The sequence below is a fragment of the Streptomyces sp. NPDC050287 genome (assembly GCF_044459385.1).
In the GTDB taxonomy this organism is placed as follows: domain Bacteria; phylum Actinomycetota; class Actinomycetes; order Streptomycetales; family Streptomycetaceae; genus Streptomyces.
This window is the reverse complement of record NZ_JBITIY010000005.1, coordinates 566,654-623,001: the sequence shown is the minus strand read 5'-3', so window position 1 is coordinate 623,001 and position 56,348 is coordinate 566,654. Positions and strand designations below refer to the sequence as shown.

Below are 56,348 nucleotides of genomic sequence, written 5' to 3'. Positions count from 1 at the left end.
CCCGCTTCCAGCGCAGTCTGCGTCAGCAACTGCGCAACAGGACGACCTGGACGACCACGGCGGACGTCTGCTTCGAGCGCGTGGTCCGCCAGTGCCGGGCGGGCCGCGCCGAGCACTGGCTGACCGACGATCTGCTGCGGGGCCTGTGCGTGCTGCATGAACTCGGTCACGCGCACAGTGTGGAGGTCTGGGACGGCGACGAACTGATCGGCGGCACCTTCGGCGTCCGCGTCGGAGCCGTGTTCAGCGCCGATTCCCAGTTCACGCTGCGCAGCGGGGCGGGCAAGGCGGCGGTCGTCGACCTGACCCGGCGCTTCGCCGAGGCCGGCGGGCTGGCCGTCGACGTACAGCGCGACGGCGACCACGTCCGGCTCCTGGGGGCGACCCCGATTCCCCGGCCGGAGTACCTCACGCTGCTGGCCACCACCCGGCACGCGAGTCGGCCGTTGGCGACGGAGCGACTGCCCGCGCGACGGCTCGCCGGGTGAGGACCGCTCTCGCGCTTCCCCCTTCTCCGCCGACGGGCTCGCACCGGCACTCAGGGCCATGCCTTCGCCCGCGTCCCTCGCGCTCACCGACAGGAGACATACATGTCCGCGTCCCCCAGCACCAGCACCAGCACCGGTCTGCGCGTGATCAGCCTCGCCGAGAGACCGGATCTGGAAGACGCGTTGATCAGGATGGAGTCGTCGTGGCCCGCCTACATACGGCCCGATCCGCTCCTCGTGGACTGGGCCCTCGCGCGGCACGCCGAGCACCAGCTCGTCGTGCTGGACGAGGAGGAGCGTGTCGTAGCCCGAGCCGCCAGCGTGCCCTTCGCCTGGGACGGTGACCCCGGCAGCCTGCCCGACACCGGCTGGGACGAGACACTCCGCCAGTGCCTGACCGACACCAGCGCCGGCCGGGAACTGACCGCTCTGTGCGCGCTGGAGATCGCGATCGTCCCGGGCCGTCTTGCGCAGAACCTGTCCGTGTACACCCTGCGTGCCCTGATCGGCCACGCACGCGAGAAGGGGTTCCGCGACCTCGTGGGCCCGGTCCGTCCCAGCCGGAAGGACCAGCACCCGCACCAGCCGCTGGCCGAGTACCTGGCCTTGCGGCGGCCCGACGGGCTGCCCGAGGATCCCTGGCTGCGCGTGCACGTGCGGGTCGGCGGTGAGGTCCTGAAGGTGTGCCCGGCGTCCATGACCATCTCGGGCAGCCTTGCCCAGTGGCGCGAGTGGACCGGGCTCCCCCTGGACACCGACGGCGCGGTCGAGCTGCCCGGCGCCCTGACCCCGCTCACGGTGAACACCGCGCACGACTACGCCGTCTACGTCGAACCGAACGTCTGGGTCAGGCACCGCCTCACCGACCACCGCCCCTGACGACCGTGACCGCGCTTCTCACCCTCCCCGAGCGAAACCGACGAAAGGAATACGACTCATGAGCACCACGACTCCTCAGGACGTCCTCGCCACCGGGAAACTGGACCTCCGTGCGGCCCTGATCGAGCGGATCGGCGGCTACATGACCGCCCACGCGGTCGGCGTCGCCGCCGAGTTGGGTCTTGCGGACCTCATCGGCACCGGGTCCCGCACCAGCCAGGAGCTGGCCGCCGAGACCCAGGCACACGAACCGTCGCTCCGGCGGCTGCTGCGCATGCTGGTCTCCGTCGGCGTCACCGAGGAGCCCGAGCCGGGCCGCTTCGCGCTGACCGACATCGGCTCCCAGCTGCGCTCGGACTCCCCGGACTCCCTCCGCAAGTTCGCCCGGATGTTCTGCCACCCCATCTTCTTCACGTCCTGGCAGAGCCTGCACCACACCGTCATGACCGGCGAGCGCGCCTTCGACCATGTCTACGAGACGGGTGTCTACGACTGGCTGGCACAGCACGGCGAGACCAGCACCCTGTTCAACGAGGCGATGAGCGAGGAGTCCAGGATCTCCGCCGGGCAGCTCGCCGCGGGGTACGACTTCCCGGCGACCGGGACGGTGGTGGACATCGGCGGTGGCGACGGCACCCTGCTCACCGCGATCCTGCTGCCCCGGCCCGAGCTGCGGGGCATCGTCTTCGACAGCCCGAGCGGCGTGGCCGAGGCTCCCGCGACCCTGAGCAAGGCCGGACTCACGGACCGGTGTGAGGTACAGGCCGGAGACTTCTTCCAGTCGGTACCGGGCGGCGGGGACCTCTACATCATCAAGAGCGTCTTCCAGGACTGGGGCGACGACGAGGCCCGGGCGATCCTGCGCACCGTCCGCGCCCACATGCCCGAGTCGGCCACGCTGCTGATCGTCGGCACGGTGCTGCCCGAGACCGCCGACACCTCCGCACCCGTCGCCTATTTCACCGACCTCAACATGATGGTCACGACCGGCGGACAGGAGCGCACCGAAGGCGAGTTCCGGTCGCTGCTGACGGAGAGCGGCTTCACCGTGCGGTCGGTCGGTCTGGGACAGGCCGGACCGCTGTCGGTCATCGAGGCCGTCCCCACCCCCGCGGCATGACGGCGGGACAGACGCAGGAGCCCGAGGCCGGCCGGGAGACGGCATCCGGCTCCCGGCGGCCGGGGTTCGCCGCCGAACTGTTCCTCGGCCGGATGCGGACGGATCTCCTCACCCTGCCCGAGGGCGATCCACGGCGTCTGGGGCCGGCGGAGGAGGCCTTCCTGGCGCGCCTGCGCGACTTCTGTGAGAAGGACGTCGACAGCGCGGCGATCGAGCGTGAGGACCGCGTCCCCGATGCGGTGATCGAAGGGCTCAAGGACATCGGTGCGCTGAGCATCAGGCTTCCGAGCCGGTACGGAGGGCTGGGTCTCTCCTCCCTCTGTTACCTCCGCGCCCTGATGATCACCAGTACCACCCATCCGGCGCTGAGCGAGTTGCTCGCCGCCCACCAGGCCATCGGGCTCGCCCAGCCGCTCCTCCTGTTCGGGACCGAGGAACAGAAGCAGGAGTTCCTGCCCAGGTGTGTCAGGGAGATCTCGGCCTTCGCGCTCACCGAGGCCGACATCGGCAACGACCCGTACCGCATGCGCACGACGGCCGTCTACGACCCGGCCTCGGACAGTTATGTCCTCGACGGGGTGAAGACCTGGACCACCAACGGTGTCGTCGCCGATCTCCTGGTGGTGATGGCGGTCGTACCCGCCGCGGACGGCGGCGAGGGACGCATGACCGCGTTCGTCGTGGAGGCCGGCTCACCCGGGGTGACGGTGGAGCACCGCAACACCTTTCTCGGGCTGCGTGGTCTGGAGAACGGCTGCATTCGCCTGCACCAGGTGGCCGTCCCGGCACGCAATCGGATCGGCGCGGAGGGCGAGGGCCTCGACATCGCCCTCGCCGCCCAGGACACCGGCCGGCTGTCGCTGCCGGCCGCGTGCTCCGCGGCGGCGAAGTGGAGCCTGAAGATCGCCCGGCAGTGGAGTGTGGCCCGGGTCCAGTTCGGACGGCCCATCGGCCGGCACGACGCGGTCGCCGGGAAGGTGTCCTTCATCGCCGCCACCGCGTTCGCCCTGGAGGCGATGGTCGAGGTCATCGCTCGCCGGGCGGAGACAGGTGACACCGACACCAGGCTGGACGCGGAGCTGGCCAAGTTGTTCGCGTCGGAGCAGGCGTGTGTCATTGCCGACGAACTGGTGCAGATCCGGGGTGGTCGGGGCTACGAGACGGCGGACTCCGCGGTCCGGCGGGGCGAGCGCGGGATCCCGGTCGAGCAACTCCTGCGTGACGTTCGGGTCGGTCGCATCTTCGACGGCTCCAGCGAGGCGCTGCGGACCTTCCTCGCTCACGACCTGCTGGAATCGCACCGCCCCGCGCCGAAGGAACAGGAGCGGGAGGCTCCCCGGACCGGTGGCCCGTCGTACGGTCACGGCGGTGCTCTGGACGCCCACCTCGGCTTCGTGGAGCGGATCTGCCGCCGGCTCGCCGGCGAACTCGGCCGGGTCGCCGCCGGTCCGGCCGCCAGGCTGGACGAGCGCCAGCGGTTCCTCGGCCGAATCGTGGACATCGGCGCCGAGCTGTACGCCATGACCGTCAGCTGCGTCTACGCCCGTGCGCTCGACGGCGTCGACGGCCCCCCGGGAGAACTCGCCGACGCCTTCTGCCGGCATGCCCGGCTCCGGGTGGGCGAGTTGCTGGACCGGCTCGACAACAACACCGACGAGGCGGACCGCGAGGTGACCGGGAGAGTCCTGGACGGCCGTTATGCCTGGCTGGAGGACGGCGTGGTGGACCCCTCCGTCGACGGCGCCTGGATCGCCGAACCGGATCCGGGACCGTCCACAGCGGCGAACCTGAGGCGAATCGTCCGGCCGACAGGAACGGACACCTCTCAAGCCCCCGACCCAGCGATGAGGAGGAGCGGGTGAACAGCGTGACGGACGTCCTCGACGCGGCCCAGGGGCACATCGCCAAGGACGCCGAGCCCAACCGGTTCCTGGATGTGCTCGAACAGGGCCGCATGCCCAGGGAACGGCTCAGGTGGCTCGCCGGGGAGCTCCATCACCTCGTGGGCAGCGATCGCCGTAGCTTCGCACTGCTCGCGTCACGCTTCCCGGACCCGCCGGCGGGCAGTCTGTACCTGGCCATGGCCGAGGGAGAGGGCGAAGCACTCGGGCTGCTCGGCGACTTCGCCGCGGCGCTCGGCATGGCCGAGCCGGACCTCCGGGCCTACGAACCGCGGCCTCTGGCGCAGGCGTATCCGGCCTACCTGGTGCGCTCGGCGTTGTACGGCTCCGTCAGTGACGTCGCTCTGGCGCTGCTGGCGAACGTGCAGGAGTCCGGCGATACCTATGCCCGGGTGGCTGACGCCCTGGTGGCGCACTACGGGTTCGAGGAACGGGCTGTCGGGCACTTCCGCTACTTCGCCGATACGCCACAGCCCTTGCTGGATCAGGCGACGGCCGCGCTGGCGGACGGGCTGAGCCGCGGGGACGATCCGGGCGCGGCCGTGCGCTGCGCGCGGACCGTACACGGGCTGGAGAACGCGTTCTGGAACTGTCTGGCCCGCGGTCTTGACCCGGACTGACACCGGCCGACGCCCGGCTCCCCGGCTGGCTTGACACCCATACCCCCCACCCGTATTTTCAACATCAATACCCGGTGGGGGTATGCCTGTGCGTCAGTGGCCGCCGGTGCGCGGTGGTGTCGCAGGCTCGACGAGGAGAGGAGTGCCGATGTCTTCGGCAGGAAGTACGCAGTTACGAGCAGGACGTAAGGAGTGGGCCGCGCTGGGCCTGCTGGTTCTTCCCGCGCTCCTGCTGTTCATGATGCTGACCATCCTGTTCCTGGCCATCCCCTATCTCGCGGCCGACCTGCGGCCCAGCAGCACACAGACGCTGTGGATCCTGGACATCTACGGCTTCCTGATGGCCAGCCTGCTGGTGCTGATGGGCACCGTGGCGGACCGCTTCGGTCACCGGAACGTGCTGGTGACCGGGGCCGTGCTTTTCGGTGTGGTCTCGGCGGTGGCCGCCTACACCGACTCGCCCGCGATGATGATCGTCTGGCGTGCGTTGCTCGGCGTCGCCGCGGCCATGCAGATGCCGACCACGCTCGGCCTGATCTTCACGACGTTCCAGGACCCGAAGCAGCGAGGCGTCGCCATCGGCACCTGGGCGGCGGCCATCTCGGCGGGTGTCGCGCTGGGACCGCTGCTGAGCGGCCTGCTGCTGGAGGCGTTCTCCTGGCGGGCCACGTTCTTCGTCGCCGTACCGGTCATGGCGGTCGTGGTGATCGGCGCCCCGCTGCTGCTTCCGGGCCGCCAGGGACCCAGCGCGGGCAAGCTCGACCTGTTCAGCGCGCTGCTCATGGTGCTGACGCTGCTGCCGCTGATCTACGGTGTGAAGTCGTTCGCCACGACCGACTCGCCGATGCTCTCGGCGCTGGCCGTCGTGGTCGGCGTGCTGTTCGGCGTCTGGTTCGTCATCCGACAGCTGCGCTCCTCGGAACCGCTGCTGGACGTCCGCCTGTTCAAGAACCGGACGGTCAGCGGAGCTCTGGGGGTGTTCATCCTCTCGGCCATGGGGCTGGGCGGCGTGTATCTGATGTTCACCCAGTACCTTCAGCTGGTGAAGGGGCTCGCGCCGCTCAAGACCGGGTTCGCGATTCTCCCCGCGGCCCTGGTCCTGATCGTGGTGGCGATGAGGTCTCCCGTCATCGCCCGGCGCGTCCGGCCTGGGTATGTCATCGCCACGGGTCTGGCCGTGCAGGTGGTCGGCTACATCCTGTTCACCCAGATCGACAGCACGACCGGACTGCCCTGGGTCATCGCCGGCTTCATCGTCCTGTACCCGGCGGTCTCCCCGTCCATGGCACTGACCACGGACCTCGTGGTCGGCTCGGTGCCGCCGGAGAAGGCGGGCGCGGCCGGCGGCCTGGCCTCGACCGTCAACGATCTCGGAATCTCCCTCGGTGTCGCGATCATCGGCAGCATCGGTACCGCGGTCTACCGCAACGGGGTCGATGACAAGCTGCCCGAGGGACTGCCGGACGCGGCGGCGGACGCCGCCCGGGAGAACCTCGACGGCGCTGTCGCCGCCGCGCGGGGGATCCCCGGCAGTGTCGGCGACCAGCTGCTGCGCGTGGCCCGGGACGCGTTCACGACCGGCCTCAACACCGCTGCCGCCACGGCCGCGGTGATCGCGGCGGCGGGTGCCGTCGCCGCGGCGGTCTCGCTCCGCCATGTACCGCCGACGGGCTCGGCGGTGCCGGCCGGCCCGTCCGGGGAGGCGAGCCCGGCCGAGTCGGTCTCCGCCGCGGAGGCCGACTGAAAGTTCCGAACGGCACTGACACATCCAAGTGAACTCCGCCGGACGTGGCGGTCGGAGCAGGCAGCGTCTGCGCCGGCCGCCGCGCCCGGCCCTCATCAGGAGGCACGTAGTGATTCCCTTCAGCGCGACTCCCACCGAGACGCTCGACAACAAGGGTGGCCGGTGCATGTACGCACAGGTGGAGCATTTGCGGTCGCTGGGACCTGCCGTCCCGGTGCAGCTGCCCGAGGGTGTGGCGGCGTGGTCGGTGTCCCGGGGAGACGTCGTCAGGAAACTCCTGACCCACCCCGGCGTCTCCCGGAACCTGAAGAAGACCGTGCCGAGTTACCAGCCCGGCTCCGTACCCTGGCTGTCCCCCTGGGTCGACCTGGACTCGATGGCCACCGCGGACGGGCGGGAGCACGCACGGCTGCGCAAGCTGATCACCCCCGCCTTCACGCCCCGCCGGGTGGAGAAGCTGCGATCGCACATCGAAGCCGACGTCGCCATGCTGCTGGACGGGCTGGCCGCACGGCCCGGCGACGAGCCGGTCGATCTGCACGAGGAGTTCTCCTACTGCGTGCCGACCCAGGTGATCTGCGACCTCTTCGGCATCCCGGACGACCAGCGGCCCGAAGTACTGCGTGTGTTCCGGGCCGTGGCCAAGACCGGCCTGTCCGAGGAGGAGTCGGTCGCCCTCTACAACGACCTCGTGTCGGCGATGCGACTGCTGATCGCCACCAAGCAGCGCACTCCGGCGGACGACCTCACCAGCTTCCTGATCGCCGCGCGCGAGGAGGGGGAGGAGTCGCTGAACGAGCACGAACTGGTGTCGACACTTCTCTTGATGATCGGCGGGGGCAGCCAGACGACCATCAACCTGCTCGACCACAGCATCCGTGAACTCCTCACACGCCCCGACCAGCTCGCCGTCCTGCGGGCGGAACCGGCCAGGTGGGACGACGCCATCGAGGAGTCACTGCGGGTGCACTGCCCGGTGATGCACTTGCCCATGCGCTGGGCCGCGGAGGACATCGACCTCGGCGAGGGCGTGGTCATACGCGCCGGAGACGCCATCCTCATCTGCTATGGCGCGCACGGCCGGGACCCCGAGGTGCACGCCGATCCCACCACGTTCGACATCGACCGGGAGAACAAGGACCACTTGGCCTTCGGTCTCGGTACCCACTTCTGCCCCGGCTCACATCTCGCCCGCCTCGAGGCCCGTATCGCCCTGCCCGCCCTCTTCGACCGGTTCCCGCGCCTGGCGCTCGCGGTCGACCCCGAGGACGTCCCACCAGGGCAGACCTTCATCGGCAACGACATCTCGTCGCTGCCGGTCCTCCTGGGGCACAAGTGAGGTCGCGCATGGCCCTGGAGGAGAGTCTGATCGACCGGACGGCACAGCTGCTGGACCGGGCCCGTTATCTGAACATGGCCACCGTCCGGGACGGAGCCCCGTGGGTGGCCACTCTGCAGTACGCCTGGTTCGCCGATCCACTGCACTTCGTCTTCGGCTCGTCCGCCGACTCCCGGCACGGCGCCGACATCCGCTCCGAGCCCCGGGTGAGCGGTTCGCTGTTCGTGGCCGAAGGTGCGGAAGGAGCGGACTTCGCGGCTGTCGACGGCGCGCAGTTCACCGGCCGCTGTTCCGAGATCGGGCCAGAGCAACTGGGCACGTACTACGCGCCCTTCTACCAAGCGATGTTCCCCGACGCCGAGCAACGTGCGCAGTGGCGGCTCCGGCCGGAGCTGCTGCGGGCACCCGCGCCGCACCGGCTCTACCGGATCGACGTCGAGCGGTGGTGGCTGATCGACACGCGCAGGTGGGCGGAGGACCGTATCGACCGCCGTGTCGAGCTGCCGCTGGACGCCGTTACCCAGGCCGCGCTGTCCGCTCGCGCGCGTCCACACGCGGTTTCGCCCTGATCCGAGCGGAGTTGATCCGGCCGGGCTCGCTGACGGGGGATGCATGAGCCCGGCCGGATCGCTCCCCGCTTGTCGCGAGGAGCGGCTTGTGGACCGGTGTCAGGCGGCGCGGCCGGTCAGTTCGTACCCCGCCTCGTCGACCGCCTTGGCGATCAACGCATCGTCGGGGTTCTCCTTGGCGACCACCGTGACCCGGCCGGCCTCCAGGTCCACGTCGACCGAGAGCACGCCGTCGATCCCGCTGACGGCTTCGGTGACCGAGGTCTTGCAGTGGCTGCAGGTCATGCCCGACACGGCGTAGACGGTCTTCGTGCCCTCGGTCGCGGGCTCGCTGGTGTGGCAGCTGCCGTCAGGGGTGCAGCAGGACGACATGGGCTTCCTCCTGAGGAATGAGAACAGGCTGGGCGCCAATACCCATAGGGCGTTGGGGTATTGAGGCTTACGAAGCACAGGTATACCCCCTACCCCTATCTGGCGGCAAGCCGACCGGCGACCCGATCCGCAGCTCCTTGGTGCGGCGGTGCGGTCGGGGAAGATGCCGACCACGTCAGTGCGGGGTGGATCTCCTTGGCGGTGAGGGCGCGCAGGGCAGACTGTCTGGTGCACCACTTCTCAGGACGCAAGCTCGGCATGGTGGCCACGCGCATAACCAACTCCCGAACTATGTTGCCCCGCCACATGTGCCCCTGACCTGCAGATTCCTACGGTATGGCGACACGAACCCGTCCCCGCCAACCTCCTGGAAGTGGTACCGATGTCGTCCCCCGTAACCGCTCCCGCACCCCCCGCCAGCCTCAAACGCATCGTCGCCGCCAGCCTCATCGGCACCACCATCGAGTGGTACGACTTCTTCCTCTACGGCTCCGCGGCCGCCCTCGTCTTCAACAAGCTGTTCTTCCCGGACTCGGACCCGCTCGTCGGCACGCTGCTCTCCTTCCTGACCTACGCCGTCGGGTTCGCCGCCCGGCCGCTGGGGGCCCTGGTGTTCGGACACTACGGTGACCGGCTCGGGCGGAAGAAGCTGCTGGTGCTGAGCCTGCTGTTGATGGGCGGGGCGACCTTCGCGATCGGGTTGCTGCCCACCCACGCCACCATTGGCACCGCCGCTCCCGTGCTGCTGACCGTGCTGCGCCTGGTGCAGGGCTTCGCGCTCGGCGGTGAGTGGGGAGGGGCCGTGCTGCTGGTGTCCGAGCACGGGGACGCGCGGCGGCGCGGCTTCTGGGCCTCGTGGCCGCAGACCGGCGCGCCCGCGGGGCAACTGCTCGCCACCGGTGTGCTGTCCCTGCTGACCGCCGTGCTGTCGGACAGCGCGTTCGGCGACTGGGGCTGGCGGATCCCGTTCCTGCTCTCCGGTGTACTCGTGATCGTCGGTTTGTGGATTCGTCTGTCTGTCGATGAATCGCCGGTCTTCAAGCAGGCACTGGCACAGGCCGAGGCCCGCAAGGCGGCCCGGGCGGCCGAGGCCGAAGCCGAGAAGCTGCCGCTCGTCTCCGTGCTGAAGTACCACTGGCGGGACGTGCTGGTGGCGATGGGCGCCCGCATGGCGGAGAACATCAGCTACTACGTCATCACCGCGTTCATCCTCGTGTACGCCACCACCTCGGCCGGCGTCTCCCGGCAGACCGCGCTCAACGCGGTGCTGATCGCCTCCGCGGTGCACTTCGCGGTGATCCCGGCCTGGGGCGCCCTGTCGGACCGTGTCGGCCGCCGCCCCGTCTATCTGCTCGGCGCGCTCGGCGTGGGTCTGTGGATGTTCCCGTTCTTCTCGCTCATCGACACCGGCGGCTTCGGCAACCTCGTCCTCGCCGTGACGGTCGGCCTGGTGATGCACGGCGCGATGTACGCGCCCCAAGCCGCCTTCTTCTCCGAGATGTTCGCGACCCGCATGCGCTACTCCGGTGCTTCCATCGGCGCCCAGTTCGCCTCCGTCGCGGCCGGCGCGCCCGCGCCCCTGATCGCCACCGCGCTGCTGGCCGACTACGACAGCTCCACCCCCATCGCGCTGTACGTCATCGCCGCGGCCGTCCTCACGGTCGTCGCTGTCGGCGTGGCCAAGGAGACCCGGCACCGGGACCTGGCCGACGTGGACCCCGCCGACACGCAGCCGGCGCCCACCACGGCGGCGGACGCGCGCACGGCCTGAACGTGGGCTCCGTCGTCCGGTCCGACCCCTGTACGTCCGTGCGTACGGGGGTCAGCGCTGCCCCGCGCCCGACAACCGGTGGAGTCTCAGGGCGAGTTGGATCTCCAGGACTCTGGCGGGGTGCTGCCAGTCGTCGCCGAGGAGGCGGCCGACCCGCTCCAACCGCTGGGCGACCGTGTTCACATGGACGTGCAGGGCGTCCTTGGTGTGCACCGGGCTCATGCCGCTGCCGAAGTACGCGTCGAGGGTGCGCACCAGGTCGGTGCCGCGCCGTTCGTCGTAGGCGACGACCGGGCCGATGGTGCGCTCGACGAAGCCCGCGATGTCGCGGTCCCCGGCGAGCAGAAGGCCCAGGAAGCCGAAGTCCTCGGCGGCGGCTCCGTCGCCGGAGCGGCCGAGCAGCCGTAGCGCGTCCAGGCAGCGGCGGCCTTCCTCGTAGGCGGCGGCCACGGCCTCCGGGTGGGCGGCGAGGTCCTCGACGGGAGCGGAGGCTCCGACGGTGACCGAATCGTGCACGGCGGTGCCGAGGTGGCGGGCCGTTCGGCGGGCCACCTCCGTAGCGGTGTCGCAGGGCTCGAGCGGCAGCAGCAGGACGGTGCCGCCGTCGCGGGATGCGGCCAGGCCGTGCCGGGTGGCGGCGAGGTGGGAGGCGGCGGACCACAGACGCCGACGGGCGACCGCCTCCTGGTCGGCGTCGGCCGCCGTACCGTCCAGACGCGCGGCCAGCACCACATGGGTGGCGTCGAGATCGGCCCGCAACCGGGACGCGCGCTCGCGCAACAGCCGTGGGTCGCGGTCTCGGGCATCCAGCAGGTCGTCCAACAGCTCTCCCCGCACGCGCTGTTCGGCCTCGGCGGCGGAGCGCCGGGCGAGCAGCAGCAGGGAGGTGACCATCGCGGCGCGCTCCAGTGTGCGCTGGTCGACGGGATCGAGTCCCGGGTGGCCGCGCAGGACGAGAGCGCCGAGGAGTTCGCCGCCGGCGGCCACGGCGGCGATCCAGTCCTCCGCGTGCCGCACCGCGTGCCCGTCCGCGCGGGACGCCTCCAACGCCTCGGCCGGTGCGGCGGTCGCCTCCGTGAACTCCACCGTGCCGTCCAGGACTTCGGATACGGCGGCGGCCACGTCGTGGACCCCGCCGCCACGCAGCACGAGTTCGGCGAGGCGGTCGTGGACGTCCGAGGCGCGCTCGATGACGCCGCTGCGGTCCCGGATGATCTCGTTGGCATGCTCCAGGTCGGCGAGAGCGGAGCGGGTCTCGGTCAGGAGGTTCGCGGTGTCGATGGCGGCCGCTGCCAGCGCGGCGAACGAGCCGAGCAGCGCGATCTGCTCGCGCTCGAAGACCCGGGCCCGGCGGTCCGCCGCGAACAGCACCCCGATCACGTGCGGCCCGAGCATGAGCGGCACGCCGAGGATGGCGACCAGGCCCTCGTCCCGCACGCCGGAGTCGATGGTGAGGGTGTGCTGGAAGCGGTCGTCCTTGAAGTAGTCGTCGGTGACGTACGGCCTGGCCGTCTGGGCGACGAGACCGCCGAGTCCCTCGCCCATCCCGAGGCGCAGTTGCTGGAAGCGGGCCGCGACCGAGCCCTCGGTGACGCGCATGTAGGTGTCACCGCGCGCCGGGTCGTTCAGGCTGAGGTAGGCCACGTCCGTGCCGAGCAGTGAGCGGGCGCGCTGCACGATGGCCTGGAGCACGGCGTCCAGGTCGCGGAGCCCGGCCAGGTCGTGGGCGGTCTCGAAGAGGGCGGACAGCTCGGCCTCCCGTCGGCGCCGTCCCTCCAGCTCCGAGCGCACGCGCAGCGCGAGCGGCCTGACCGCCTCCAGCGCGGCGATCTCCTGGGCCGGCCTCCCCTCGGCACGGGCGATCAGCACCGGCTGCTCATAGGCATCGGCGGACGCGCCCCGGGCCAGCAGCTCCAGGAACGGCGCCTCGGCGCTGCCGGGCACCGGCGCGGCGCCCGCCCCGTCGTGGGCAGGCGCCTGGGCGGCGTCGCCCGACCGGTCCTCTGCCGGCGCGTGGGCGGCGGCTCGCTCGGCGGGCTGCGCGTGATCGCGGGACATGCCCCCAGGATTCCTCATCGCGCGGCCGCCGCGTCAGCCCTGTGGAAAACTCCGCGGACCACCGGCACCGCCCCGCTCAGTGCGCGGTCCAGCCGCCGTCGAGGACGAGCGAGGTGCCGGTCATGAAGGAGGCCTGCGGGCCGCACAGATACGCCACGGCCTCGGCGACCTCCTCCGGTTCGATCAGCCGCTTCACGGCGCTGTCCTGCAACAGCACCTCGGCCAGCACACGCTCCTCGGGGATGTCGTGCGCCCGGGCCTGGTCCGCGAGCTGTTCCTCGACCAGTGGTGTGCGCACATAGGCCGGGTTCACACAGTTCGAGGTGACCCCATGGGGGGCGCCTTCGAGGGCGGCCGTCTTGGACAGCCCCTCCAGACCGTGTTTCGCGGCCACATAGGCCGACTTGTAGGCCGAGGCCCGCAGTCCGTGGACGGAGGACACGTTCACGATGCGGCCCCACCCCTGCCCGTACATGTGGGGCAGGGCGCCGCGGATGAGCCGGAACGGCGCCTCCAGCATGACGGTGAGCACGGTGTGGAAGACGTCGGGCGGGAACTCCTCGATGGGCCGCACCAGTTGCAGCCCGGCGTTGTTGACGAGGACGTCGGTGCCCGCGGCGGCCAGTTCGGCGGCGTCCAGGTCGGTGAGGTCGAGGACGTGCGCCTCGACGGTGCCCGCGAGGCCGCCGCCCTGCTCGGCGAGTGCCTCCAGACCGGCGGCGTCCCGGTCGACCGCTCTGACCTTGGCCCCGGCGGCGGCGAGCCGCAGGGCACAGGCGCGGCCGATGCCGCCGGCCGCACCGGTCACGAGCGCGGTGCGGCCGCCGAGGTCGAGCGTGGGGGCGTGGGGTCCCGGAAGGGCGCTGCGAGCGGTCATGTTCCGACCTTAGGCAGCGCTCGCCTCCCGCCCCATGTGTTCATCACCCATACTTCACTCGGAACTGGTGGGGTCGAACCATGTGGGGGCGTCCGCCATGGCTTGCTTGATCCTCAGCAGGCCGAACTCGTTCAGCTCGGGCAGGGCGTCCACGGCGAACCAGCCCACATCCAGCGACTCGTCGTCGTTGACCCGCGCCTCGCCGCCGACGGCCCGGCAGCGGAAGGCGATGTCCATGTACTGGCACACGTCGCCGTTGTCGTAGGTGACGGGCTTGAGCGCCTGGACGAGGATCACCCGCTCCACCTCGCAGTGCACTCCCGTCTCCTCCTCGACCTCCCGCACGGCGCAGGCCGCGGGCTGCTCGCCCGGCTCCGGGATACCGCCGATCAACGACCACTTGAGGGTGTCACTGCGGCGGTTGAGCAGCACTCTGCCCTCGTCGTCGAAGACGACGGCGCTGACGCCGGGCAGCCACAGCGACTCGTGGCCGATGGAGGCCCGCAGCGAACGGATGAAGTCAGGAGTAGCCATGCTCCGACCCTAACGGGCCGGGTTTCCCGGCTCAGGTGATCTTCGCCGGGCGTGCGACGGGCGTACGGCTACACGTCACCGGCGCGTCGACGGCGCACACCGGCGCCGATCGCTGAGCCGAGTCCGCCCGCGGCGACCAGCACCAGAGCGATCTCCGGCAGGACGCCCAGGCGCGTGGCGGGCGTCTGCGAGGAGCGCAGCGGGACCTTCTGGACCAGGGAGTCGGCCACGAACATGCCGGTTCGCTGGGTGATCCTGCCGTCCGGCATGATGATCGCGCTGACGCCGCTGGTCACCGGGACGGTGACGGTCCGGCTGTGCTCGACGGCCCGCACCCGGGACATGGCGAGCTGCTGGTAGGTCATCTCGCTGCGGTCGAAGGTGGCGTTGTTGCTCGGGACGGAGATCATCTGAGCGCCGTCGGTGACCTCGGAGCGCACCGCCCAGTCGAAGGCGGCCTCGTAGCAGGTGACCAGGCCCACTTTGGCTCCGTCCATGTCGAACACGCCCGGCTTGCTGCCCCGGCTGAAGTCCTGGCTGACCATGGAGGTCCAGTTCGTGTTGATCGCCCCGATGAGCGAGCGCAGCGGGAGGTACTCGCCGAACGGCTGGATCTGCCGCTTGTCGTAGGTGTCGGTGGGCCCCTTGACCGGGTCCCACAGGATCTGCTCGTTGTACAGCTTGCCGTCGCGTCCCACGACACCGCCGACCGAGACCGGCACGCCGATCGTCTTGGCCGCCCGGTCGATGACGGCGGCCGCGTCGGCGTTGGCGAACGGGTCGATGTCGGAGGAGTTCTCGGGCCACAGCACGAAGTCCGGCTTGGCGACCTTGCCCGCCCTGACCTGCGCGGCGAGCCGCTCGGTCTCGCGGGCGTGATGGTCGAGCACAGCCCGCCGCTGGGCGTTGAACTCCAGTCCCGCGCGCGGGACGTTGCCCTGGATGACCGCGACGGTGACGCTGCCGTCCTCGGCCTTGTCGCTCACCAGAGGCCGCGCGGCCACCGCGCCCACCACCGGCACGGCCACGCCGAGCAGGGCCACGACGGCAGCCGACCGTCGAACGGCGCCCGTGCGCCGGGCCTGAACGGCCAGCCGCACGACCTCGCACAGGCCGAAGCCGCACAGGACGACGGCGAAGCCGAGCACCGGGGTGCCGCCCACCGCGGCGAGCGGCAGGAAAACACCGTCCGCCTGACCGAACGCGACCTTGCCCCACGGGAAGCCGTGGAAGGGCGCACGCGCGCGTGCCGCCTCTCCGGCGATCCACACCGCGGCCGCCCACACCGGCCAGCCCGGCAGCTTGGACACCACGGCGACGCCCGCGCCGACCAGCGCGACGAAGAGCGCCTCGACGGCGACCAGCGCCAACCAGGGCCCGGGGCCGACCTCCACGCCGGTCCACACCAGCAGCGGCAGCAGGAAGCCGAGTCCGAAGAGGTAGCCGAGGCCGAGGCCCGCCTTCCAGCCGCGCCCGCGCAGCACCCACCCGAAGACGGCGAAGGCCGGCAGGGCCAGCCACCACAGGGTACGCGGCGGGAAACTGACGTAGAGCAGCACTCCGGAGAGCGCTGCGGCGGCGGCCGGAAGGAGTCGCAGGAGCCGCGTCCCGCGCGCTGCGGGCGCGGTCGGCTGCCTCACCTGGTCCGACTCGTCCACGGAAGTTGCGGTGACGGTCACTGTGGGAGTGTACGGCGGCCGGGCCCGGCGCCGACAGCGCGGTCCGCCGAGCCCCACGGGCCTCGGCGTTCGCATCGGCAGCATCGTTTCTGCGCATCTCGGTCCAACTCGTCCACAAACCGCCCATCAGCCGTTACGGTGTGGCCCGGGGCTTTGTCGTACGGGCCGGTAGCGCCCGCACGACCGGGGACGGCACAGGTCGGGGGCGACCGGGTTCGGGGGGCGGGGTGGGTTCCACGGGGATGACGTCCGCGGCCGGTGCGGAGCCGGCAGCGGACGACGACAGACGAAACGTTTCGGACGCGGCCGGCGTGGTGATTCTCGGGGCCTGCGCCGCCTGGTCCCTGATCACGGCGGCCGCGCATGACGGCCGCCCCGAGGGGATGCTTCTCGCGGTCCTGGCCGTGGCCGCCGGTTATGCCGCGGGACGGGTGTCCGGGGCGCTGCTCCCGGTCGCCGCGCCGGGCGCCGGGGCGCTGGCGGGGCTCGGTCTCACCGTGGGGCTGCCGTACCTCTCCCCCGGGCCCGAGATCATCACGCCGCTCGGGCACGCCGGTGCCACCGCCGCCCTGCTCACGCTGTCCGCCGGTGCCGCGTGCTGCGCCGCCTGGGCCACCGAGTCCCCGGCGCTGCGGCCGGCGCTGCGTCTGCTGGCCGCCGGGATCACGGTGACCGCGGCCGCACTCGGCTCGATCGCCGGGTTCACCGCGTGCGTCGCGGTGCTGCTGGGCTCGCTCGCCGCGGGGCGGATGCGCCACCGGGGTGCGGGCATCGCCGGACTGGCCCTGTCCGCGGCCCTGGTGGCCGGTCTGACCTGGGCGGTCGCGGGGAACAAGGTACCTGCCGGGCTCGCCGCCTCCCTGGAGAGCCGGCTGACCGGACAGCGGGTCGGGCTGTGGCAGGACGCGCTGCACATGGCCCGGGGGAACGCCGGGCTGGGCGTGGGCCCGGGCCGCTTCGGCGAACTCAGCCGGACGTCGGCCCAGACCCTGCTCTCCGACGGCAAACCTCATTCGGCGCCGCTACAGCAGGCGGCCGAACAGGGGATCGTCGGCGTCGCCCTGCTGACGGCGGCCTTCTGCTGGGTGCTGTACGCCCTCTGGCGCACCCGGCGTCCCACCCCGGTCGTGCTGACCGCGGGCGCGGCGCTGACGGCGGTGGCCGCGATCGCCTGCCTGGGCAACGCGCTGAGCTTCACCACGGTGTCGGTGGGCGCGGGACTGCTCGCCGGGCTGGCAACGGCCCGTCCCCTGGCCGACGAGTCCCCGCGGCACGGGACGGACGTACGCGTACGCGGTGAAGGGCAGGCTCCGTGAACGCCCGGAGCCCTGGGTTCGGTGGGCTCAGCGCCCGGCGCCGGACCGCAGCCGGTCCTTGATGACCCGTACGGCTGCTTCGGCGTCGTCCACGGTGATGGTGAACGTATGGCCGTCCCACAGGCGCAGCACCACGCCCTCACCCCGGCGTACGACGACGGCGGTGCCCTTCTCGGGACGCCAGCGGTAGCCCCAGCCGCCCCAGTGGCGTGGGGTGACGTGCGGGTCGAACTCGGCGCCGGCGACCTGCGCCAGCGGGATGCGGCGGCGCGGCACGCCGATGTGGCCGCAGCGCACCTCGAGGGACTCCTTGTCGACCCTCAGGGCGACGTGCACGAAGGCGAGGGTGCCGAAGAGGACCAGCAGTCCGGCCGCGATGCATCCGACGACGGACATCACGAGCGGGGCGATGCCGGACGTCCACTGGGAGTCGACGGCCAACTCGATGCCGAGCGCGAGACAGGCGGCGCCGCCGAGCGCCAGCAGCCACTGGAACCGGTTGGAGGCCCGCCCGGTCCAGACGTCGGGGTGCGCGGCGCTCTTGCCGTGGGGGTGGTCCCTCATGCCTACGAGACTACTCAGGTTTCGCTGCGCCGGTAGGACGTTGCACACAGTGACTGCTCAGGGCAAGGGTCACCGGGCGGGGCTGAGCGCCTTGAGGAGTCGGCCTTCCTCATAGGCCAGTGCGGGCTCGGGGAGCGCGCCCTCGCGACCGCTGAGCAAGATGGTCAGGGTGCCGTTCACCGGTGCGAGAGGGGCGGGCTGCGCCCCGAGCCGGCGCAGCGCCTGAGCGGCGACCGCTCCGGCGGAGCCGTGCAGGACGAGCGGGGGGAATCCGGGGCGCTGCACGGCGGCGCGGATGCGCTCGGAGACCAGCTCGTAATGGGTGCAGCCCAGGACGACGGTCGTTACATCGTCCGGCGTCAGGGCCGCGGCCGCGGCGACGGCAGCCTCGATGGCCGCCTCGTCCGCGTGCTCGACCGCCTCCGCGAGGCCGTAGCAGGGCACCTCGGTGACGGCCACGCCGTCGGCGAAGTCCTCGATGAGCCCGCGCTGGTAGGGGCTGCCCGTGGTGGCGGGGGTCGCCCAGATGGCGAAAGGACCGCCGCCGGCCGCGGCGGGCTTGATCGCGGGGACCGTGCCGATGACCGGGATGCCGGGTTCGAGACGGGCGCGCAGCGCCGGCAGGGCGTGCACGGTGGCGGTGTTGCAGCCGATGATGAGGGCGTCGGGTCGCCGTGCGGCGGCGGCCTCGGCGACGGCCAGTGCGCGCCGCGTGAGGTCCTGAGGGGTGCGGGGACCCCAGGGCATTCCGTCGGGGTCGAGGGAGAGCACCAGATCGGCGTCGGGCCGCAGACGCCGTACCGCGGCGGTGGCCGCGAGCAGACCGATTCCGGAGTCCATGAGCGCGATCTTCACCCCGCCACGATAGACGATCGGCCGTTACCGGCAGGGCCGGTGGGGCAGACTGCGCACGTGAGCGCCATCATGTGGACCGCCGCCGGATCACTCGCCGCCTGGCTGTGGCTGCTGCTCGGCCAGGGCTTCTTCTGGCGTACGGACGTCAGGCTGCCGCCGCGCAGGGATCCGGAGGTCTGGCCGTCCGTCTGTGTCGTCGTGCCGGCCCGTGACGAGGCGGCGGTGCTGCCCGCGAGCCTGCCGTCGCTGCTCGCCCAGGACTATCCGGGGCGGGCGGAGGTCTTCCTGGTCGACGACGGCAGCACCGACGGCACCGGGGAGCTGGCGCACGAGCTGGCCCGCCGCCACGGCGGGCTGCCGCTGACCGTGGCCTCCCCCGGTGAACCGCCCGCCGGCTGGACCGGCAAGCTGTGGGCCGTACGCCAGGGCATCGGCCTGGCACGCGCGCGCGGCCCCGAGTACCTCCTCCTCACGGACGCCGACATCGCCCACGCGCCGGACAGCCTGCGCCGGCTGGTCGCGGCGGCCGGCGCGGGCGGCTTCGACGTCGTGTCCCAGATGGCCCGGCTACGGGTGGAGAGTCCATGGGAACGACTGGTCGTGCCGGCCTTCGTCTACTTCTTCGCACAGCTGTATCCGTTCCGGTGGATCGGCCGGCGAAAGGGACGGACGGCGGCCGCGGCGGGCGGCTGCGTGCTGCTGCGCACCGAGGCCGCCGAACGGGCCCGGATCCCGGACGCCATCCGGCACGCCGTCATCGACGACGTGGCGCTCGCCCGAGCCGTCAAGGGCAGCGGCGGCCACATCTGGCTGGGGCTGGCGGACCGGGTGGACAGCGTCCGCCCGTATCCACGGCTGCACGACCTGTGGCGCATGGTCGCGCGCAGCGCGTACGCGCAACTGCGGCACAACCCGCTGCTGCTCCTCGGTACCGTCGCCGGGCTGGCGCTGGTCTACCTGGTGCCGCCCGTGGCCCTGGTCGTGGGACTGGCCGCGGGGAACGCGGCGGCGGGGGCCGTCGGCGGTCTCGCGTGGCTGGTGATGGCCGGGACGTACGTGCCGATGCTCCGTTACTACCGGCAGCCGCTGTGGCTCGCTCCCCTGCTGCCGTTCACCGCGTTCCTCTATCTCCTCATGACGGTCGATTCCGCGGTACAGCACTACCGGGGGCGTGGCGCGGCCTGGAAGGGCCGTACCTACGCACGTCCGGACACGCGTCCGGACGCCGTCGTCGGTGACGAGACCTGAGCGGTCACTTCCGGCCCGGGGTCCAGTTCATGCCCCACCCGTAGGCGTGGTCGACGGTCCGCTGCGGGCTCACGCCGCGCTCGGGCACCAGGTAGCGGGCCTCGCGCTGGACGACCAGGTCGCTGCCGGTGTTGGTGATCAGGGCGAGCGCGCACACCGTCGAGGGGACGGTGCACTCGTCCAGGGAGAAGTCGATCGCGGCGCCGTGCTGCGGCTGGAGCGTGACCATGGCGTGCAGGTCGGCGAAGGAGCGCGCTCCTTCGTAGATGGTCACGAAGACGAGGATGCGCCGGAAGGCCTGCTTGTGGTCGAGGTTGACGGTGAGGTTCTCGCCGCTCGAGAGGGCGCCGGTGCGGTCGTCGCCGTCCAGGTGGATGTACGGCGGCCGGTGCAGGGCTCCGAAGGCGTTGCCGAGGGCCTGGACGACCCCTTTGCTGCCGTCGGTGAGTTCGTAGAGGGCGCACAGGTCGAGGTCGAGGTCCGCGTGCAGGGCGACGGCGCGGCCGAGCTTGCTGCCCCAGCCCGAGAACTGCTTGCGCACCTCCCAGTTGAGGTTGACGCGCAGGGCTCCCGAGGTGCCGCCCTGCTTGGTGAGCGAGACGGAGGGGACCGCCTTGGTCAGCGTCACCTTGGTCAGACGGACCGGTGCGGTGGGAGGTGCCGAAGCCGGCGGCGGAGGCGGGGCCGCGGTGAGCGGGCGCGCGGGGACGGGGGGCACGGGGGCCGGGGGCGCGGGGGCCGGGGGTGCGGGAGCCAGGGGTGCGGCGACCGGCGAGGTGACCGGTGCGGTGGGGGCGGGTGCGGCGTGCTGGGGTTCGTCGACCGTGATGCCGTAGTCCGTGGCCAGGCCCTCCAGTCCGCTGCCGTACCCCTGGCCCACGGCCCGGAACTTCCAGGCGCCCTGCCGACGGTAGAACTCGCCGAGCACGAAAGCGGTTTCGACGGTGGCGCCGGTGCTGTCGAAACGAGCGACCACCGTGTCCCGCCCGGCGTCCCTGACCTCGATGTACAGATCGGGGACGGCGCCGAACGTGCCGCCGTCACATGAGGCGGCGAGGACCACGGTCTCGATCGTGGGCTCGACGCTTGCGAGGTCGACGAGAAGAGTGTCGGTCACCCGGTCGCCCGACTGCCGTTTGCCCTGGTGCCGGACCGCGCCGGAGGAGTGCACCGGCTGGTTGTAGAAGACGAAGTCGCTGTCGGAGCGGACCTTTCCGTTCACCAGCAGCAGCGCGGAGGCGTCCGCGTCGGGCACGCCCGGCCCGGAGCGCCAGCCCAGTTCGACGCGCAGTGCCGTCGTCGGCACCGGAGCGTTGGAACCCTTCGGCATTGACATGTCGACCCCCATCACGTGTCGGCGCGCCGGACCGAGCCCCGGCAGCCCTGTCGGTCCGTCTCCCGCTCAACCTATTCTCCGGGACGGCGAACTCCCATGAGCGGCGCAGGATCGCAGGCCGCCAACCCCCGGTAACCCACCGGGAACTCGGCTTTTACATGAGAACGACCCCGAGTTATGCCCCTTTTCGCCGCGTTCGCTCGCATTGGGGGGCTCACGCCACTGCCGACACGGAAAACAACCCTCTTATCGGTCTCCCCAACCAGCACATCGTGGGCTTAACTTATGTGCCATGACCTCCCCCCGCTCCACTTATGGCGGCGGCTACTACTCCGCCTCCTTCCCGGACACTCCGATCTATGACTCGCTCGTGGCCGAGCGGGGCACCCCGCAGATCGCCCCGATCCGGGTCCCCGCCGCGTACGACATGCCGGGCAGTCACCTGCCCGCCCTGCCGTCGGCCCTGCCCGCCCTTCCCGCCGGCCCCTCCCAGCCCTCCTACGGCTATCCGCAGTATCAGCAGCCCGCCCCCCTCCAGCAGGCGCCCGCCGCGTACATCCCGCAGCAGGCCGCCGCGCCCCGCGGCTATCAGGCCCAGCAGTATCCGCAGCAGCCACGCCCCGCAGCTCCCGGCATGGGCATGACGACGGGGTACGAGGCGATGCGCCCCGCCGCTCCCCGGCCGCCGCAGGCCAACTACCAGGAGCCGTACAACAATCAGCAGCAGCCGTACCGCGGCGGCTACTGACGCGTCACCCCGGGATGTCGGTGCCGCCTGGCACCATAGAGCCATGGGGAACGCACAACTGCAGTCGATTCATGTTCATCCGGTCAAGGCGTTCCGGGGCCTGGCGCCCCGGGAGGCCGTCGTGGAGCCCTGGGGGCTGGCCGGAGACCGGCGCTGGGCGGTGATCGACGACGGGGGAAAGGTCGTCACCCAACGCCAGCACCCGCGCCTCGCGCTTGCCGCCGCCGAGCTGTTGCCCGGCGGCGGCGTTCGGCTGTCCGCACCCGGGAGGGACCCGCTGACGGTGCCCGTTCCGCGGCCGTCCGGCACCGTGTCGGTGGACATCTTCGGCGACAAGGTCGAGGGCGTTCCGGCCGAGGGGGAGGCCGCGCACGCCTGGTGCGGCGCGTACCTCGGCGCCGATGTGCGCCTGGTCCACCTGGACGACCCCGCCACACGCCGGCCCGTCGACCCGGAGTACGGGCTGCCCGGTGAGACGGTCTCGTTCGCCGACGGCTACCCGCTGCTGCTCACCTCAGCGGCCTCCCTCGACGCCCTCAACGCCCTGATCGCCCAAGGCGATCATCCGCATGAGGGCCCGTTGCCGATGAACCGTTTCCGGCCGAGCGTGGTCGTGTCGGGCACCGACGCCTGGGCCGAGGACGACTGGTCGCGCGTCGCCATCGGCGAGGTCACCTTCCGCGTCGCGAAGATGTGCGGGCGGTGCGTGGTGACGACGACCGACCAGGTCACCGCCGACCGCGGCCGGGAGCCTCTGCGCACCCTCGGCAGGCACCGCCGCTTCGGTCGCGAGCTCGTCTTCGGGCAGAACCTGGTGCCGGAATCCCGCGGTGCGATCCGGGTCGGCGACCCGGTCACCGTCCTCGCACGGGACGGACAGAGCCACTCCCGTTGAGGACGTTCCCGCCCCGGCGAAGATCCCGGGAACCCCGCCCGGGGGCCCGGGCGTTGGGTGTTCGGTGAGAAGTTCATGAGAGGTCCCGGCGGTGATTTCCCTCTCTCTTTGACCGGGTCCGCGCGTGAACGCCGGCGGCGGGGGTTATCACGGAGCGGGAAGGGGGTGCGGGACGGTGCGAGCAATCGGTGGACTCTGGCGCTGGCGGCACAACCCGCTGCGCCGCAGGACCGACCTGGTCGAGGGCTGGGTGTGTCTCGCGGCTCTGCTGGTGATCCTGGTCGTCGGGCCGGTGCTCGGCTCGCTCGTCGGCGGCGTCGCCCAGGACGCGCTGCAGCGGGCGGTCCGCGAGCAGCGCGAGTCCCGTCATGAGGTGACGGCCACGGTGGTCCGCGAACTGGACCGCTCCCCGCTGGAGGCCGACCCCGACGCCTCGTCCGGCCGGGATCTGCGCAGCCGGGTGATCGCCGACTGGACCGCTCCGGACGGCGGCACGCGACACGGCACGGTCCTGGCCGCCGTCCAGAACCCGCACCGCGGTGACCACTTCACGCTGTGGACGGACGAGCACGGCCGCATGGTGGCCCGGCCGCTGGACTCCGCCACCGCGACGACCCATGCCGTCCTCGCCGGGATCGGTGCGGTCCTGCTGACGGCGGGCGTCGTCGAGGGCGGCAGACGGCTGGCCCTGTGGCGCATGGTCCGTCGCCGGTACGCCCGTTGGGACCAGGCATGGGAGCGGGCGGGCCCGGACTGGGGAAGGACCGGCACCGGCAGCTGACCGCCTTCCGGCTCTGGTCAAACCACCGCCCGCACGCACGCTACGGTGGACCGGCCGAACGCATTCGGTATCGACCCGCGTAACACGAGGTGGGGGCAGAGCAGCGCCATGGCACAGGGCACGGTCCAGGTGACGCACACCGGTACATCGAGGTGGCGTCGCCGCACGGGTGAGTACGCGTCGCTCGCCGCCGCCCTGGAGGCCGCGGCCGACGGCGACGTCCTCACCGTCGCGCCCGGCACCTACCGGGAGAACCTCGTCGTCCAGCGGGCGGTGACCCTGCGCGGACCGGAGGGCTCCCCCGGCTCCGTACGGATCGCGCCCCTGGACGGGGTGCCGCTGACGGTGCGTGCCTCGGCCGTGGTCCAGGACCTGCATGTGGAGGGCCAGGACGCGGCTGCGCCCGCGTTGCTCGTAGAGGAGGGCACTCCGGAACTCGCGGACCTGCGGATCGTCACCCGCTCCGCCGCCGGTATCGAGGTGCGTGGCGGCGCCCGGCCGACCGTGCGGCGCTGCACCGTCGACAACCCGGCCGGTATCGGCATCGCCGTACTCGACGGTGGGGGCGGGGTGTTCGAGGAGTGCGAGGTCGTCGCGGCGGGTCAGGCGGGCGTCGCCGTCCGCGGCGGCGCGCACCCGCGGCTGGAACGCTGCCGGGTGCACCACACGTCGGGTGTGGGGCTGTCGGCCACCGGTGAGAACTCCGGGCTGGAGGCGGTGGGTTGCGAGGTCTACGAGGTCCGCGGCAGCGGCGTCCAGGTCACCGGCCGGGCCACCGCCCACCTCACCGACTGCGATGTGCACCGCACCACCGCCGACGGCGTCACCCTCGACACGGACGCCGTGCTGACCCTGGCCGACTGCCGGATCCACGACATCCCGGAGAACGCGGTCGACCTGCGCTCCCGCTCGGTGCTGACGCTGACCCGCACGACGGTCCGTCAGTTCGGCCGCAACGGCCTGTCGGTGTGGGACCCGGGCACCCGTGTGGACGCCAACCAGTGCGAGATCTTCGACAGCACCGGCGACTACCCGGCGGTCTGGGTCAGCGACGGCGCGACCGCCGTACTGGACTCGTGCCGGGTGCACGACGTGCCGGACGCCCTGTTCGTCCTCGACCGCGGCTCCCGCGCCGACGTCGTCGACAGCGACCTGTCCCAGGTGCGCAACACGGCCGTGTCGGTGAGCGACGGCGCCACCGCGCAGCTCGACGACTGCCGGATCCGGGACGCGGCGACCGGCGCCTGGTTCCGCGACCACGGCAGCGGCGGCACCCTCAACAACTGCACGGTGGACGGCACGCAGACCGGCGTCATCGTCACCAAGGGCGCCGACCCGACGATAGAGCGCTGCACGGTCGACTCCCCCGCCGAAGCGGGCTTCTACGTCTCGGCGGGCGGCCGCGGCAGCTTCCTGCACTGCCGGGTGACCGGCAGCGGCGGCTACGGCTTCCATGTGATCGACGGCTGCCGGACGACGTTGAAGAAGTGCCGCACGGAACGCTGCGCGCGCGGCGGGTACGAGTTCGCGGACGCCGGGCCCGACGCGCCGGCCGGCGCGGGTCCCGTCGTGGAGGACTGCACCAGTGACGAGAGCGGGGGCCTCAGGCCGCCCGCCGCCCGGGAGACCGCCCTCCAGACGACGGCCCACTCCCCCGGCCTGCTGGGCTCGATCCCGGGCCAGCGCACCACCGAACAGGAACCCCTGGTCGCCGTCCCCGAACCGGAGCAGCCCGCGCGGACCTCGAAGGCCGTCCTGGGCGAGTTGGACGCCCTGGTGGGCCTGGACAGCGTCAAGCGCGAGGTACGGGCCCTCACCGACATGATCGAGGTGGGCCGGCGCCGCCGGAAGGCAGGTCTGAAGGCCGCGTCGGTCAAGCGCCATCTGGTCTTCACGGGCTCCCCCGGCACCGGCAAGACCACGGTCGCCCGTCTCTACGGCGAGATCCTCGCCTCCCTCGGCGTGCTGGAGAAGGGCCATCTGGTCGAGGTGTCCCGCGTCGACCTGGTCGGCGAACACATCGGCTCCACCGCGATCCGCACCCAGGAGGCCTTCGACAAGGCGCGCGGCGGGGTGCTCTTCATCGACGAGGCGTACGCGCTCTCGCCGGAGGACTCCGGCCGTGACTTCGGCAAGGAGGCCATCGACACGCTGGTGAAGCTGATGGAGGACCACCGCGAGTCGGTCGTGGTGATCGTCGCCGGCTACACCGCCGAGATGGAGCGGTTCCTGTCGGTCAACCCCGGTGTCGCCTCCCGCTTCTCCCGGACCATCACCTTCAGCGACTACACCCCCGAGGAGCTGCTGCGGATCGTGGAGCAGCAGGCCGAGGAGCACGAGTACCGGCTGGCGCCGGGCGCCTTGCAGGCGCTGCTGACGTACTTCACGGCGCTCCCCAAGGGCCCCGCCTTCGGCAACGGCCGGACCGCCCGGCAGACCTTCGAGGCGATGGTCGAGCGGCATGCGAGCCGGGTCGCCCAGTTCACCGACCCGAGCACGGACGATCTCACACTCCTCTACGCCGAGGACCTGCCCGAGTCCTCCTGAGGCCGCTGCTGTACCGGCACCTCCGGCCGCAGCCGGCCCAGCAGGCGTTCTCGTTCCTCTGCGAAGGCGGGGTCGGCCTGGTAGTCGGAGTGGCCGAGGATCGGCGCGGGCAGCGGGTGCCGGGCGGTGCGGCCGTAGGCGAGCGGGTCTTTGAGGGCCTTTCGGTCGACCTCGGGGCCGCAGTCGCCAGGCAGGCGGACCGGGCCGCCGATCGGGTCGGTGGGCCGGTACAGGTTGCGCCAGCAGTCCACGTCGTGGTGCAGGGCGCTGAGCGCCGCCGGGCCGAAGTGGGCCGGGAACCAGCGGCCGTACAGGCGCTCCAGCGGGGAGCCGTAGGTCAGCAGGGCGACGCGTTTGCGGGCGGCCGGGGTGAGCTGCCAGGCGGCCGCGGCGGCCAGCACGCTGCCCTGGGAGTGGCCGGAGATGACGAGCCGGCCGCGGGTGGCCCGGGTCCAGGTCGCCATCCGCCAGGTCAGATCCGGGACCGCGCGCTCGGCGTAGCAGGGCGGGGCGAAGGGGTGGGCGGCGCGCGGCCAGAACGTGCCGACGTCCCACAGGATGCCGATGGTGCGGCGGGCGGAGGGGTCCTTGTAGGCGCGCCGGCCCCAGGTGACGAACAGGATGAAGCCGAGGCCGATCAGCCAGGAACCGAGCGCCTGGGCGGTCTCGGCGGCGCTCTCGACGACGGCGTACGTGTGCCGGGCGGCCTCAGCGGGGGTCTGGCCGGTGGTCATCGCGCCGACCAGGGCCGCGGCGCCCAGGAGGAGCGTCGCGGCGGAAGTGACCGCGACGAGCAGAGGAGCGCGGTCGGTGAGGGTGGCCATCGCGCGGATGCCGGCGATACGGCGGGTGCGGGTCGCGTCCTGCGGCTCGTCCGGGTAGTCGCGCTCCACGGCGGCCAGTTCGAACCGGCGCAGCAGCCAGGTCCGCCGGGCCAGCCAGCCGGCCGGCACCAGCAGGAGGACGATCAGCGGCGGGATCACGGACGCCTGCCAGGTCAGCAGGACCGGCGGGCCGAGGATGCTGGTGCCGGTGCCGTCCAGCCAGTCGGCGACCCGCTGGGAGACACCGCCGGACATCACACCGCCGAGCGCGCAGGCCAGCATCGCCACGGCCGGCCCGCCGAGCCCGCGCATCGCGGCCCGCCTGTCGGGATGCGCCCGGTGCAGCACGTGGGCGACCACGCCGAGGGCGATGACGAGAGCGCCCTGGGCCAGGGCGATGCCCGCGAAGGTGGTGCCGCCGCCGAGCAGCCGCCCGGACGACTGCCACCCCGGGCGCTCCCACCCGGCGTACACCGCGGCGAGGACCAGCAGGGCGAGGGCGGTGAGCGGCAGCCGTCGTACGAGATGCCGGTCGAGCTCCCGGTCCAGGCGGTGCTCGCTGCGGCCCCGGCGGCAGACCACCCACACCACGCCCACCGTGGCCGCCACCAGCGCCGCCTCCAGGAGCCGGCCCAGGACGTCGAGCAGGACGGGGCCCCCGGGCCGGTGGTCGAAGCGGGCGGCCGAGGTGCCCACGGCCGCGGCGACCGTCAGCAGCCCGGCGGCGGTGTGCGCGGCGCGCAGCCGGGCCACCAGGCGGCGCCCGTACCAGAAGCCGGGCCGCCCCAGCGCGGTGCGGCCGGTCTCCTCCTCGGGCTCCGCGGTGCGGGACATCGGTTCCTGGGACTCGTACGCGCTCCAGGTGCGGTGCGACAGGTACCACAGCAGCGTGGTGAGCGCGGCCGGGACCACGGCCGCGACGGCGAGGCGACGGCCGGGGTGGCTCCACCAGCCGCCGTCGGAGACGTCGGGCGACAGGAAGCCCAGCCAGGAGTGCCGCTCGGCGCACGCGCGGGTGCCCGCGCACTGCCAGGCCGCCAGTTCCAGCGCCACCTCGCAGGCGGCGGCGACCAGCAGGACGGTCAGGGTGAGGCCGGCGAGCCGCACCAGCAGCCCGTACAGACGCACCGTCCGCCGGCGGCCCCGGGCCGTGGGGCGCATCCAGTGCGCGAGGTTGACGACCATGAACGGCAGCAGCAACAGCCACAGGGCGCGGGTGCCGTTGCCGGAGGTCAGGTTGCACCAGACGTACGCCTCCGGCACCGGGCGCCCGCGGCGCTCGGCCGGCCGGGACTCGGCGTCGGCGTCGTCGGCGCGCCGGAAGACGGCCGCGATGTCGTCGCCGGTGATCCGCACCGTGCGCGGATCGTCCAGCATCTGCTCCGGTGTGGTGCCGCCCACCCCGTGGACCAGGAGTTCCAGGGCGGCTCCGGCTTCTTCGGGCCCGGGGCCGCGGCTGTCGGCTCCCCCGGTCGAGACATGTTCCTGCGCACGTTCCACTGTTCGCACTTCCCCCGTGACGCGCCGTCGGCATCTGTCTGTGCGGGCACAAGGATCGCCGCTGAGCGCGCCGCTTACACCCCTCGTCACCGAATCTCCCCGATCTGTGTGACAGCCGGGAGCCCGGACGGCGCGTGGACGACATGGGCGCACCCCGGCGGTCAGTGGCGCGGCGCGGCACGGTGCATGCGAGGATGAGACGTCCGCACACCAGGGACGGGCAAAATGGCCTGGTCGATGAGGGCCCCGGCTCGAGCGAGTCGGGAGTCGGGGACGGTGCGCGAGACGTGTCGGACGGCTTGAGGCGAAAGGACCGGAGCGTACGTGAGCGAGAATCAGAACCTCCTCGCGGAGCAGCGGCGCGCCCTGATTCTGGACGAGGTCCGGCGGCGCGGCGGGGTCCGTGTCAACGAGCTGACCCGCAAGCTCGGCGTGTCGGACATGACGGTGCGGCGTGATCTCGACGCGCTGGCCCGGCAGGGCGTCCTGGAGAAGGTGCACGGCGGCGCGGTCCCGGTGGTCGAGGCGAGCACTCACGAGCCGGGGTTCGAGGCGAAGTCGGGCCTGGAGCTGTCCGCCAAGGAGGACATCGCGCGGGCCGCGGCCGACCTGGTCGCGCCGGGCACCGCGATCGCGCTGTCGGGTGGTACGACGACCTTCGCGCTCGCGCACCGGCTGGTGGACGTGCCGGATCTGACCGTGGTCACCAACTCGGTGCGGGTGGCCGACGTCTTCCACGCGGCGCAGCGCACCTCGGGCCCCCGGCAGGGCGCGGCCACGGTGGTACTGACCGGCGGGGTGCGCACCCCCTCCGACTCGCTGGTGGGGCCGGTGGCCGACCAGGCGATCGCGGCGCTCCACTTCGACGTGCTGTTCCTCGGAGTGCACGGGATATCGGTCGAGGCCGGGCTGTCCACGCCGAACCTCGCGGAGGCGGAGACCAACCGGCGTCTGGTGCAGTCGGCGCGGCGGGTCGTCGTGGTCGCCGACCACACCAAGTGGGGCACGGTGGGCCTGAGTTCGTTCGCGGCGCTGGAGCAGATCGACACGCTGGTGACGGACTCGGGGCTGTCGGGCGAGGCGCGCGCGGAGGTGTCGGAGCATCTGCGGCGGCTGGTGGTGGCGGGCGAGCCCGTCGAGGACACTGCTCTCTGACATACTGTCAGTCATGGTGTTCGCACCCATGGCCCGCCAACTGCGCCCGGTCGGGCCCGACTTCATCGCGACCGCGCCGGTAAGGCTGGTCTTCGACCGGCAGATCTCCGCCGCCCCGGAAGCGGTCTTCCGCGCGCTCGCCGAGGATGTGCCCGGCTGGGCCGAGTGGTTCACGGCGGTGAAGCTGGCCCGGCCGCTGCACGGCGGTGCCCGGCGCGAGGTCCGGCTCACGGGCGGAACCCGCTTCCTGGAGACGGTGCTGACCACCGAGGAACCCGAGGTGTACGCGTACCGCGTCGACGTGACCAACGCGCCCGGTGCCCGCGCACTGGCCGAGGAGTGGCGGCTCGTTCCGGCGGGCACCGGTACCCGGGTGCGGTGGACCTTCGCCGCCGACGGTCCGGTGGCCTTCCGCTTCGGCCTGACACTGGCCCGCGCGGGCCTTGGACGAGCCTTCCGGGACGCCGTCACCTCCCTGGACCGGCGGCTGGCGTCCCGCTAGGACCATTGCGCCACCCCGTCGTCCGCCCGGGGGCGGATCCCGCGGCGTCCGGTGCGTGCTCTCGGCGGGCCGGGGCACGGCCTCCCGCGGGACATACCTGGCTTGTTCCTGGTGCGGCGGCGGCGGCAGTGCCCGCGCGAGCAAAGCCGAGCGCGGGGAGGCGGGCCGGGCGGCTCGGGGCAGCGGGACTTCCGCAACAGGCCCGCGGACGTTCTCGGCCTCCAGCGCCGCACGATCCGCGACAGGCCAGCGTTGCCCGCGCGGGGGCACGCCCGCAGCCCGCCGGCCGTCCGCTCGGCGGGCACCTGGGTGCCACACACCGTCCGGACACCCGCGGTGGATGAAACCGCGGTGTGCTGCCGGAGGTCGTCGGTCCTGGCGCGGCCACAGTCCGGCAGGCAGAGCACAGCGGACTGCTATGGGGGCGGAACGACGACGGTCCGGGCACGGTGAAGGGCGCGGGGGCGGATCCGGTGAAGGGCGCGGGGGCGGATCCGGTAAAGGGCGCGGGGCGGATCCGGTAAAGGCCAGTGACGACTCCGGTCAAGCGGGCCCGCTGCCCGCGCTCGGCGCGGCGGGCAGAGCCCGCGGGTGCACGGGAAACAGATGCCGTACGCCTCCCGCGCACAGCTCGAGAGCGAGTTCGCAGAACATGGCGTTGGCCCAGCCGAACCAGTCCCGGGTGAACCGGCCGGGGTCGTCGACATGGAAGCTCTCGTGCATCAGGCCGGTGCCGGCGGTCGTGGCCGCCAGTGTGTCCAGGGCCCGCACCGCGGCGTTCTCGTCGCCGGTCAGCCCGGCAGCGGCGATCGCCAGCGGCCAGACGTGGCCGTCCGGCGTGTGCGTACTGCCGACTCCGGACGCGTGAGCGCCGCCGAAGAAGCAAGGGTTCGCCGGGGAGAGCACGAGGTGCCGGGTGGCCTGATAAAGCGGGTCTTTCGGTGCGCACCAGCCGCTCAGCGGGAGGCTGAGCAGACTGGGGAGGTTGGCGTCGTCGCCGAGCAGCACCTCCCCGAGGCCGTCCACCTCGTAGGCCAGGACGCTCGCGCCGTCGGCCTCGACCACCGCGTGCGTGAGGATACCGGCGTCGATCTCGTCGGCCAAGCTCCGGGACTCGCGGGCGAGTTCCGCGTCGTCGAGGACCGAGTCGGCCAGTTCGGCCAGCCCGTGCAGGCTGGCCGAGGCCAGCGCGTTGGCCGGTACCAGGTACCCGTGTTCGCACCGGTCGTCGCTCGGCCGGAAACCCGACCATGTCATCCCGGTCCGCCCGACCAGGGCTCCGCGGCCGTCGTGGGGAAGGGTGTCACCGGCGAAGGGGCCGGACGGCCGGACGAACCGGTAGGGCGACCGCGCATGGGACTGCTCCGCCCGCCAGATCCGTACGATCGTCCAGGCGGCGCGGCGAAAGGCATCGTCGAGGTGGTCCTCGCGACCGGTCGCCCGCCGGATCGCGTACGCCAACTGCAGCGGCGCGCACAGGGAGTCGAGTTCGTACTTGCGCTCCCACACCCAGTCTCCCGGCGTGGGCAGATCACCGGGCTCGCCGTGTGCGCCCGTGGGGCCGTCGTTGAAGGCGTTGGCGTACGGCTCCAGCAGGACGCAGCGGATCTGGCGGCGCGACAGGCCGGCCAGAGCGTCGCCGACCTGCGGATCCGCGGCCACGGCGAGGTAGGGGCGGACCTGGGCCGTGCTGTCGCGCAGCCACATCGCCGGGATGTCTCCGGTCTCGACGAAGACCTCCGGGAGCTCCGCCGGTCCGGGGCTCCAACTCATCGAAGTGGTCCATGTGTTGGTCAGGCAGCTCTCGACGATGTCCGCTGCCGGGCTGTCCCGCAGTTCGGTGGCAAGTCGTCGTCCGAGCGTCGTCAGTGACTCCGGAACCGCCCACCGTGTTCCTGATGATCCGGGAAACGTTACCATCGCGCCTCTTGACTCCCTCTGGGGCCTGCGCCACGGTGTGCTCACCGCGAAATGGAAACGTTACCTTGAGGGAGCTGGAGACCACCAGAGGGCCGGGGCCGCCCCGGAATCTGGGTCCTGGCCAACTCCTCGTAGGGGAAGAGGAGAAGGTGAGCGCGTGTGACAGCGACTCCGGATCAGCAGACGCACCGACCCCCGCACCCACCGCCGTATCCGCCACCGCGCCGCCTGTGGCGCGGGCGAGGGAAGCTCACCTCGGACACCCGGGCCGCGTACCTGTTCATGTCCCCGGCGCTCGTCGGCTTCACGGTCTTCGTCGTCTACCCGCTGATCCGGTCGGCCTACTTCGCGCTGACGCGGTACAACGGGCTCACCGCACCGACCTTCGTCGGCCTCGACAACTTCCGCCGGATGTTCACCACCGACCCGTCGTTCTGGCCCTCGGTGCGTGCCACCTTGCTGCTGGTCGTCCTGTACGTGCCGCTGTCGTTGGCCATCGGTCTGGCGTTGGCGGTGTTCTGCAACCGGCACATGCGGGGTGTGCGCATGGTGCGCACCCTCATCTACCTTCCGGTGGTGCTGCCCGTGGTCGCCACGATCACCCTGTGGAAGTTCGTCTTCAACCCGCAGGTGGGCCTGGCCAACCAGGTGCTCAAGTGGCTGCACCTGCCGACCAGCGAGTGGCTGTCCGGTTCGAACTCGGCGATACCGTCGATCGTGATCGTCATGCTGTGGAGCGTCGGCTCCACGATGATCATCTTTCTCGCCGCGCTCCAGGCGGTGCCCACCGAGCTCTACGACGCCGCCCGCATCGACGGCGCCGGGCCCCGGACCATATTCTTCAGGATCACCTTGCCGCTGATCAGCCCGATCATGGTGCTGCAGGTCGTGCTGCAACTGGTGACCGCCCTGCAGACCTTCAACCAGCCGAAGATCCTTTCGCCGGACGGGCAGGGCGGACCGGGATTCAGCACCAGGGTCCTGATGCTGTCGATCTACAACAACGGCTTCCCCACGCTCGGCCGGGTCGCCGACTTCGGCTACGCCTCCGCCCAGGTCTGGGTGCTCTTCCTCGTCATCGTCGTCGTGATCGCCGCCACCGCCCGCTTCTCGTCGATTTGGACCTACAGTGACCACGCATCCTGACGTCACGACGGCTGCGGTTCCGGCTCCGTCCCCGCAGCCGACACCCGTCACCACCGACCCCCGGCCGCCCCGCAAGACCGTGCGGACCGCGTCCTGGTACGCCATGGCACTGCTGATCTCCTCGGTGATGGTCCTGCCCATCCTGTGGATGATCACCATCGCCCTGAAGGGTCACTCGGCGGTCTTCCAGGTTCCGCCCCGACTGCTGCCGGACGAGTTCCACTTCGAGAACTTCGTCGACGGACCGAAGGCGATCCACTTCCCACGCCTGCTGCTGAACTCCCTCGTCATCACCGGTCTGTCGGTGATGGGCGGCGTCATGACCTCGATGATGGCCGGATACGCCCTGTCCCGGCTCCGCTTCCCCGGCCGGAAGGTCTGGTTCTACGTCTTCGTCGGCAGCATGATGCTGCCCCCGGTGGTGGGCATCATCCCGCTGTTCCAGCTCTTCAAGGACATCGGCTGGTACGACACATGGCTGCCGTTGATCGTGCCGGCCTGGCTGGGCGGCAATCCGCTGTTCATCTTCCTGGCCCGCCAGTACTTCCTGTCGGTGCCCTACTCCATCGACGAGGCCGCCAAGGTCGACGGCGCCGGACACGTCCGGATCTTCTTCAGCGTCATGCTCCCGATCACCCGGCCGGCCTGGATCACCATGGCCATCCTCGCCTTCCAGTTCTCGTGGAACGACTACCTCAACCCCCTCATCTACCTGTACTCGTCCGAGAAGTGGCCGCTGAGCGTCGGCATGGCCTCCTTCGTCTCCGGGTTCGCCGGCCAGACACCCAGCTGGAACCTCTACATGGCCGCGAACCTGCTCTACATGCTCCCCCCACTGGCCGTGTTCTTCGTGGCCCAGCGCTACTTCATCCAGGGCCTGAGCGCATTGGGCACCGTCAACCAGCGCTGACCGCACCGCGGCCGGCCGACCCGATCACGTACCAGGAGTCCACGTTGAAACGAACACTGCACGCCGCCGGAGCGCTGCTGACGGCAGGGGGACTGCTTGCCACGGCCGCCTGCGGCGGCTCCTCAGGGAAGGCGTCCGGCGGCAAGACCACGGTCACCGTGATGACCTGGGAGTCGAACGCGACCAACCAGCTCATCGACCAGGCCCTGGCCGGCTTCCACGACCCCGACATCACGGTCAAGCGCATCGACACCCCCAACGGCAACTACGGGGACAAGCTCGCCTCCCTCACCCAGGCCAAGAAGCTGCCCGACCTGTTCTGGTGCGGCAACGACACCGAACTGCAGTACACCGGCCAGGGTCTGCTCACCGACTGGTCCGGCAAGCTGTCCGGATCCGGTGCTCTCACCTCCGGTGACTTCTCCCCCACCGCCATCAAGAACTGGAAGACCCCCGACGGAAAGATCGGCGGAGTCCCTTCCCTGCTGAACACCTACGGCGTCTGGTACGACATCGACGCCTTCAAGGCCGCCGGAGTACCCCTGCCGACGGCCGGCTGGACCTGGGACCAGATGTACGAGGCCGCGGGCAAACTGCAGAAGAAGGGCGCCAAGTACGGCCTGGTCGCCGACGCCCTGACCAATCAGGACGCGCCCTTCAGCCTCAGCCTCTACTCCCTGTCCGCCGGCGGCGCACCCTTCGCCGACAGCGTCAACCAGCCCACCAAGGTGACCGCCGACGCGGCCTACACCGAGGGCGTCGGCAAACTCGTGGCGGGCATCAAGAGCGGTGCCGTGGCACCTCCCGGCTACGACGCCTCCAACGCTCAGTCGCTGTTCGCCGCAGGGCAGGTACCGATGCTGTGGAGCGGTCAGTGGCTGGCCGCCGGGTTCCTCACCGACAAGCCGAAGATCAAGTACGGCTTCGCGCCCCTGCCGCAGGTCGACAAGCCGGCCACCCTGTACGACGCGGTGGGCATCTGCACCCCGTCGTACACCAAGAACGCGGACGCCACCTACAAGGTCCTCTCGTACCTCGACTCCACCGTGTGGACCAAGGTGCTGCCCAACTCGCCCGTGGCCGTGCCGGCCTACACCGGCGCCCAGGACGCGTACTTCAACGCGCTGGGCAAGGCCGGCCTGACGACCGTGGCGTCCACCGTCAAGGCGGACCTGGACGCCCCGCTGACCACGGGCGTGCGCTTCACCACCCAGTGGGCCAGCCAGTCCAACGACCAGATCACGGCGTACTGGCCGGACATCCTCAAGGGCAAGAAGCCGCTGTCCGACCTGCAGACCATGACCGGCAAGATCAACGACGTGATCAAGAGCAACGGTTAGCACCGACCCGCGCCAGGACACAGCCCCGGTCACTGTGCTGACCGGGGCGTGCGCACGGTGCTGGAAACGTATCCTGAGGGCGGTCCCCCGGCCGCCCCGGCGATGAAAGTTGGTTTCTCTCCCACGTGAGCAGTCGTTCCCCGCACCGTCAGAACACCAGGCCGACGATGCGCGATGTGGCAGAGCGGGCCGGAGTCGCCGTCGTCACCGTGTCGCGCGTCGTCAACGGCATCGGACCGGTCCGCGAGGAGACCGTCGACCGCGTCAACGCCGCCATCAGCGCCATCGGCTACCAGCGCAACGAAATCGCGCGATCGCTCCGCCCCGGGCAGAACTCCATGACCATCGGGCTGCTGCTGGGCGACCTCACCAACCCGTTCTACGCGTCCCTGGCCAAGGCGGCCGTCGAGGTGGCGAACCGGGCCGGGTACGCGGTGCTCCTCAGCACCGCCGACGAGGACCCGGAGGTCGAGCGACGGGCGGTGGGCGAGCTCATCGGCCGCCGGGTCGCCGGTCTCATCATCGTGCCCGACCAGGGCGACCATGCCTTCCTCGACGAGGTGAACGCCCACGACCGGGTGCCCATCGTCTTCGTCGACCGGCCCGCCACCGGCGCCGAGGCCGACGTCGTGCTGGTCGACAACGAGGGCGGCGGAGCGGCGGCGACAGAGCACCTCATCGACCACGGCCACCGCCGGATCGCGATCCTGGTCGCGCCCTCGTACTACACCACCGGCCGCAGGCTGCGCGGCTACCGCAAGGCCCTGCGGCGCAGCGGCATCCCCGTCGACGAGGACCTGGTCGTCACCCTGCGGCGCGGCACCACGCAAGACGCCAGCGCCGCCACCCACGCTCTGCTGACATCGGCGCGGCCGCCGACGGCGGTCTTCTCGACCACGGGCTTCCTCACCGAGGGCGTTCTGCGGGCGCGCCAGCAACTGCACGCGCCCGTCGCGGTGGTGGGATTCGACGACTTCAAGCTGGCCGACATGCTCCCGACGCCGGTCACGGTGGTGGCCTCCGACACCGAGGAACTCGGCCGCCACGCCGCCCGTCTGCTCATCGACCGCATCGGCGGTGAGGACGCCCCCACCGGCAGGACCGTGCTGCCGGTGCGGCTCATCGCCCGGGGCACGGGGGAACTGCGCCCCCAGTCTCAGTAGAGCGTCGGCCAGAGGGCTCGGGGCCACGCGAGCACGGCGTAGAGCTGTGCCAGGGCCGCCTGCTGGATCGCCTGCGTGCCGCCGGAGGAGTCGAAGTGCACCAGTCCGGTCGCGGGGTCACGCATGGTGGACCAGACCTGGTCGGCGTAGTCGGCCATCGCGCGATGGTATGTGCCGTCCCCGGTCACCGACTCCAGGAGCAGCAGGTTCTTGAAGAAGATCGAGTTGAAGAACACCGGCTGGCTGAACAGCCGCCCCTGCGTGACGTAGTACGCGTACGCGGCCTCGGCGATCTGTTGGGCCCGACGCAGATAGACGCGATCGCCGGTCGCCCGGTGGAGCAGGACGTTGACGCCCACCGGAACACCCTGGTTGTACGACCAGATGGTCTTCTCGATGGTGCCCTTGAGGTCGAGATGGTCCCAGTACAGTGCGCCGGGGCTCTGCAGATGGGTGTTCGTCCAGTCGTAGAACCGTCGTGACCAGTCCAGGTAGTCGCTCTCCCCGGTGATCAGGTGGAGACGCAGGCCGAGTTGGGCGCCCGGCATGTTCGAGACCGTGTTGCGGTCGTTGCTCCAGGTCGCCTGTGTCCAGAAGACCCCGCCGGGGGCGGCGTGCGAAGCGTCGGTGTCCCAGCCGGACTTGACGAGGGCGAAGATCTCCTTCGCGCGTGCCAGCGCGGCTTTGTCCCCGGTCTGCAGATGGCGCTGGACCTTCGCCAGGCCGACCCACTCGTTGTCGTCGTAGAACATGTCGCCGCCCGAGCCGTACGGAGCGACGGGGTAGGAAGCGTATCCGGGCAGCCCGGTCGTGCCTCCGCCGGCGTTCCAGTAGTGCTCCTGGGCCTTCGCCCGGGCGGCCAGCTCCGACTCGTACGGCTTGTCCACCGCCGCGAGGTCCAGAGCGGCGATGTGCGCCTGGGAGAAGGGCCATTCGTAGGAGTACGCGTTGTCGCCCGAGGCCGCCGGATACTGCTCGCGGACCAGTCCGGATCCGTCCGTGGTACCGAGGTACTTGTCCAGGGCGGCGTAGGCGGCTCTGGCGCGGGACAGTGCGCGGGACCGGTGTGCCGCGTCCTCCGGGTTGCCGCCGTCCGCGGCGTCCGCGGTCGCGGTGGAAGTTGCCGCCATCGTGGCCATGGCCATGGCCGTGAGACCGGAGCCCATCAGCGCCCGGCGGGAGGGATACGCGCGCATGGAAACGTCTCCATTCTGTAGCGGCATCTGAGCCGATGGAAACGTTGTCATGGGTCCCCTGGAGCCGTCAACGGTCCGGACGGCACCAGTAGTCCAGGGCGGTGATCGGTGCGAGGCGATCCTGTATTGAGCGGCCACGCGCGACTGGCGCGACCGTTGACGTCGGCTGCTGGTCAGTTGGCCGAGTGGAGGTCCCTCACCAGCCCCTCAGCGCCAGACGCCCGTCTCCAGCAGCGAGGTGATGGCCGCCGTGTACGGCTCGATGTCCAGGCCCTGTTCCGCGAGCCACGCGTCGGAGTAGTACTTGTCTAGGTAGCGGTCCCCGGGGTCGCACAGCAGGGTGACCACACTCCCCGGCCGGCCCTCGGCGACCATCTCGGCGACGATCTTCAACGCGCTCCACAGCCCGGTGCCCGTGGAGCCGCCCGCCCGGCGGCCGATGGCCTGCTCCAGGGCGCGTACGGCGGCGACGCTCGCGGCGTCCGGGACCTTCATCATGCGGTCGATCGCGCCGGGCACGAAGCTCGGTTCCATGCGCGGCCGGCCGATGCCCTCGATACGGGAGCCGCAGTCGCAGGTGACGTCCGGATCGCCGGTGGTCCAGCCGTCGAAGAAACACGAGTTCTCCGGATCGGCGACACAGACGCGGGTGTCGTACTGCATGTAGTGGACGTAGCGCGCGAGGGTCGCCGAGGTGCCGCCGGTGCCCGCCGTGGCGACGATCCACGCGGGCTCCGGGAACCGCTCCAACTCCAGCTGACGGAAGATGGATTCGGCGATGTTGTTGTTGCCGCGCCAGTCCGTGGCCCGTTCCGCGTAGGTGAACTGGTCCATGTAGTGGCCGCCGGTGTCCACCGCCAGGCGGGCGGACTCCTCGTACATCCTGCGCGAGTCGTCCACGAAGTGGCACTGACCGCCGTGGAACTCGATCAGGCGGATCTTCTCGGCGCTGGTCGTGCGCGGCATGACGGCGATGAAGGGCACGCCGATCAGTTTGGCGAAGTACGCCTCGGACACGGCCGTCGAGCCGCTGGACGCCTCGATCACCGGGCGGCCCGGCCGGATCCAGCCATTGCACAGGCCGTAGAGGAAGAGGGAGCGGGCCAGCCGGTGCTTGAGGCTGCCGGTGGGGTGGGTCGACTCGTCCTTGAGGTACAGGTCGATGCCCCACCGCTCGGGCAGCGGGAAGCGCAGCAGATGGGTGTCGGCCGAGCGGTTGGCGTCGGCCTGGACCTTGCGGACGGCCTCTTTCAGCCAGCCGCGGTAGGCGGCGTCGCTGTGGTCGACGTCGAGGGTTTCGCCGGTCCTGGTCTGTTGGGGGGTGCTCACGGCGGGGCTCCTTAGGCTGCGCGCCGACGGCGCGTCACGCGGTCGGCACACCGATCATAGACACCTGCAGCACGCTTCTCACCTGCATAAACATCCCTTTGAGGGCCTCAAAGGGAACCCTGGGGCGCTGCGGGACGCGGCCATGGGGGCGCATTCGCGCGAGTGCTTCGGGCGCCCCCGGGGAGGCGGCCACGCGCACTGGTGCTCGGCGCCGGGGGCGGGCAGACTGCCCGTCGGGACGAAGGTCCGGGCGGGGGCGCACACTGGATCACGACAGGAACAGGTCATCGGCCCGTGCGGGAACGCAGGTCGACAGACGCACAGGCGCGAGGGGGCGGGGCGGATGGCGGAGCCGGAGTTCAGGGCGACGGGCGTGCGGATCGGGAAGCGGCTGCGCTCGCTCACCCGGGCCGGCCAGGTTCGGATCAGCGGCGGCAGGCTCGAGTTGCTCACCAGTTACGGCAGTGAGATCGACAGCGCGCCGGTGCAGGCGGTGCGCGCCTCCAAGCCCTGGTTCGCCCCGGACGACCGGGCCCTGGCCGACCTCAACGGCAAGCGGTACCTGCTCACCCTGGGCGCCCACGACCCGGCCCCGGGCGAGCCTGGTCCGCCGGCGGCACGCCGGTTCATCGAAGCCGTACGGAGGGCTGCGGGGCGTAGCGGCTGAGTCACCGCGAGTTGCGGGACGGCACCCCCTGCGTCACGCTGGTCTCACATCACTCTGGGTTTACCGGCGATTACGCTGCGAACCAGCCCGCCGGGCACGACAGCAGGCGGCTGTGTCACGCAGGCACTTGCTGGATCGATCCGAACTCCGTGTTCTTCCGGACCTCTATGTCGGGGAGTCGCAGCCGTGATCAGTCACCCAAGCAGGCACTGCACGGTGGAGCTCCAAGCCCTGCCGTCGCGGATCGGCCAGGTCCGCAGAATCGTATCGGCGCAGTTGCGCTACTGGCATCTCGATCCGCTCATAGACCGGGCGGCCCTCGGTGTGACCGAGTTGTTGACCAACGTCCACCGACACGCCCGGCCCGACAAGACATGCACGGTCGAGATCGAGCTGGTCCTCGACCGGCTCAAGGTCTCGGTGCGCGACCACGACCCGCGGCTGCCGGTCGTGGGATCCCTCGACGACGCGGATCCGCTCGCGACCTGCGGGCGCGGGCTCGCGATGGTCGCCGCGGTCAGCGAGAGCTGGGGCGTACATCCGGACGGCGAGTCCGGCAAGGTCGTGTGGTTCACGCTGCCCACACCGTCGTCCACCCGGGCGAAGTCCGCGCGGCCGCCCCGCCGTCAGCTCGTGGACACGCCCGCACACCGGTTCCCGGAGGTCGAGCACGCCGTCGACCTGGGCCGACCGGAACGCGCTCCCGCCCGGTCGGCCGTTGCCGGCTGAGCGGGCGGGTTGTCCGGCTCGTTCGCCTGCGGGGCGCGCCTCAGCCGGAGTTGAGACAGCGACCGTGCTCGACCCTGGGCCGCCGCTGTCCCCCACGTTCGCCGTCAGCGCGCGGGGAATTCCCATACCGTCTCGACACCGGCGCGCCCCTCCCGCTCTCTCGCGGCCGACGCGTCGGAACACCCGGCCTCGGTGGGCCCTTGCCGCCCCTCGGTCACTCCGTGGCGATGGCCCGCAGGATGTCCAGGCGTGCCGCGCGCCGGGCCGGTCGCAGGCCCGCGAGGGCTCCGGCCGCGAGGCCCACCAGTGCCACCGCCGTCAGCTGCAGGGGCGGCATCGCGAAGGCGAAGGCGCTGTCGCTCGCCCCGTCCGAGGCCTTCACCAGCACCCAGCCGAGGAAGCCGCCGAGGGCGAGTCCGCCGACCGTGCCGAAAGCGGCGACCAGGACGGACTCCCAGCGGACCATGGCCCGCAGCTGGGCGCGGGTCTGGCCGACAGCCCGCAGGAGGCCCAGTTCGCGGGTGCGCTCGTGGATCGCCAGGGTGAGGGTGTTGGCGATGCCGAGGAGCGCGATGAGCACCGCGAGGGCGAGCAGCGCGTAGACCAGCGTGAGCATCATGTCGATGCCGCCGGCCGATGACTGCGCGTACTCGTCGCGGGTCTGCACCTCGGGGTCGCCGTACCGCTCGGCGACCTTCTCCACCGCCGCCTTGCCGGCGTCCGTGCTCACGCCGTCCTTGAAGGAGACGGCGAGCAGGGTGTCGGAGTCCTGGGTGCGGTGCGGGGCCCAGGCGGCGCGGGTGATGACGTAGTCACCGGCGAGCTCGGAGCGGCCGTAGACCGCACGGACGGTGAAGGTCTCCTTCTTGCCGTCGGTGAAGGCGAGTTGTGCCGTGTCGCCGGTCTTCAGGCCCTGCTTGTCGGCCTCGGTCCTGGTGAGGGCGATGCCGTCGGTGCCGAGGTCGCCGAGGGAGCCGTCGATCGTGCCGAGGTCGAAGGTGCGCTCCAGGGCGAGCGGGTCAGTGACGGTCAACGCCCGTCCCCTCCCGTCGACTTCGGCGACGCCACGGCCGAGTCCCACGGCCGTGTCCACCTGGGGCAGTCGCTGAACCGCTCCGGCGAGCGCCGGGCTCAGGCCGCTGCCGCCCGCGCCGAACGACGGGGTGCTGACGGCCACGTCGCCCGCGAAGGACCGGGACACCGTCTGGTCCATGGTCGCCTTCAGGGAGGCGCCGAACACCGTGAACAGCGACACCACGGCCACGCCGATCATGAGCGCGCCGGCGGTGGCGGCCGTGCGCTTCGGGCTGCGCAGGGCGTTGCGCCGGGCGAGGGCGCCGGTGACGCCGCGGAGCTTGTCGAGGGGACTGCCGAGCACCCGTACGACGGTCGTGGAGGCGACCGGGCCCAGCACCACGAAGGAGGCCAGGGCCAGGACGGCGCCGGCTCCCGCCAGCCAGAGGGACGGCGAGACGAGGACGCCGGTGAGGGTGGTCGCGAGCGCGAGGGCGGCCAGGCCCAGACCGGTCACGGCACGGACGCGGGAGGCGCCGGAGGAGTCGACAGCCGTCTCGCGCAGGGCGGCCAGCGGCGCGGTGCGGCCGGCGCGTACGGCGGGCAGCAGGGCGGAGCTCAGGCAGACCACGATGCCGACCGCGAGCGGCAGCGCCATCGAGAGTCCGCTGATCACCAAGTCACTGTCGGGGAAGGGGAATCCGATGGCCGGGAACAGGGCCCGCAGTCCGGCGGCGATGCCGATGCCGCCCGCCAGGCCCGCGGCCGACGCCAGCACGGCCACGGCGCTCGCCTCGACGAGGGCGGTGCCGGTGACCTGACGGCGCGAGGCGCCCAGCGCCCGCAACAGGGCGTTCTCACGGGTGCGTTGGGCGACGACGATGGCGAAGGTGTTGTGGATGGAGAAGGTCGCGACCAGCAGGGCGACCCCGGAGAACACCAGCAGGAAGAGGGTGAAGACGGTCAGGAACCGGCTGGAGATCATGTCGGTGTTCTCCTGGGCGGACTCCTGACCGGTGATGGCCTCGACTCCCTCGGGCAGTACGGGAGTCAGCCGGTCCACGAGTTCTCCCTGGCTCACTCCGGGTCCGGCCCGCACCTGGATGCTCGCGGCCTCGCCGGGCCGGGCCGTCAGGTATTTCTCGGCGTCGGCCTGGGTCATGCCGGTGAAGGTCACCTGCGCCATGCCGTCCTCGCCGCCGAAGGTCGCCAGGCCCACGATCGTCACCCTCACGGGGCCGGGCGTCCGCAGGGTGGTCGTGTCGCCGATCTTCAGGTCGCCCTTCTCGGCGGTCCCGCGGTTGACGACGACCTCCCCGGACTTCTGAGGGGCCCGGCCCTCCGCCAGCCGGTACGGGTTGAGCTCCGGGTCGGTGATCCAGTTCCCGGCGAGGGTGGGCGGGCCCTGGCCGCCGATGGGTTTGCCGTTCGCGCCGACCAGTTGGCCGGCGCCCTGGATGTCGGGCGCCGCGGCGGCGACGCCCGGGACCTTCTCGACGGTGTTCACCAGGTCCGTGCGGACGGGCCGGCGTACGCCCTGGCTCTCGCCGGGGGTGGTGATGGCGTCGGCGCCGCGGACGACGGCGTCGGTGCCGCTGGTCGCGTCGCCGAACATGGTGTCGAAGCCGGCGCGCAGCGTGTCGCCCATGACGAGGGTCCCGGTGAGAAAGGCGACGCCGAGGAACACCGCGAGGAACGTCCCCGCGAAGCGCCGCTTGTGGGCACGCAGGGAGGCCGCGCTCAGGCGCACGGAGGCGTTCACGAGGGCACCTCGAGGGCTTTCATCCGGTCCAGGACCTTCTCGGCGGTCGGCGATTGCATGCGGTCGACCAGGCGTCCGTCGGCCAGGAAGACGACCTCGTCGGCGTGGGCGGCGGCGACCGGGTCGTGAGTGACCATGACGACCGTGCGGGCCGTTCGGCGCACCGCGCGGCCGAGCAGTCCGAGGACCTCCTCGCCGGAGCGGGAGTCGAGGTTTCCGGTCGGTTCGTCGGCGAAGACGACGTCCGGCCGGCCGGCGAACGCCCGGGCCACGGCGACGCGTTGCTGCTGTCCGCCGGAGAGTTCGCAGGGCCGGTGGTGGAGCCGGTCGCGCAGACCGACGACGTCGATCAGCGCGTCGGTCCACTCCGGGTCGCCCCTGGTGCCCGCGAGGTCCAGCGGCAGCGTGATGTTCTCCGCGACGGTCAGCGTCGGCACCAGGTTGAACGCCTGGAACACGAAGCCGACGCGGTCGCGGCGCAGCAGGGTGAGGCGGCGGTCGTCGAGGGAGCCCAGTTCGGTGTCGCCGATGTGGGCGGCGCCCGAGGTGAGGGTGTCGAGGCCGGCCGCGCAGTGCATCAGGGTCGACTTGCCGGAGCCCGAGGGCCCCATGATCGCGGTGAAGCGGCCGGCCGGGAAGTCGACGCTCACCCCGTCCAGGGCCCTCACCTCGGTGTCGCCCCTGCCGTACACCTTCACGGCGTCGACGACGCGGGCGGCCGGCAGGGTGCCGACGGCGGCGGTCGTGGTGGTCATGCCGCACCGCCCTTGCCCGTACGGCCGAACTGCTCGTCCAGGACGGACAGCCGGCGCCAGTACTCGTCCTCGTCGATCTCGCCGGAGGCGAAGCGCCGGCCGAGCATCGCGATCGGCGAGTCGCCGGACGGGGCGGTGTCGCCCGCCGCACGCCAGGGTCCGCCGTCTCCCGGGGCGCCCCACGGTCCACGGCGTCCGCGCCGGACGGTGCGGCGCAGGACGGTGACGACGCCGATCACGACGGCCGCCCAGATGAGGGGGAAGAACAGGATCCACGGGCCGGGTCCGCCGTCCCAGTGCGCCAGGGTCTGCATCTCGGGTCATCTCCTCGGTGGGGTCTTCCGGTGATGCCTCGAGACTGCCGCCGAGGAGGGGCCCGGGTCGTCGTACGGCCAGCGGCAATCGGCGTACCTCCCGGGGAGTACGTACGGACGCTTCCACTGCTCCTTGAGGTCTCGGCGGACTCAATGGACTCGGCGGACTGGGCGGACGGCGCGCTCGAACGAGCCGGTGATCTACGAGGAGGCCCTGCCGTGGTCCAGGCGTCCGACGTGGGCCACGTTCTCGCGGTCCTCGGTCTCCTGGCTCGCTTCCGCGGCGAACCAGGCGTCGAGGATCTCCTTGAGCAGCGGCTCGGAGGTGAGCCGGAGGCTGAGGGCGAGCACGTTGGCGTCGTTCCAGCGGCGGGCGCCGCCGGCGGTGTAGGCGTCGGTGCACAGGGCCGCGCGGACGCCGGGCACCTTGTTCGCGGCGATGGAGGCGCCGGTGCCGGTCCAGCAGCACACGACCGCCTGGTCGGCCCGGCCGTCCGCGACCTCACGGGCCGCGGCCTGCGAGCAGACGGCCCATTGGGGGTCGTCGCCGGGGCGGAGCGCCCCGTGGGCGACCACCTCGTGGCCGCGCGCCCGCAGTTCCGCCACGAGGCCGCGCGCGACCGGTTCGTCCATGTCCGAGGAGACGGAGATCCGCATGCCGCGAGCCTACTCGGCGCGGTGGTGCGTGTCGGCTCGGCGGGCACCCACGTCGGCGGCGGCTACGTCAGTGCCCCCAGAGGGTCGTCCAGGACCGGCTGCCAGGCCAGTTCCGCGGCGCCGACCAGGCTGTTGTGGTCGAGGGTGCAGGCGAGGATGGGGACGCCGCCGCTCTGTCCCCACAGGCTGCGGTCGGCGACGACCGCGCGCAGCCGGTCGGGGTCGGCGTCGAGGAGGGTGCGGTGCAGGCCGCCGAGGATGATGCGGTCCGGGTTGAGGATGTTGACCAGGCCCGCGAGGCCGAGTCCGAGCCGGTCGATGAGGGCCTCGGTGGCGGTGCGGACGGACGGGTCGTCGTAGTGGTCGCGGATCAGGTCGTTGGCGAGTTGGAGCAGGGACACCTCCGGGCCGGGGTCGCGGCCGGCGGCCGTGAGGAAGGCCAGCGGGTCGGCCTCGACGTCCAGGCAGCCGCGGCTGCCGCAGTGGCAGGGGCGGCCCTCGGGGTGGACGGTGAGGTGGCCGACTTCGAGGGCCAGGCCCGAACTCCCGGTGTGCAGGCGCCCGTCCAGCACCAGCGCGCCGCCCACACCCCGGTGTCCGGTGGCCACGCACAGCAGATCGCGGGCGCCGCGGCCCGCGCCGTGCCGGTGCTCGGCGAGGGCGGCGAGGTTGACGTCGTTGGCCGCGAACGCCGGGCCGGTGATGCCGGCCGCGCGCACGCACTCCTCGAAGATGCGCCGCACCGGAGCGCCCGCCGGCCAGGCCAGGTGCAGCGGGTTCAGCGCGAGCCCGTCCGGTTCGGCGACCGCGGACGGCACGGCGAGGCCCGCGCCGACGCAACGGCGGCCGGTGGTACGCAGCAGTTCCGCCCCGGCTTCCACGACCGAGCCGAGGACCTTCGCCGGGTCCGCGTCCACGGTCTCACAGCCGGGCGCGGTGGCCACGATACGGCCGCCAAGGCCGACCAGGGCCGCCCGGAACCCGTCGGCGTGCACCTGAGCGGCGAGGACGACGGGGCCGTCCTCGGCGACCGCGAGCCGGTGCGAGGGCCGCCCCTGCGAACCGGCCGCCGCGCCGGGCCGGGCGTCCACCCGGATCAGCCCGAGCGCCTCCAGTTCGGCGGCGACGGCCCCGGCGGTGGCCCGGGTCACGCCGAGCTCGGCGGTGAGGACGGCGCGGGTCGGCGCGCGTCCGGTGTGCACGAGTTCCAGGGCGGGCCCGAGCGCGCCCCTTCCCCGGTCCAGCCGCGTCCTGTGGGTGGTCGTCCCTTCCCCCGCCGTCCGGGGGTCCGCCTTCCCGCTCATGAGGGGGAGTCTCCCATGATCCGCGGAGAGAGCCGGTCTACAGGCCGCTGACCCGGAGCGTGATGTTCAGCCGTCCGGTCAGGCCCAGTTCCGGCGGCGCGGTGCCCGGCCGTACCCGCGGCACGCCGTGGTGGGCGAGTCGGGAGGGGCCGCCGAAGACGAAGAGGTCGCCGCTGCGCAGTTCGACGTCGGTGTAGGGGCGGGTCCGGGTCTCGGTGTTGCCGAAGCGGAAGACGCAGGTGTCGCCGAGGCTCAGGGAGACCACCGGGGCGTCCGACTTCTCGTCGCTGTCGCGGTGCATGCCCATGCGGGCGTCGCCGTCGTAGAAGTTGATGAGCGCGATGTCGTACGGGGCCGCCTGCTCCCCCAGCGTCTCCCGCACCGCGCGGCGGCCCAGCTCGCCCAGCCGGCCGGGGAACGGCTTCACGGGCGCGCCGTCACCGTCGACGACCGTGCGGGCGTAGCCGTACGGATACCAGTGCCAGCCCAGACAGACCTGGCGGGCGGTCATGGTGCCGCCGCCGGGTGTGCGGACCGTCCGCAGGCCGGCCGGCGGGCGCGCCCACGCGCGGCAGGCCGCCACCAGCTCCCGCTGCCCCTCCAGGTCCAGCCAGTCCGGCACGTGCACCGCGCCTGGCGCGACCTGTGTACGGGCCCGGGGGAAGAGCTCGGTGTCCATACCGTCCATCCTGCCCGACCAGGCCTGAGCTGCGCCTCGGCTAGCCTTGACGCACGATGAACGACCGTATGACGACTCCCTGGGGCGAGCTCGAGCTGTCCCGCTTCCCCGAGGACCCTCGCGACCGGCTGCGTGCCTGGGACGCCTCCGACGCCTACCTGCTGGGGTACCTGGCCGACGAGAAGGTCCCGCTGTCCGGCACGGTCGTGGTGCTCGGGGACCGGTGGGGCGCGTTGGTCACGGCGCTCGCGGCACACCGGCCGACGCAGATCACGGACTCCTTCCTCACCCAGGAGGCGACCCGGGCCAACCTCGCCCGCAACGGTGTCGAGAGCGGCTCGGTGGAGCTGCTGACCACGCAGGACGCGCCGCCCGCCCGCGTCGACGTCCTGCTGGTGCGGGTGCCGAAGAGCCTGGCGCTCCTGGAGGACCAACTGCTGCGGCTGGCGCCCGCGGTGCACGAGGGGACGGTCGTCGTCGGCACCGGCATGGTCAAGGAGATCCACACCTCGACCCTCCAGCTGTTCGAGCGGATCCTTGGGCCGACGCGGACCTCGCTCGCCGAGAAGAAGGCGCGGCTCGTCTTCTGCGCGCCGAAGCCGACGCCGTCGCGGGAGTCGGGCCCCGGCCCCTGGCCGTACCGCTACGCCCTGCCCGACGGCATCGGTCCGCTCTCGGGGCGCACGGTCGTCAATCACGCGGGTGTTTTCTGCGCCGACCGGCTGGACATCGGCACCCGGTTCTTCCTCCAGCATCTGCCGGCCGTCAAGGACGCGCGGCGGGTGGTGGACCTGGGGTGCGGCAACGGTGTGGTCGGCACCGCGGTGGCGCTGGCCGGTCCCGAGGCCCAGGTGCTGTTCGTGGACGAGTCCTTCCAGGCCGTGGCCTCGGCGCAGGCCACGTACACGGCGAACGGTGGGCCCGGGCACGCCGAGTTCCGGGTCGGGGACGGGCTGGCGGGGGTGCCGGCCGGGAGCGTCGACCTGGTGCTCAACAATCCGCCCTTCCACTCGCACCAGGCGACGACCGACACGACGGCGTGGCGGATGTTCACCGACGCCCAGCGGGTGCTGTGTCCCGGAGGCGAGCTGTGGGTCGTCGGCAACCGGCACCTCGGGTACCACGTGAAGCTGCGGCGGCTGTTCGGCAACTGCCAACTGGTCGCAAGTGACCCGAAGTTCGTGGTGCTCAAGGCCGTCAGGAAGTAGCGGCGGCCGTTCCGGCGGGCGCGGCCGGCCGGTCGAGTGCCCGGATGACGCCGGCGACCGTGCGTGCCATCGCCTCCCGTCCCACGCTCAGGTAGGTGCGGGAGTCGACCGCCTCTGGGTGGGCGGCCAGGAACTCCCGGATCGCGCCGGTCATGGCGAGGTTGAGCGCGGTGCCGATGTTCACCTTGGCGATGCCGCCCGCGACGGCGGCGGCGAGTTCGTCGTCCGGCACGCCGGAGGAGCCGTGCAGGACGAGGGGCACGTCCAGGGTTCCGGCCAGCCGTTCGAGGAGGGTGTGGTCGAGGGTGGCGGTGCGGGTGGTCATGGCGTGCGAGCTGCCGATGGCGACGGCGAGGGCGTCCACCCCGGAGTCCGCGACGAAGGCACCGGCCTCGGCCGGGTCGGTACGCGCTCCGGGCGCGTGGGCGTTCAGCGCCGCCTCACCTTCCTTCCCGCCGACCCGCCCCAGCTCGGCCTCCACCCACAGTCCCCGGGCGTGCGCCCAGTCGGCGGCGGCTCTGGTCGCGGCGAGGTTCTCGGCGTACGGCAGGTGGGAGCCGTCGTACATGACGGAGCTGAATCCGGCGTCGGGCGCCTGGCGCAGCAGGTCGTCGCTCTGGACGTGGTCGAGGTGCAGCGCGACGGGCACGGTGGCGCCTTCGCAAGCGGCGACGGCCGCGCGGGCGAGCGGGAGCAGCCGTCCGTAGCGGAACTTGACGGCGTTCTCGCTGACTTGGAGGACGACGGGGGAACTCACCGACTCCGCACCGGCGATGACGGCCTCGACGTGTTCGAGGGTGATGACGTTGAAGGCGGCGACCGCCACGTGGGCCGCGGCGGCGCGGCCGACGAGTTCGCCGGTGGTCACGAGGGGCACGGCTGGTCCTTCCGTGAGCTTCAGGGGGCGAGGATCACCGAGCGGGCGAGGTGGCGGGGCTGGTCGGGGTCCAGGCCGCGGGCCGCGGCGACCGCGACGGCGAGCCGCTGGACGCGGACCAGTTCGGCGAGCGGGTCCAGGCCGCCCGGCACCCACAACGCGCCTGTCGTACCGACCTGTTCGGCCAGGCCGTCCGGTGCCTCGCCGAGCATCCAGGTGGCGGTGCCGTGGGTGGTGACGCTGATGGGGCCGTGCCGGTACTCCATCGCCGGGTAGGCCTCGGTCCAGGCGAGGGAGGCCTCGCGCATCTTCAGCCCGGCCTCGTTCGCCAGTCCCACGGTCCAGCCGCGGCCCAGGAAGGTGAACTGGCTGCAGTCGACGAGGCCTGGGGGCAGTTCCGCACGGAGCGCGGTGCGGGCGTCGGTCACGACGGCGTCGGTGTGCAGGCCGAGATGGGCGCGCAGCAGGGTCAGGGCGGTGGTGGCGAACCGGGTCTGGACGACGGAGCGTTCGTCCGCGAAGTCGAGGACGACGACCTCCTCGGCGGCCTCCATGACCGGCGTGTGCGGGTCCGCGGTGATCGCGGTCGTGCGGGTGCGTCCCTTCACCTGCCGGAGCAGGTCGAGGACTTCGGTGGTGGTGCCGGAGCGGGTGAGCGCGACGACACGGTCGTACGAGCGGCCGTACGGGAACTCGGACGCGGCGAAGGCGTCCGTCTCGCCCTGCCCGGCGCCTTCGCGCAGTGCGGCGGCGGCCTGTGCCATGAAGTACGAGGTGCCGCATCCCACGATCGCGACCCGTTCGCCCGCCGCCGGCAGCGCCCCGCGGTGCTTGGGGACCTCCACCGCGGCCCGCGTCCAGCACTCGGGCTGGCTGGTCAGCTCGTCCTCGACATGGGTCATGCCGTTCCTTCCCCTGGGGATGTCCGTGATGATTTTTCTTGCAAGATATAGCGAGGTTTCGAGCACAATCAAGCATTCGAAGAAAAACAGGGTGCGCTAGGGTCACCAGGAGAGCGAGAGCGGTCGGGGAACGGAGGCTGCGGATGTCGCGCGACGCCCGCTGGAAGGCGCTGCTGGAGCTGCTCGTCGAGCGCGGCCGGCTGGACGTCGAGGAGGCGGCCGTCGAGCTGGCGGTCTCGTCGGCGACGATCCGCCGGGACTTCGACCAGCTCGCCGAACAGCAGATGCTCGTACGCACGCGGGGCGGCGCGGTCGTGCACGGAGTGTCCTACGAACTGCCACTGCGCTACAAGACGGCCCGGCACGCCTCCGAGAAGCAGCGGATCGCGAAGGCGGTCGCGGATCTGCTGGCGCCGGGCGAGGCGGTGGGGCTGACCGGCGGGACGACCACCACCGAGGTGGCCCGGGCGCTGGCCGTGCGCAGCGATCTGGCGTCCGGTTCGCCGGCGATGACGATCGTCACCAACGCGCTGAACATCGCGAACGAGCTGGCGGTGCGTCCCCAGTTCAAGATCGTGCTGACCGGCGGGGTCGCCCGCCCGCAGTCGTACGAGCTGGTCGGGCCACTCGCTGACGGGGTGCTCGGGCAGATCACCCTCGATGTGGCGGTGCTCGGTGTGGTCGGCTTCGACGTGTTCCACGGGGCCGCCGCCCACGACGAGGCGGAGGCGGCGATCAACCGGCTGCTGTGCGAGCGTGCCGAGCGCGTGATCGTCGCCACCGACTCCAGCAAGCTGGGCCGACGGGCCTTCGCCCGGATCTGTGCGGCCGAAACGGTGGACACGCTGGTCACGGACACGGGGGCCGACGCGCAGACGGTACGACGGTTCGAGGAGGCGGGGGTACGGGTTGTCGCTGTCTAGCGGCGTTACCGACCCCGCGCTGTCCTTCCCCGCCTAAGCTGGCGCTGAGGCCGAGGGGCGCGCCGGCATGGAGGCTGCGATGGACGCACAACCGACCGCACAGCAGGTGTCCGGGGACGCGCGGTATCTGCCGATCGCGGAGCACGGGCTGATCGGCGACCTGCGCAGCGTGGCCCTGGTGGGCACCGACGGCACGATCGACTGGTACTGCTGCCCCGACTTCGACGCCCCGAGCGTCTTCGCCGCCATCCTGGACGCGGACAAGGGCGGCTGCTTCGAACTGGCGGCGACCGTACCGGCCACCACCAAGCAGTTCTACTTCCCCGACACCAACGTGCTGATCACCCGCTTCTACACCGAGGACGGGGTCGGCGAGGTCCAGGACTTCATGCCCGTCGACAGCGGCTCGGTGGAGACCGAACGCCACCGGCTGATCCGGCGGGTGCTGTGCGTGCGGGGCTCCATCCCGTTCCGTACGCGGGTGGCGCCGCGCTTCGACTACGGCGCCGAACCGCACACCGTGCACATGGCCGGTGACGTCACGGTGTTCGAGTCCGCCAAGCTGTCGCTGGGGCTCACCGCCACCGTCCCGCTGGAGGTCGACGGCCTGGACGCGCGCGCCGACTTCAAGCTCTCCCAGGGCGAGTCGGCGGTGTTCGCCCTGGACCGGGTGGGCGGCGAGGTGGCTCCGCGCCGGTGTGCGCGCGTCGAGGCGGAGGAGCAGTTCACCACCACGGTGGACTACTGGCGCAAGTGGCTGTCCGCGTCCAAGTACCGTGGCCGCTGGCGGGAGATGGTGCACCGCTCGGCACTCACTTTGAAGCTGCTGACCTACGCGCCGACCGGCGCGATCGTGGCGGCCCCGACGACGAGCCTGCCGGAGCAGCTCGGCGGGGAGCGCAACTGGGACTACCGGTACGTGTGGGTGCGGGACGCCGCGTTCTGTGTGTACGCGCTGCTGCGGCTGGGCTTCACCGGCGAGGCCGAGGCGTTCATGAACTTCCTGACCGAGCACATCAGTCCGGGCGACGGCAAACCCTCGGGCCCGCTGCAGATCATGTACGGCATCGACGGCCGCACCGATCTGACGGAGCGTGAACTCGGCCATCTGGAGGGGCACCGGTCCTCCGCGCCGGTCCGGATCGGCAACGGGGCCGCCGAGCAGCTCCAACTGGACATCTACGGGGCGCTGATCGACTCGATCTACCTCTACGACAAATGGGCCAAGCCGATCTCCAGCGACCAGTGGGACGATGTGTCCGCGCTGGTGGACTGGGTGTGCGAGAACTGGGACCAGCCCGACGAGGGCGTCTGGGAGACCCGCGGCGGCCGCAAGAACTTCCTGTACTCACGGCTGATGTGCTGGGTGGCGATCGAGCGGGGCATCCGAATGGCCAACCGGCGCGGCCTGCCCGCCGACCTGGCCCGCTGGCAGACGTGCCGGGACGCCATCTACCGGCGCATCCACAGCAAGGGCTGGTCGGAGAGCCGCCAGGCGTTCGTGCAGCACGAGGACGGTGACGTGCTCGACGCGGCGGTGCTGATGATGCCGCTGACGAAGTTCATCGCGCCCACTGACCCGAAGTGGCTGTCCACGCTGGACGCCCTCACCGAGGACCTGGTGTCGGACTCGCTGGTCTACCGCTACGACCCGCTGGCGAGCCCCGACGGACTGCGCGGCGACGAGGGCACGTTCTCCATCTGCTCGTTCTGGTACGTCGAGGCCATGGTCCATGCCGGGCGGATCGACGAGGCACGGCTGGCCTTCGAGAAGATGCTCACCTACGCCAACCATCTGGGCCTGTACGCCGAGGAGATCAGCCACACCGGTGAGCAACAGGGCAACTTCCCGCAGGCGTTCACGCATCTCGCCCTGATCAGCGCCGCCTTCAACCTGGACCGGGCACTGGGCTGACCGGCCGCCGAGGCCATGGCGCGGGACGGCGGCCGGTCGGCGCCGTATGCAGGAAACGGGCGAACCTGCGCCTCGTGCGCGGTGCCGGCCCGCGGGCTGGACCGTCCGACCGGAGGATGCCCCCCCGGCCGGACATGGCGTCAGCCGAAGGCCTTCACGGCCTGGTAGTACGTCCACGCCGTGCTGTTGCAGGCGGTCTTCGTGCCGCCCGTGTACGCGGCGCACACCCGCTTGAGGTCTTCGTAGAAGGCGCTGTCGAGACGTGACTTGTTGGCGCTGAAGGTGCCCGCGGTCTTGTAGTTGCGGTAGCCGAAGTCGTGCCGGGCGCAGGACATCCGGAAGGGAAAGCCGAACGGGTTGTCCGGCGAGGAGGAGCAGTAGTCGGTGGTCCAGTCGAACGCGTAGGCGCTCCAGGCGGCCTGGTTCGCGCGGGCGGCGGCCCAGGTGTTGTAGCTGGACGCGCCGGTCTGGGTCCAGCTCGCGAGGATCTGCGGCTTGTCGGCGGGAGCGGCGTCGGCGGCGGCCGCCGTGCCGACGACGGTGACGAGGGCCAGGGTCGAGGCGGCCAGTCCGGTGGCGAGTCTGCGGTGCATCCCACACCTCCATGAGACCGCGGCCCGCCTGTCGGGCCGCAGGTTCATGACAAGATGATTGACAACGCGATGACACCTTCACACCTCATGCACCCTAATGGCCCGTTAACTCTCGGACAGAAGAGCAGAGGAGAGGGTGAACCGGACGGAAACCAGCTGGAAGTGAACCGGACGGAACCAGCTGGTACTGACCTGGTGTCAGGACCTCCGCACGTCGATCGCGGCCAGCGCCATCGCCAGTGGGCCGGGAGCCAGGAACGCGAGCGGCACCAGCATCCACGCGCACAGCGCCGCCGTCGCCACCGCCAGCAGCACCAGACCGGAACCGCCGATGTCCCGTACGGCGTCCCGCGCCGCCTCGCGCACGGCGGCCGGCCAGTCGCTGAGCGACTCGGGGCGGGCACAGGCCCTCAGGCCCACCACCAGGGCGCCCACGCCGATCGCGGCTGCCACCACGGCGAACAGCGGTGCCCCCGGCAGCCCGGCCCCGGCCAGCGCCAGGTCCGCGACCAGCAGCAGCGCCCCCGCCAAGGCGACCAGCCCGGCCGCCACGTCACCGGCCCGCAGCCGGCGCCGTAGGACAGCGAAGTACCGTCCCGCGGTGGCGGGTTGTCCCTCCCCCGCGCCCCGCAGCACCGCGCACGCGGTGGACAGCGCGGCCGGGACCGTCACCACGGGCAGGCACATCACCGCCGTGACGACGCCGACGCTCAGCACGTCGGCGAACAGGGTCATCCGCGGCCCGAAGACCTCGCCCGGCTCACGCGTCTGCATCCCACTCATCCCCGTTCACCCCTTGAGTCCGGAGCTGGCCATGCCCTCCACCAGGAACCGCTGGAAGGCGAGGAAGAACAGCACGATCGGCAGCAGCGCGATCACCGACATCGCGAACATCGGGCCGAACGACGACTGACTGGAGGCGTCCACGAACGACCTGAGGGCGAGCGTGAGCGTGAACTTGTCCGGGTCGAAGAGGTAGATGAGCTGGGTGAAGAAGTCGTTCCAGGTCCAGATGAAGGTGAAGATCGCCGTGGTGATGAGCGCGGGCCGGGTGAGCGGCAGGATCACCAGGAAGAAGCTCCGGAAGGGGCCGCACCCGTCGATGCGGGCCGCCTCCTCCAGTTCACGCGGCAGACCGCGCATGAACTGCACGATGAGGAAGACGAAGAACGCCTCCGTGGCGAGGAACTTCGGAAGGATGAGGGGCCAGTAGGTGTTCACCAGGCCGAGCTGGTTGAAGATGATGTACTGCGGGATCAGGACCGCGTGGTGCGGCAGCATGATCGTGGCGATCATGAAGGCGAACAGCGGGCCGCGCAGGCGGAACCTGAGGCGGGCGAAGGCGTAGGCGGCGAGCGAGCAGCTGATCACGTTGCCGAGGACCGCGCCGCCCGCGATCAGCAGCGAGTTGGACAGCAGCCGCCAGACGGAGAGGTCGTTCACGCCGTCGAAGGCGGTCGTGTAGTTCGACCACTCCAGGTGGCTGGGCAGCAGGTTGAGGCTGGCGATGACCTCGTCGGCGGGCTTGAGCGAGGTGGCGAGCAGCCAGGCCAGCGGGTAGAGCATGACCAGCAGGGCGGCCAGGCAGCCGAGGTGGAGCGCGAGCCGGCCCCAGCGAACGGGCTTGCCGGCGGTGGTGGTTGACACGGTGGTCATCGGTCCCCCTCGGACGCGTAGAAGACCCAGGAGCGCGAGGTGCGGAACAGCACCGCGGTGACGGCGCCGATGGCGAGCAGCAGCACCCAGGCCATGGCGGAGGCGTAGCCCATGTGGGAGGCGACGAAGCCGCGGTCGTAGAGGTAGAGGGTGTAGAAGAGGGTCGAGTCGGCGGGGCCGCCCTTGCCGGCGCTGACGGCGAAGGCGGGCGTGAACACCTGGAAGGCCTGGATGGTCTGCAGCACCAGGTTGAAGAACAGCACCGGGGACAGCATCGGCACGGTCACGGACACGAACTGCCGCCACTTTCCTGCCCCGTCGACGGCGGCCGCCTCGTACAGCTCGGCGGGTATCTGCTGCAGGCCCGCGAGGAAGATGACCATCGGCGCACCGAACTGCCACACCGTCAGCAGTGCCACCGCCAGCAGCGCCCAGCCGGGCTTGTTGACCCAGCCGCCGGTGCCGAGGAGGTTGTCCACCGTGCCGCCGTCGTTGAAGATCGCCCGCCACACGAGGGCGACCGACATGGAGGCGCCGAGCAGTGAGGGGGCGTAGAACGCGGACCGGTAGAAGGCCTTGCCGCGCTTCATCGACTTCAGGGCGAGCGCAACGACGAGGGCGAGCGCCAGTTGGAGGGGGACGGCGATGACGACGTACGTCAGGGTCGTCAGGACCGAGCGCCAGTAGCGCGGGTCCTCGGTGAACATCTGCGTGTAGTTGCGCAGGCCGATCCAGTGGGGTGGGTCGAAGAGGTTGTAGTCGGTGAAGGACAGATACAGGGACACGGCCATCGGGAGCAGAGTCAGGACGCTCGCGCCGAGGACCCACGGGGACAGGAACACCCATGCGGCACCCTCCCGTTCCCGCTTGGGGCGGCGCTTCGGGGCGGCGTCGGGCCGCTTCGGCCGTGCGGTGGGTGCGGGGACGTCGGTGGTGGTCATGACCTCAGCTCCGCCTTCGCCTCGGTGACGTAGTTCTCGGCCGCCTCGCGGGGCGACATGCGCTCGTACGACACCTGGTCGTAGTCGCGTTGGAAGGTGGTCTGCAGGGCGTTGTCCCCGGAGGGCGGGGCCTGCGGCGGATCCTTGAGGGTGCCTTCGAGGGACGACTGGAAGTCGGCGACCGTCTTGTCGAAGTCCTTGAGCTGGGAGGCGGTCCGTTCCCGGA

The 56,348-nt window shown here is 71.5% G+C and carries 51 protein-coding genes (2 of these 51 running past the window's edge); 26 read left to right on the top strand and 25 right to left on the bottom strand.

What is annotated here, in order from left to right; all coding sequences use genetic code 11:
* From ACIBK3_RS21425 to ACIBK3_RS21390, 8 genes are all read left to right on the top strand, one after another.
* A protein-coding gene (locus ACIBK3_RS21425) for a leucyl/phenylalanyl-tRNA--protein transferase (protein WP_399367586.1) crosses the window boundary here: on the top strand, positions 1–488 show its 3' portion. The gene continues 307 nt to the left of window position 1, outside the view; the window shows 488 of its 795 coding nt (coding positions 308–795); its start codon lies off the left edge, out of view; the stop codon is at positions 486–488.
* 102 nt (positions 489–590) lie between these two features.
* Positions 591–1,367 carry an N-acetyltransferase gene (locus tag ACIBK3_RS21420; protein WP_399367584.1) on the top strand — a complete coding sequence of 259 codons (777 nt, stop codon included), beginning with the start codon at positions 591–593 and terminating at the stop codon, positions 1,365–1,367.
* 58 nt (positions 1,368–1,425) lie between these two features.
* The gene (locus ACIBK3_RS21415; protein WP_399367582.1) at positions 1,426–2,487 is read left to right on the top strand and encodes a methyltransferase; all 1,062 of its coding nucleotides are present in this window, start codon (positions 1,426–1,428) and stop codon (positions 2,485–2,487) included.
* Positions 2,484–4,349, top strand: coding sequence for an acyl-CoA dehydrogenase family protein (locus tag ACIBK3_RS21410; RefSeq protein WP_399367580.1), 1,866 nt, complete (start codon positions 2,484–2,486; stop codon positions 4,347–4,349). Before ACIBK3_RS21415 ends, ACIBK3_RS21410 begins: the two co-directional genes overlap by 4 nt.
* Positions 4,346–5,008, top strand: a complete 663-nt coding sequence (locus ACIBK3_RS21405) for a transcriptional regulator (RefSeq protein WP_399367578.1) — start codon at positions 4,346–4,348, stop codon at positions 5,006–5,008. Before ACIBK3_RS21410 ends, ACIBK3_RS21405 begins: the two co-directional genes overlap by 4 nt.
* Positions 5,009–5,156: 148 nt before the next feature.
* The gene (locus tag ACIBK3_RS21400; RefSeq protein ID WP_399367576.1) at positions 5,157–6,752 is read left to right on the top strand and encodes an MFS transporter; all 1,596 of its coding nucleotides are present in this window, start codon (positions 5,157–5,159) and stop codon (positions 6,750–6,752) included.
* A gap of 109 nt (positions 6,753–6,861) precedes the next feature.
* Complete coding sequence (locus ACIBK3_RS21395) at positions 6,862–8,091, top strand: cytochrome P450 (RefSeq protein ID WP_399367574.1); 1,230 nt, start codon at positions 6,862–6,864, stop codon at positions 8,089–8,091.
* An 8-nt stretch (positions 8,092–8,099) separates the two neighbouring features.
* Entirely contained in the window at positions 8,100–8,660 is a 561-nt protein-coding gene (locus ACIBK3_RS21390) for a pyridoxamine 5'-phosphate oxidase family protein (RefSeq protein ID WP_399367572.1), read from the top strand.
* A gap of 99 nt (positions 8,661–8,759) precedes the next feature.
* Here the strand turns inward: ACIBK3_RS21390 and ACIBK3_RS21385 are convergent, their stop codons facing one another.
* Positions 8,760–9,032, bottom strand: a complete 273-nt coding sequence (locus ACIBK3_RS21385) for a heavy-metal-associated domain-containing protein (RefSeq protein WP_399367570.1) — start codon at positions 9,030–9,032, stop codon at positions 8,760–8,762.
* 382 nt (positions 9,033–9,414) lie between these two features.
* Between ACIBK3_RS21385 and ACIBK3_RS21380 the strand changes: the two genes are divergently transcribed.
* Entirely contained in the window at positions 9,415–10,803 is a 1,389-nt protein-coding gene (locus tag ACIBK3_RS21380; RefSeq protein WP_399367568.1) for an MFS transporter, read from the top strand.
* 51 nt (positions 10,804–10,854) lie between these two features.
* Here ACIBK3_RS21380 and ACIBK3_RS21375 read toward each other — a convergent pair whose 3' ends face one another.
* The 4 genes from ACIBK3_RS21375 to lnt all read right to left on the bottom strand — a co-directional run bounded on the left by ACIBK3_RS21375 (position 10,855) and on the right by lnt (position 15,951).
* A complete protein-coding gene (locus ACIBK3_RS21375; RefSeq protein WP_399367566.1) occupies positions 10,855–12,861 on the bottom strand; it encodes a helix-turn-helix domain-containing protein in 2,007 nt (668 codons plus the stop codon).
* A 76-nt stretch (positions 12,862–12,937) separates the two neighbouring features.
* Positions 12,938–13,738: a 3-hydroxybutyrate dehydrogenase gene (locus tag ACIBK3_RS21370; protein WP_399367564.1), complete on the bottom strand. Its 801-nt coding sequence runs from the start codon at positions 13,736–13,738 to the stop codon at positions 12,938–12,940.
* A 54-nt stretch (positions 13,739–13,792) separates the two neighbouring features.
* A complete protein-coding gene (locus tag ACIBK3_RS21365) occupies positions 13,793–14,272 on the bottom strand; it encodes an NUDIX hydrolase (protein WP_399367562.1) in 480 nt (159 codons plus the stop codon).
* A gap of 68 nt (positions 14,273–14,340) precedes the next feature.
* On the bottom strand, positions 14,341–15,951 hold the full coding sequence (gene lnt / locus ACIBK3_RS21360; RefSeq protein ID WP_399367560.1) for an apolipoprotein N-acyltransferase: 1,611 nt from the start codon (positions 15,949–15,951) through the stop codon (positions 14,341–14,343).
* Positions 15,952–16,193: 242 nt separating this feature from the next.
* Here lnt and ACIBK3_RS21355 point away from each other — a divergent pair, with 242 nt between their 5' ends.
* Positions 16,194–17,267, top strand: coding sequence for an O-antigen ligase family protein (locus tag ACIBK3_RS21355; RefSeq protein WP_399367558.1), 1,074 nt, complete (start codon positions 16,194–16,196; stop codon positions 17,265–17,267).
* A 27-nt stretch (positions 17,268–17,294) separates the two neighbouring features.
* On the opposite strand, the gene ACIBK3_RS21350 is transcribed toward ACIBK3_RS21355, so the two are convergent.
* Positions 17,295–17,831 (bottom strand): hypothetical protein, encoded by a 537-nt coding sequence (locus tag ACIBK3_RS21350; protein WP_399367556.1) that lies wholly within the window; start codon positions 17,829–17,831, stop codon positions 17,295–17,297.
* Between the two features lie 69 nt (positions 17,832–17,900).
* Positions 17,901–18,686 carry a glutamate racemase gene (locus tag ACIBK3_RS21345; protein ID WP_399367554.1) on the bottom strand — a complete coding sequence of 262 codons (786 nt, stop codon included), beginning with the start codon at positions 18,684–18,686 and terminating at the stop codon, positions 17,901–17,903.
* Positions 18,687–18,755: 69 nt separating this feature from the next.
* Between ACIBK3_RS21345 and ACIBK3_RS21340 the strand changes: the two genes are divergently transcribed.
* A complete protein-coding gene (locus ACIBK3_RS21340) occupies positions 18,756–19,934 on the top strand; it encodes a glycosyltransferase (RefSeq protein WP_399367825.1) in 1,179 nt (392 codons plus the stop codon).
* Positions 19,935–19,938: 4 nt separating this feature from the next.
* On the opposite strand, the gene ACIBK3_RS21335 is transcribed toward ACIBK3_RS21340, so the two are convergent.
* Positions 19,939–21,264 (bottom strand): TerD family protein, encoded by a 1,326-nt coding sequence (locus ACIBK3_RS21335; RefSeq protein ID WP_399367823.1) that lies wholly within the window; start codon positions 21,262–21,264, stop codon positions 19,939–19,941.
* Between the two features lie 298 nt (positions 21,265–21,562).
* On the opposite strand from ACIBK3_RS21335, the gene ACIBK3_RS21330 reads away from it, so the two are divergent.
* The 4 genes from ACIBK3_RS21330 (at position 21,563) to ACIBK3_RS21315 (ending at position 26,241) form a co-directional block, all read left to right on the top strand.
* A complete protein-coding gene (locus tag ACIBK3_RS21330; protein WP_399367552.1) occupies positions 21,563–22,018 on the top strand; it encodes a DUF6643 family protein in 456 nt (151 codons plus the stop codon).
* A gap of 43 nt (positions 22,019–22,061) precedes the next feature.
* Complete coding sequence (locus tag ACIBK3_RS21325; RefSeq protein WP_399367550.1) at positions 22,062–22,913, top strand: MOSC domain-containing protein; 852 nt, start codon at positions 22,062–22,064, stop codon at positions 22,911–22,913.
* 175 nt (positions 22,914–23,088) lie between these two features.
* Positions 23,089–23,694 carry a hypothetical protein gene (locus ACIBK3_RS21320; protein ID WP_399367548.1) on the top strand — a complete coding sequence of 202 codons (606 nt, stop codon included), beginning with the start codon at positions 23,089–23,091 and terminating at the stop codon, positions 23,692–23,694.
* 108 nt (positions 23,695–23,802) lie between these two features.
* The gene (locus tag ACIBK3_RS21315) at positions 23,803–26,241 is read left to right on the top strand and encodes a right-handed parallel beta-helix repeat-containing protein (RefSeq protein WP_399367546.1); all 2,439 of its coding nucleotides are present in this window, start codon (positions 23,803–23,805) and stop codon (positions 26,239–26,241) included.
* On the opposite strand, the gene ACIBK3_RS21310 is transcribed toward ACIBK3_RS21315, so the two are convergent.
* Positions 26,211–28,565: a hypothetical protein gene (locus ACIBK3_RS21310; protein ID WP_399367544.1), complete on the bottom strand. Its 2,355-nt coding sequence runs from the start codon at positions 28,563–28,565 to the stop codon at positions 26,211–26,213. The genes ACIBK3_RS21315 and ACIBK3_RS21310 overlap by 31 nt on opposite strands.
* Positions 28,566–28,889: 324 nt before the next feature.
* Between ACIBK3_RS21310 and ACIBK3_RS21305 the strand changes: the two genes are divergently transcribed.
* Together ACIBK3_RS21305 and ACIBK3_RS21300 are read left to right on the top strand one after the other, a co-directional pair.
* A complete protein-coding gene (locus tag ACIBK3_RS21305; protein WP_399367542.1) occupies positions 28,890–29,720 on the top strand; it encodes a DeoR/GlpR family DNA-binding transcription regulator in 831 nt (276 codons plus the stop codon).
* A gap of 28 nt (positions 29,721–29,748) precedes the next feature.
* Positions 29,749–30,222 (top strand): SRPBCC family protein, encoded by a 474-nt coding sequence (locus ACIBK3_RS21300; protein WP_399367821.1) that lies wholly within the window; start codon positions 29,749–29,751, stop codon positions 30,220–30,222.
* 543 nt (positions 30,223–30,765) lie between these two features.
* Here the strand turns inward: ACIBK3_RS21300 and ACIBK3_RS21295 are convergent.
* Positions 30,766–32,142, bottom strand: a complete 1,377-nt coding sequence (locus ACIBK3_RS21295) for a glycoside hydrolase family 125 protein (protein WP_399367540.1) — start codon at positions 32,140–32,142, stop codon at positions 30,766–30,768.
* A 159-nt stretch (positions 32,143–32,301) separates the two neighbouring features.
* Here ACIBK3_RS21295 and ACIBK3_RS21290 point away from each other — a divergent pair, with 159 nt between their 5' ends.
* The 4 genes from ACIBK3_RS21290 to ACIBK3_RS21275 all read left to right on the top strand — a co-directional run bounded on the left by ACIBK3_RS21290 (position 32,302) and on the right by ACIBK3_RS21275 (position 36,701).
* Complete coding sequence (locus ACIBK3_RS21290) at positions 32,302–33,288, top strand: carbohydrate ABC transporter permease (protein WP_399367538.1); 987 nt, start codon at positions 32,302–32,304, stop codon at positions 33,286–33,288.
* Positions 33,272–34,198 carry a carbohydrate ABC transporter permease gene (locus ACIBK3_RS21285; RefSeq protein WP_399367536.1) on the top strand — a complete coding sequence of 309 codons (927 nt, stop codon included), beginning with the start codon at positions 33,272–33,274 and terminating at the stop codon, positions 34,196–34,198. Before ACIBK3_RS21290 ends, ACIBK3_RS21285 begins: the two co-directional genes overlap by 17 nt.
* Positions 34,199–34,242: 44 nt before the next feature.
* Positions 34,243–35,538, top strand: a complete 1,296-nt coding sequence (locus ACIBK3_RS21280) for an ABC transporter substrate-binding protein (protein WP_399367534.1) — start codon at positions 34,243–34,245, stop codon at positions 35,536–35,538.
* Positions 35,539–35,705: 167 nt separating this feature from the next.
* Positions 35,706–36,701 carry a LacI family DNA-binding transcriptional regulator gene (locus ACIBK3_RS21275; RefSeq protein WP_399367532.1) on the top strand — a complete coding sequence of 332 codons (996 nt, stop codon included), beginning with the start codon at positions 35,706–35,708 and terminating at the stop codon, positions 36,699–36,701.
* Here ACIBK3_RS21275 and ACIBK3_RS21270 read toward each other — a convergent pair.
* Positions 36,695–37,897: a glycoside hydrolase family 76 protein gene (locus ACIBK3_RS21270; RefSeq protein WP_399367530.1), complete on the bottom strand. Its 1,203-nt coding sequence runs from the start codon at positions 37,895–37,897 to the stop codon at positions 36,695–36,697. The two genes, ACIBK3_RS21275 and ACIBK3_RS21270, sit on opposite strands and share 7 nt — an antisense overlap.
* Positions 37,898–38,104: 207 nt before the next feature.
* Positions 38,105–39,226: a PLP-dependent cysteine synthase family protein gene (locus ACIBK3_RS21265; RefSeq protein ID WP_399367528.1), complete on the bottom strand. Its 1,122-nt coding sequence runs from the start codon at positions 39,224–39,226 to the stop codon at positions 38,105–38,107.
* Positions 39,227–39,569: 343 nt separating this feature from the next.
* On the opposite strand from ACIBK3_RS21265, the gene ACIBK3_RS21260 reads away from it, so the two are divergent.
* Positions 39,570–39,893, top strand: coding sequence for a hypothetical protein (locus ACIBK3_RS21260; protein ID WP_399367526.1), 324 nt, complete (start codon positions 39,570–39,572; stop codon positions 39,891–39,893).
* A 186-nt stretch (positions 39,894–40,079) separates the two neighbouring features.
* A complete protein-coding gene (locus ACIBK3_RS21255; protein ID WP_399367524.1) occupies positions 40,080–40,622 on the top strand; it encodes an ATP-binding protein in 543 nt (180 codons plus the stop codon).
* A gap of 214 nt (positions 40,623–40,836) precedes the next feature.
* Here ACIBK3_RS21255 and ACIBK3_RS21250 read toward each other — a convergent pair whose 3' ends face one another.
* From ACIBK3_RS21250 to ACIBK3_RS21225, 6 genes are all read right to left on the bottom strand, one after another.
* Positions 40,837–43,398, bottom strand: a complete 2,562-nt coding sequence (locus tag ACIBK3_RS21250) for an ABC transporter permease (RefSeq protein WP_399367522.1) — start codon at positions 43,396–43,398, stop codon at positions 40,837–40,839.
* On the bottom strand, positions 43,395–44,153 hold the full coding sequence (locus tag ACIBK3_RS21245; protein ID WP_399367520.1) for an ABC transporter ATP-binding protein: 759 nt from the start codon (positions 44,151–44,153) through the stop codon (positions 43,395–43,397). Before ACIBK3_RS21245 ends, ACIBK3_RS21250 begins: the two co-directional genes overlap by 4 nt.
* Positions 44,150–44,467 carry an SHOCT domain-containing protein gene (locus ACIBK3_RS21240; RefSeq protein ID WP_399367518.1) on the bottom strand — a complete coding sequence of 106 codons (318 nt, stop codon included), beginning with the start codon at positions 44,465–44,467 and terminating at the stop codon, positions 44,150–44,152. Before ACIBK3_RS21240 ends, ACIBK3_RS21245 begins: the two co-directional genes overlap by 4 nt.
* A gap of 201 nt (positions 44,468–44,668) precedes the next feature.
* The gene (locus ACIBK3_RS21235; protein ID WP_399367516.1) at positions 44,669–45,124 is read right to left on the bottom strand and encodes an RpiB/LacA/LacB family sugar-phosphate isomerase; all 456 of its coding nucleotides are present in this window, start codon (positions 45,122–45,124) and stop codon (positions 44,669–44,671) included.
* Positions 45,125–45,186: 62 nt separating this feature from the next.
* The gene (locus tag ACIBK3_RS21230) at positions 45,187–46,428 is read right to left on the bottom strand and encodes an ROK family protein (RefSeq protein WP_399367514.1); all 1,242 of its coding nucleotides are present in this window, start codon (positions 46,426–46,428) and stop codon (positions 45,187–45,189) included.
* Positions 46,429–46,465: 37 nt separating this feature from the next.
* Entirely contained in the window at positions 46,466–47,107 is a 642-nt protein-coding gene (locus ACIBK3_RS21225; RefSeq protein WP_399367512.1) for an alpha-ketoglutarate-dependent dioxygenase AlkB family protein, read from the bottom strand.
* 56 nt (positions 47,108–47,163) lie between these two features.
* Here ACIBK3_RS21225 and ACIBK3_RS21220 point away from each other — a divergent pair, with 56 nt between their 5' ends.
* A complete protein-coding gene (locus ACIBK3_RS21220) occupies positions 47,164–48,315 on the top strand; it encodes a methyltransferase (protein WP_399367510.1) in 1,152 nt (383 codons plus the stop codon).
* Here the strand turns inward: ACIBK3_RS21220 and ACIBK3_RS21215 are convergent.
* Entirely contained in the window at positions 48,305–49,192 is an 888-nt protein-coding gene (locus ACIBK3_RS21215; RefSeq protein WP_399367508.1) for a ketose-bisphosphate aldolase, read from the bottom strand. The genes ACIBK3_RS21220 and ACIBK3_RS21215 overlap by 11 nt on opposite strands.
* A gap of 20 nt (positions 49,193–49,212) precedes the next feature.
* Complete coding sequence (locus tag ACIBK3_RS21210) at positions 49,213–50,094, bottom strand: SIS domain-containing protein (RefSeq protein ID WP_399367506.1); 882 nt, start codon at positions 50,092–50,094, stop codon at positions 49,213–49,215.
* A 143-nt stretch (positions 50,095–50,237) separates the two neighbouring features.
* On the opposite strand from ACIBK3_RS21210, the gene ACIBK3_RS21205 reads away from it, so the two are divergent.
* Both ACIBK3_RS21205 and ACIBK3_RS21200 read left to right on the top strand, forming a co-directional pair.
* On the top strand, positions 50,238–51,017 hold the full coding sequence (locus ACIBK3_RS21205; protein ID WP_399367504.1) for a DeoR/GlpR family DNA-binding transcription regulator: 780 nt from the start codon (positions 50,238–50,240) through the stop codon (positions 51,015–51,017).
* Positions 51,018–51,096: 79 nt separating this feature from the next.
* A complete protein-coding gene (locus ACIBK3_RS21200) occupies positions 51,097–52,932 on the top strand; it encodes a glycoside hydrolase family 15 protein (RefSeq protein WP_399367503.1) in 1,836 nt (611 codons plus the stop codon).
* Between the two features lie 140 nt (positions 52,933–53,072).
* Here ACIBK3_RS21200 and ACIBK3_RS21195 read toward each other — a convergent pair whose 3' ends face one another.
* The 5 genes from ACIBK3_RS21195 to ACIBK3_RS21175 all read right to left on the bottom strand — a co-directional run.
* A complete protein-coding gene (locus tag ACIBK3_RS21195) occupies positions 53,073–53,525 on the bottom strand; it encodes a phospholipase (RefSeq protein ID WP_399367501.1) in 453 nt (150 codons plus the stop codon).
* 198 nt (positions 53,526–53,723) lie between these two features.
* Positions 53,724–54,308 (bottom strand): hypothetical protein, encoded by a 585-nt coding sequence (locus tag ACIBK3_RS21190; RefSeq protein WP_399367499.1) that lies wholly within the window; start codon positions 54,306–54,308, stop codon positions 53,724–53,726.
* A gap of 6 nt (positions 54,309–54,314) precedes the next feature.
* A complete protein-coding gene (locus ACIBK3_RS21185; protein WP_399367497.1) occupies positions 54,315–55,181 on the bottom strand; it encodes a carbohydrate ABC transporter permease in 867 nt (288 codons plus the stop codon).
* Positions 55,178–56,122, bottom strand: a complete 945-nt coding sequence (locus ACIBK3_RS21180) for a carbohydrate ABC transporter permease (protein WP_399367495.1) — start codon at positions 56,120–56,122, stop codon at positions 55,178–55,180. The genes ACIBK3_RS21185 and ACIBK3_RS21180 overlap by 4 nt, the downstream gene beginning before the upstream one ends.
* Positions 56,119–56,348: the 3' end of an ABC transporter substrate-binding protein gene (locus ACIBK3_RS21175; RefSeq protein WP_399367493.1), read on the bottom strand. It continues 1,054 nt past the right edge of the window; the window shows 230 of its 1,284 coding nt (coding positions 1,055–1,284); its start codon lies off the right edge, out of view; it ends in the stop codon at positions 56,119–56,121. Before ACIBK3_RS21175 ends, ACIBK3_RS21180 begins: the two co-directional genes overlap by 4 nt.

Excerpts from the sequence above, each read along its gene's own strand:
- ACIBK3_RS21420 (WP_399367584.1), top strand. The coding sequence starts at position 591 with ATGTCCGCGTCCCCCAGCACCAGCACCAGCACCGGTCTGCGCGTGATC.
- ACIBK3_RS21415 (WP_399367582.1), top strand. The coding sequence starts at position 1,426 with ATGAGCACCACGACTCCTCAGGACGTCCTCGCCACCGGGAAACTGGAC.
- ACIBK3_RS21410 (WP_399367580.1), top strand. The coding sequence starts at position 2,484 with ATGACGGCGGGACAGACGCAGGAGCCCGAGGCCGGCCGGGAGACGGCA.
- ACIBK3_RS21400 (WP_399367576.1), top strand. The coding sequence starts at position 5,157 with ATGTCTTCGGCAGGAAGTACGCAGTTACGAGCAGGACGTAAGGAGTGG.
- ACIBK3_RS21390 (WP_399367572.1), top strand. The coding sequence starts at position 8,100 with ATGGCCCTGGAGGAGAGTCTGATCGACCGGACGGCACAGCTGCTGGAC.
- ACIBK3_RS21385 (WP_399367570.1), bottom strand. The coding sequence starts at position 9,032 with ATGTCGTCCTGCTGCACCCCTGACGGCAGCTGCCACACCAGCGAGCCC.
- ACIBK3_RS21380 (WP_399367568.1), top strand. The coding sequence starts at position 9,415 with ATGTCGTCCCCCGTAACCGCTCCCGCACCCCCCGCCAGCCTCAAACGC.
- ACIBK3_RS21375 (WP_399367566.1), bottom strand. The coding sequence starts at position 12,861 with ATGTCCCGCGATCACGCGCAGCCCGCCGAGCGAGCCGCCGCCCACGCG.
- ACIBK3_RS21370 (WP_399367564.1), bottom strand. The coding sequence starts at position 13,738 with ATGACCGCTCGCAGCGCCCTTCCGGGACCCCACGCCCCCACGCTCGAC.
- ACIBK3_RS21365 (WP_399367562.1), bottom strand. The coding sequence starts at position 14,272 with ATGGCTACTCCTGACTTCATCCGTTCGCTGCGGGCCTCCATCGGCCAC.
- ACIBK3_RS21355 (WP_399367558.1), top strand. The coding sequence starts at position 16,194 with ATGACGTCCGCGGCCGGTGCGGAGCCGGCAGCGGACGACGACAGACGA.
- ACIBK3_RS21350 (WP_399367556.1), bottom strand. The coding sequence starts at position 17,831 with ATGAGGGACCACCCCCACGGCAAGAGCGCCGCGCACCCCGACGTCTGG.
- ACIBK3_RS21340 (WP_399367825.1), top strand. The coding sequence starts at position 18,756 with ATGTGGACCGCCGCCGGATCACTCGCCGCCTGGCTGTGGCTGCTGCTC.
- ACIBK3_RS21335 (WP_399367823.1), bottom strand. The coding sequence starts at position 21,264 with ATGCCGAAGGGTTCCAACGCTCCGGTGCCGACGACGGCACTGCGCGTC.
- ACIBK3_RS21330 (WP_399367552.1), top strand. The coding sequence starts at position 21,563 with ATGACCTCCCCCCGCTCCACTTATGGCGGCGGCTACTACTCCGCCTCC.
- ACIBK3_RS21325 (WP_399367550.1), top strand. The coding sequence starts at position 22,062 with ATGGGGAACGCACAACTGCAGTCGATTCATGTTCATCCGGTCAAGGCG.
- ACIBK3_RS21315 (WP_399367546.1), top strand. The coding sequence starts at position 23,803 with ATGGCACAGGGCACGGTCCAGGTGACGCACACCGGTACATCGAGGTGG.
- ACIBK3_RS21300 (WP_399367821.1), top strand. The coding sequence starts at position 29,749 with ATGGCCCGCCAACTGCGCCCGGTCGGGCCCGACTTCATCGCGACCGCG.
- ACIBK3_RS21295 (WP_399367540.1), bottom strand. The coding sequence starts at position 32,142 with ATGGTAACGTTTCCCGGATCATCAGGAACACGGTGGGCGGTTCCGGAG.
- ACIBK3_RS21275 (WP_399367532.1), top strand. The coding sequence starts at position 35,706 with ATGCGCGATGTGGCAGAGCGGGCCGGAGTCGCCGTCGTCACCGTGTCG.
- ACIBK3_RS21270 (WP_399367530.1), bottom strand. The coding sequence starts at position 37,897 with ATGCGCGCGTATCCCTCCCGCCGGGCGCTGATGGGCTCCGGTCTCACG.
- ACIBK3_RS21260 (WP_399367526.1), top strand. The coding sequence starts at position 39,570 with ATGGCGGAGCCGGAGTTCAGGGCGACGGGCGTGCGGATCGGGAAGCGG.
- ACIBK3_RS21245 (WP_399367520.1), bottom strand. The coding sequence starts at position 44,153 with ATGACCACCACGACCGCCGCCGTCGGCACCCTGCCGGCCGCCCGCGTC.
- ACIBK3_RS21240 (WP_399367518.1), bottom strand. The coding sequence starts at position 44,467 with ATGCAGACCCTGGCGCACTGGGACGGCGGACCCGGCCCGTGGATCCTG.
- ACIBK3_RS21235 (WP_399367516.1), bottom strand. The coding sequence starts at position 45,124 with ATGCGGATCTCCGTCTCCTCGGACATGGACGAACCGGTCGCGCGCGGC.
- ACIBK3_RS21230 (WP_399367514.1), bottom strand. The coding sequence starts at position 46,428 with ATGAGCGGGAAGGCGGACCCCCGGACGGCGGGGGAAGGGACGACCACC.
- ACIBK3_RS21225 (WP_399367512.1), bottom strand. The coding sequence starts at position 47,107 with ATGGACACCGAGCTCTTCCCCCGGGCCCGTACACAGGTCGCGCCAGGC.
- ACIBK3_RS21220 (WP_399367510.1), top strand. The coding sequence starts at position 47,164 with ATGAACGACCGTATGACGACTCCCTGGGGCGAGCTCGAGCTGTCCCGC.
- ACIBK3_RS21210 (WP_399367506.1), bottom strand. The coding sequence starts at position 50,094 with ATGACCCATGTCGAGGACGAGCTGACCAGCCAGCCCGAGTGCTGGACG.
- ACIBK3_RS21205 (WP_399367504.1), top strand. The coding sequence starts at position 50,238 with ATGTCGCGCGACGCCCGCTGGAAGGCGCTGCTGGAGCTGCTCGTCGAG.
- ACIBK3_RS21200 (WP_399367503.1), top strand. The coding sequence starts at position 51,097 with ATGGACGCACAACCGACCGCACAGCAGGTGTCCGGGGACGCGCGGTAT.
- ACIBK3_RS21195 (WP_399367501.1), bottom strand. The coding sequence starts at position 53,525 with ATGCACCGCAGACTCGCCACCGGACTGGCCGCCTCGACCCTGGCCCTC.
- ACIBK3_RS21190 (WP_399367499.1), bottom strand. The coding sequence starts at position 54,308 with ATGAGTGGGATGCAGACGCGTGAGCCGGGCGAGGTCTTCGGGCCGCGG.
- ACIBK3_RS21185 (WP_399367497.1), bottom strand. The coding sequence starts at position 55,181 with ATGACCACCGTGTCAACCACCACCGCCGGCAAGCCCGTTCGCTGGGGC.
- ACIBK3_RS21180 (WP_399367495.1), bottom strand. The coding sequence starts at position 56,122 with ATGACCACCACCGACGTCCCCGCACCCACCGCACGGCCGAAGCGGCCC.